This is a genomic window from Sulfuricurvum sp. IAE1, from assembly GCF_004347735.1.
Classification (GTDB): Bacteria; Campylobacterota; Campylobacteria; order Campylobacterales; family Sulfurimonadaceae; genus Sulfuricurvum.
This window is the reverse complement of sequence record NZ_SLTI01000060.1, coordinates 281,216-336,450: the sequence shown is the minus strand read 5'-3', so window position 1 is coordinate 336,450 and position 55,235 is coordinate 281,216. Positions and strand designations below refer to the sequence as shown.

The following is a 55,235-nucleotide window of genomic DNA, read 5'->3' as shown; positions in this document are numbered from 1 at the left end:
AATCCGTCAAAAATCCCTATGCCAAAGCGGCCAAAAAACAGATTTCGCTCAATATCGAAGTCGATACCATCGAGTATTTCAAACAACTCGCCGCAAAGACGGGATTGCCGTATCAAACGCTGATTAATTCGTATCTCACCGACTGTGCGATGCGGCACGTCGAACCGCAGGTTAAATGGTCGAGCTGATCCGCTCGACATTCACCGCTTTGCCCTTACTATTCCCCTTCACATATTCCACTATCATCCCGTGAAACCGCACAAACGCTTCATGGAGCTTTTCCTCATCGATCGCGGCGCGGATCCCCGCTTCGCACCACTCCTGCAACTCGTCATAACTCTCGAACTCGTAGCCGTAGGATCGCAAAAGCCGTGCCGTGTAGCTGTCGACGACCATGACGGGGCGCTTGAGAGCGTAGCAGAGGATCGAGTCCGCCGTCTCGGGGCCGATCCCTTTTTGACGGAGCAGCCATTCGCGATCGACGTTTTGCGCGAAGTTCCCGAAATCTCCGAAATCATCCAGCAGGTTTCGGGAGAGGCGGATCAGGTTGGCGGCTTTGGCTTTGAACAGCCCGTTGGGGCGGATCAGCTCCATCAAACTCTCCGGGGGAGTTTTGCTGAGGGGTTCGGGAGAAAGGAGCGAAGCGGCGCGCAGGTTTTCGAGCGACGTCTCCACGCGGTTCCAGCTCGTATTTTGGGTGAGGATCGCGCCGACGACCACCTCGAACGTCCCGTAAGCGGGCCACCACATGCTCGGGGAATTCTCGAGGAGGTTCAGCTTTTCAAGGGTATCGTAGAGTTCAAACGAGTCGCTCAGTTCCACCGCGGCGCCGCCTATTCCTCGATCCACGCGTCGGTGCGGAACACGCGGCCGTCGTCGAAGATTTTGAGTTTGAAGGCATCGGTGCATTTCCCCCCTTCGAGGGTCATGATCGCGATCTGGAAAATCTTGCGGCATTTTTCGGGGACTTCGAACCGTCCCGAAACGCCGAGGAGGAATTTTTCGACCGGAACTTTCGCGTCCATGCCGATAACGTTGTCACGGCATCCGGTGAGGCCGATGTCGGTGAGGTAGGCCGTGCCGCGTGAAATCTGCAGATCGTCGCTCCCCACATGGGTGTGGGTGCCGATAATCCCGCTCACCTCGCCTTGCAGAAGCATCAGCATCGCCCGCTTCTCGCTGGTCGCCTCGGCATGGAAATCGACGAAGATATGCTCTACCCCGTCATTTTTGAGTTGCGCCACCGTATCGCGGGCACACCGGAAAGCGTTGTCGACATAGGGCATCCCGTAGTGGCCCATGATGTTCAAAACGGCCAGTCTTTTTCCCCCCACCTCAAAAACGCGGCACCCGCTTCCCGGAACCCCTTCGGGATAATTGTGGGGGCGCAATAGCGGCAGGGAGGCCAGGAGCGGCTCGACCTCTTTTTTGTCCCACGTATGGTTTCCGCCGCTCATGCAGTCGATCCCCGTATCCAGAAGCTCGTGGGCGTTTTTGACGGTGACGCCGAACCCGTGGGAGGCATTCTCGTAATTGGCGATGACAAAGTCTATCCCGTATTCGCGGCGCAGGCGAGGAAGGTGTTCTTTGATCATGGTGCGGCCGGGGCGGCCGACGATGTCTCCGATAAACGCGATTTTCACTCTTTGATCTCCTTTAATTCTTCACGCAACCCTTTTTTCCCCTCGCGGAAACTTTCGCTGTCGCCGTATTCGAAAAAGCGCTGATAGCGCGAGTGCATCGATCGCAGCCGCGCGGCATGGCGTATCGGGCACCAGTACTGTTCGGTTCGCCCAGCGATTTCGGCTACGTAGGCGATCAGACCGTTGAAATAGCTGCAATACAGGCAGTTGAGTTTTTCGATCGGGTTCAGATACCCTAGGCGATGCCGGTCGATGATGATGTAATCGCTCCGGCGCACCCTCTCGATCCGGTAGATCGGAAAACAGATCCTCTGGTAGAGGGTAACGAACAGATCGAGGATCAGCGCCGGCAAAAGGACCGACCAGATCACCGGGGCGCTGAGCAGATGGAGTATCGGCGTCGTCGCCAGGTACACAAACAGGTTCTGGCGGTCGCGGCGATATTTGGCGAGCACCTCTTCGCGCTTTTTGGTGATTTCGCACCGGAAATCTTCGTATTCGCGGTGGAGTTCACTCTCCAGCTCGGCTTCGAGGGTTTTGATCCGGGCGATCAGCTCTTCGATCTTTGGATGTTCCATCACCGAGCCTTTGTATGCAAAATTTTAAAACTATACTATAATCCCCCCATGCAATCGCTAAAGTATCTCGCCCACTACCCCGAAGAACTCCGTGCGCGGGTGCGCGACCTCATCGACCAAAACGCTCTGGGTGAGCACCTCTTGGGCAAATATCCCGACCTTCACCCCTACACGACCGACAAAGCGCTCTACGCCTACGTCACCGAGCTCAAAAACATCCATCTGCGCAACGCGGCGCCGATTTCCAAAGTCCATTACGACGCGAAAATGCGCGATCTTGCCTCGGCGTTGGGAACCCACACGTTCGTTTCGCGCGTACAGGGGGGAAAGCTCAAAGCCAAAAACGAGATCCGCATCGCCACCCTCTTCAAGAACGCGCCCGAGCCGTTTTTACGGATGATCGTCGCCCACGAACTCGCCCATCTCAAAGAAAAAGAGCACAACAAAGCCTTTTACAAACTCTGCTGCCACATCGAACCGCACTATCACCAGCTCGAATTCGACGTGCGGCTCTATCTGACCTATCTCGACCTTAGCGGGGAGCTTTATATCCGCGTCAATTCCACCAGCGTCTCGTAATGGGGCGTGTGGGGGAACATGTCGAACATCTGCGCCCGCATGACGCGGTAACTTCCCAGCTGCTCCAGATCTTTTGCAAGGCTGGCGGCGTTGCAGCTCGAATAGATAATCCTCTGGGGGGCGATACGCTCCAGCCATTTGCACAGCTGTTCGCCCAGTCCCCGGCGCGGAGGGTTGACGATCACGACATCCGCAGCCGCTCCCGCCGTCGCGCTGAAGGTCGCCGCATCCAGGCTCTCGAAGCGCAGTCCTTCAAATCCCATCAGCTCGGCCGAATCGCGGGCGCACAGGATCGCTTCGGGTTCGATCTCGATCCCCGTGATCTCCCGTCCGGGGGCGGCACAATGCAGTGCGAACCCTCCGACGCCGCAGAACAGGTCCCAAATGCGGGCCGGATTTGCCTCACCGGCCCATTCGGCGGCGCTGCGGTAGAGCTTTTCGGCGACGGCGGGGTTGGTCTGAAAAAAGCTTTTGGGGCGGATAAAGAGGAGAATACCGTTAAAACGCTCCTCCAGCCGCTGCGTTTCGCTCAGAAATATCTCCTCTTCCCCCTCCAGGATCGCCATGTGGACGCTCTGGATGTTGGCGGTGATCACTTTGAGTTCGGGGGCACGTTTCATGAGCGATTCAAGTTCCCCCTGCAAACGGGGGATAATACCGTGCGAGCGGAGGACGAAGCGAAGCATCATCCCCCCCTGCGTGCTGCGGGTAAGGAGAACGTATTTGAGCTCCCCTTTTTTCTTTTTGAGGTCGTATCCTTTGATCCCCAGTTCCCGCAGCCACTCCTGTACGATGTGCAAAACCCTCTGCATCGATTCGTCGTACAGGGGGCACTCGATCAGGCTCGTCTCTTCATCGAGGCCCAGAACCACCCCCTCCAACGTCGGGATCGCAACCATCTTCGCCTTATTGCGGAAAGCTTTGAGAGGGCTGGGAACCGATTTGAGCCAATGTGCCGGATTATACGGGGAGAGGAGTTCGTGCAGGTGCGCCTCTTTTTGTTTCACCTGTTCGGCATAAAAATAGTCGATCCAGCTGCACGAGCGGCACTGGTAGGTGTCGAAATACGAACAGAAACTCATCAGAGCACCTTCGGCTTCGCGGTACGGAGATATTTGAGGACCGCGGCGATCAGGTCGTCATCGTCCTTGCTCGGGCTCTGGAGCGTCTCTTTGGAACCGTTTTGGTACTCGACCGTGATGTTCTGGTTGTAGTTGCTCACCATTTTCACCTTTTTCTCGATACACAGCAGTTTGATGACCATGATATCGAAAAACTGCCGCGTAGGGGTATCGGCCTTGCCGAAACGGTCTTCGACCTCTTCGAGGATGTCGTACACCTCCGCAATCTCCTCGCAATGGCTGAGGCGGCGGTAAAGCTCGAGCCGGAGACGGTCTTCGCCCACCACCTCGTCGCTGATGAAGGCGCTGACGGTAAGCTTGATGTCGACTTTGGCTTTGATCGCCGTTGTCTGGTTGGTGAGGAGTTTGATCGCATCCTCCAGCATCCGCAAGTACAGGGCGTACCCGATATTCTTGATGTGGCCGCTCTGGGCGTCGCCGACGAGATTTCCCCCGCCCCGGATCTCGAGATCGTGGTAGGCGAGCATCGAACCGCTCCCCAGGAATGAGTTGGATTCGAGGGCGACGAGCCGTTTTTTCGCCTCTTCGCTCAGGCTATCCTTGTCATCGACGATGAAATAGGCATACCCCTCGATGTGTCCCCGTCCGACACGGCCGCGCAGCTGATGCAGGTCGGCCATCCCGAAGCGGTCGGCCCCGTCGATAATCATCGTGTTAACGGTGGGCATATGGATCCCCGATTCGATGATCGACGTCGCCAGCAGCACGTCGTACTCTTTGGCAGCGAATTTGGCGATCTCCTCCTCGGTCTCGGTCGCGCCGATTTTGGAGTGGAGGATCAGGATCCGCAGTTCAGGGAGGATCGCCTTGAGCTCTCCCGCCTTGATCACCATCGAATCGATCGAGTTGTGGACGTAGAATACCTGCCCGCCGCGGCGCAGTTCCCTCAAAATTACCTCTTTGATCAATTTCTCGTCATAGTTTTTCACAAACGTCCGTACTCCGAGCCGCTCGCTGGGCGGTGTGAGGAGTTCGGAGAGGGTTTTGATGGAGCTGAGTGCCTGGTTAAGGCTGCGCGGGATCGGGGTGGCGCTCATGGAGAGAAGGTGGACGTTCTCGTAGAGTGATTTCAGCTTCTCTTTTTGTTTCACCCCGAATTTATGCTCTTCGTCGATGATGACGAGCCCCAGTTTCGCGCAGCTCACTCCCAGCAGGGCATGCGTCCCCACCACGCAGTCGATCTCACCGCTTCCCAGCGCGCGCAGAATGGCGTTTTTCTCCTTGGTACTCACAAAACGGTCCAGTTTACCGACCCGTATTCCGAATTCCCCCAGTCGCTCTTTGAGCGAGCGGTAATGCTGCGAGGAGAGCAGCGTCGTGGGAACGACCAGAAGCGACTGGTAGCCTCCGCGCACCGCGGCGAAGACGGCATTCATCGCCACTTCCGTTTTTCCGAATCCGACATCTCCGCTGAGGAGCCGATCCATGATCTTGCCCGAGGCCAGATCGGAGACGATCGCGTCGATGGCGCTTTTCTGGTCGGGAGTGTAATCGAATCCCGCATGCGCCTGGAAACGTTTGAGCTCCCCTCCGTCGCATTCAATGCGGGGGGCTTTAATGAGGGCACGGCTGGCGGCAACCCCCACGATCTCCGAGGCGATTTCGAACAGCCGCGCCTTGACCGTCTCTTTGAGTTTGCCGAAGCTCCCCTTGCCCAGACGGTCCAGTACCGGGAGGCTCCCCGAGGCGATGTAACGGTCGATGGCATCAAGGTTCTCGACGGGGAGCAGGAGCTTGTCGTCCCCCATGTATTTGATGACGACGAGGTCTTTGATACCGCCGAGGATTTCGGCCTGTTCGATCCCCTCGAAAATACCGACCCCGTACTCCTCGTGGACGACGTAGTCGCCCACTTTGAGGTCGTCAAGGAGGATCGAGGTGCGGCGGCGGCGCCGTTTCTTCTCGTGGCGGTTGAGCGAGACGATCACCTCGTCCGGACCGATCAGGTTGAGCACCAGACCCGATGTCCGCACTTCAATCCCCTTGGTGTCGAAAACACCGGCCGCTTTGAGCTGGGTATCGCTCGCAGCGATCAGGGTGAATTTTTTGGCTTTATGAACGCTGCGCAGCGTTTCGAGCGAAGGGGCGACGAGCGGAGCGTAACGGCTCGGTTCGGGAATGATTTCCCCTTCGAACCGTGTGCGCGGCAGGGTAGGCTGGTTGAGGCCGTAGGCTTCGTCGAGCACGCTCTTCATCTCCCGGATCCGGACCACCCGTTTCCCTTCGCACAGGTCCCATCCCGCATCCCCGAGGACCCAGTACCCCAGCGAAGCGATGTCTTTGACGAAACTGTCGCTTTGCGCGTTCTCCGCCTCCCGCGTCATCCGTCTGAACTGCTCCGCGTCCAGCGAGAAAAAAGTACTCGTGACGGTAATCTGGGCGACCTCTTCCTTCTCGGTACGCTGAGTCTCGACGTCGAAGAAACGGATCTCCTCGACCTCGTCGTCAAAAAGGCTGATACGGCAGGGCTTTTCACTTCCGGGGACGTAGAGGTCGAGGATATCGCCGCGGTGCGACACTTCCCCTTCCATTTCGACCATGTCGACGAAGGTGTATCCCCAGTGAAGCAGTTTCTCTTTGAGGGCAGAGAGATCCAGCCGTGAGGCGAACTCGATCTCGAAGCTCTGCAACAGTTCCGCTTTTGGGACAGGAAAAAGGAGGGTTTTGAGGGGTGAAATCACCAGCGGTTTTTTGGGGGCGGCGTAATAGGCGCGCAGTGCCGAAAACAGGGCGAAAAGCTCTTCCCCGAAAGGACGCAGGTCGTCCATGAAAGCGGCCCGAAAATCGGGCAGTACCGCCGTTTCGATCCCGAGATACGCACAGACGTCGGCCAGTTCGGAAGCCTCTTTGGCATCTTCGCACAGGAGGATGTCGGGGAGTTTTTTCGGATCGGTTTTGAGATACTCGTACAGTCGTGCCTGTGACATCAGTGGTTCATCCTTTTCAAAAACGTCTCGGCTACGCTGAAGGAGCCGAAAACCAGGTAGTCTTTCGCATCGTCGATCCGCTCGAAGGAAGCGTAGGGAATCGCCAGTCCGTCCAGTGCCGCTTCCAGGTCGCTTCGCAGGGCGATCCGGGGTTCGTTCACATCAATGATCTCCACCCGCTCGATAATCGGGCTGAGAATAAAGAGGATCTCTCGGTAATCCTTGTCGCGATAGGTATTGTAGACGAGTGTCACTTTTTTCCCCGCATAAACCCGTGCGATTTCGCGGGCCGCAAGCGGATTATGGCCGACGTCGAGAGTAACGTTCGGGGCGATGCGGCTCAGACGCCCGAATAGGGCGCCCTGGTCGAACAGCTCTGCGCGCGCTTCGAATCCCAGCAGCTCGAACGCGCACATCGCCAGTTCCAGATTATCGCGCAAATAGATGCTGAGACCGTTTTTTATGCCCAATTGCAATGCCCACTCACGTATGGCGGGGGTAATCCGTTCGTGCAGGGTATGCAGCCGTGTCCCTTTCGCATCCGCGATCTTTCGCGCGATCGTCTCGACTTCGGGATGTTTTTGCGATCCCAGCAGGGCGAGGCGGGTCATGCTGCGCAGCTTGGTCTGCGCCACCTCCTCGACCGTCGTTCCCAAAAACGCGGCGTGATCCAGATCGATCGGAGTGAAAACGCTCAATACTTTCTCAAACGCGTTCGTCGCGTCGTGTTCTCCCCCGAGCCCCGCTTCAAGAACGACGTAATCACACTCCTCGAACGCGATCATCGCAAGGAGCGTCGTGTACTCGAAATAGCTCAGAGACTCGGCAACCTCGGAAGGCAGAAGGGCCAAAAGGCGTCGGTGAGCCTCCTCGAGGTCCGCATCGGAAATATCTTCTCCGTCGATCCAGATACGCTCGTTGAAACGGAGAATGTGGGGCGACGTATAGTGCCCCGTCCGCTTGCCGCTGCGGTGCAGCGCTTCGGCAAGAAAGCGCCCCGTACTCCCCTTCCCGTTCGTCCCCACGATATGGACGATCGCCGGGGCGGGAAGGCGATCGGCGATCATGGCGTACGCGCGCGGAAAACGTCCGTAATCGATGACGTCGTAAAAAAGGGGTTTGGCGGAGAGAAATTCGTCTAGATTCATGCGGGCTCGACGCGGTTTCGCCCTTTGTGCTTGGCATCGTACAGCCGTGCGTCGGCCCCTTTAAAGAGCGCTTTTTCGCTCTCAAATTCGCTCCGTTCGGCCACGCCGATGCTTACACTCACCTCGATCCGGTGGTTCTGGTACATGAAATGGGCCTGCTCGACGTGGGCGCGGATCTTTTCACCGAAAATTTTCGCCCCTTCGAGGTCGGTATCGAGAATCGCGATAAATTCCTCGCCCCCGTAACGGCCGACGGTATCGGTCCCGCGCGCCTCTTCTTTGAGGATTTTGGCAAATGCGATGAGCACCGCATCCCCCGCTTCATGGCCGTATGTGTCGTTGATCTGCTTGAAATGGTCCAGGTCGAGCATGGCGATGCTGTAACTGCGCCCGTGGCGTTCGTACTCGGCCTCTTTGAGGCTCAAAAATTCGCTGACCGCCCGTTTGTTGAACAGCTTGGTCAAAAAATCCTCGCGCGACGCCTGCTGCGCTTCGGCCAGTTCGGCTTCGAGCGCGGCAATTTTTTTCCCCATCCGTTCGACCTTGTCGTTGTGGATTTTAAGGTCTTTCCCCAGCACTTCTACTTTTTCTTCCAATGCCGTAGCGATCGTATAGAGCCGTTTGTGGGCCGTTTTGAAATCGGCGGGTTTGTCCGCTTCGAGCGCTTCAAGGTCGCGTTTGACGTCGCGGATCTCGGCGGTGGAGTTTTCGCTCCGCTCAATCAGCTCGATCAGCTGCGCGGAGAGTTTCCCCAACAGCCGGTCGAGCGTATGGACCATCTCCTCGACGCTTCGTTTGTCCAGGGCGATCCGCATCGCGATGGCCGCTTTAAGCTCTTTTTCACACTCCGCGCTCGCAAGGAACTCGGGCGAGTTTTTGAGTTTTTGGGAGAGTCTAAGGGTCGCATCGTCCATTTTCGGAGCTATCGAAGGGAGCAACGAAGCGACGACGAGTTGCGCGACGCTCGTATAGTCGGCTTCACCCGCCCCCTTGGCCCGCGAAAAGCGAAGCCCCTCGATCGTGCGCCGCAGGTTTGACGTATCGACAGGCCCGAACTCGGCAAGCTTCATCAGGTACGTGTCGTCGTAGATCGAAAGAAAATTGCTCCACGCCTGTTTTAGAAGGTCGATCTGGGTCGCCCCGCCCCGCTCATCTAGAACCGCGACGGTTTTTCGCGCGAGCGCAGCGGCTTCGGCGTTATGCAGCATCTCGACGCTTTTGGCCATCTGTTTCGCCAGCGAACTGAGCATCTCGACGAGTGCGGAAGCTTCGGTGGGATTGAGGCGGCTCATTTTCGAAATCAGGAAACGGATCAGTTCGGCGGTCGTTTTGACCCGGTAAAGCTTGATCTCATCGGCCGTCTTTTTATCCAGCAAAGCGGTATAACGCTCCACTCCCGAGCAGTCTTCAACCGCTACGCCCGCTTTTTTCGCTTCGGCACAGAAAACTTCGGCATAGACGTCGGGAGTCCAGGTTTTTCCCTCGTTTTTCAGCCGCTCGACCGTGTTACGGACGATTTGGTGGATGGTCATTTTTCTTCCTCTTTCGGCGGTTTCGCCCCTTCGGCGGCAAGCTTGGCGATAAACGCGTCGATCGCTTTCTCAGCCCCTTGCGAAATCGCTTCGAAACGGGCCTGGTCGGTGATGATCGCATTGGGTTCGATGGCGAAGTCGTACACGCCGGTCGTTGCGTACGAAGCCGATTTCCCCTCCGTCACGCGCGAGATATTCATCGTCACCGTCGCACGGTAGGTGATGACGTAGCCGTTCGTGTCGTATTGCAACGGCGAAAACCCGACGCCGCCGATGGAGATGGTGAGATGGGTTTTAGCGCTGTGCTTCGGACGCAGGGCGGTTCGAAATTTGGTGATGACCGCTTTGTCGACGGCATCTTTGATGATGACCGTATTCTGAGGATCTTCCATCGATATGATCACTTCGGTACTGACGCTCTCCCCGACGACGTTTTTGGCATAGTGCGATGCCGGGGCGTAGCCGCATCCGGCCAACCAAAGGCTTAACACTACCGATGCGACCGTTTTTTTCATCATTTATCCCTTGATAACCAGATTTACGAGCTTGCCGGGAACGACGATTTCTTTGAGGATCTCTTTGCCGTCGATCCATTTTTCGACTGCCGCTTTGGCTGCGGCAAGGATCGCTTCGTTGCTCTCGCCGACTCCCACTTCGATCGTGGCACGGTTTTTACCGTTGACCGAAACCCCCAAAGCAACGGCATCGACTTCAAAAACCTCGTCCAGCACTTTTTGGGGACCGAAATTTTTGCCCCCGAACAGGTTTTGGGAAAGTTCCCAGCACAGATGCGGAACGATCGGTTCCATAATCGCCGAGAGGATCCAGTAACCTTCACTCCAGACGCCCGGATGGTTCTGCTCGTTCAGTGCGTTCATCGCTTCCATTACCCCGGCGATAAGGGTGTTGAAGGTATGGCGTTCGGTGTAGACGTCCTGGGCGCGTTTGAGCGCTTCGTACACTTTTTTACGCGCCGCTTTCTCCTCTTTACAAAGAGACGAATGATCGATCAAGGGGATCGTTTGGGTCGGCGTCACCTTCTGGCTCCGGTCGGCGAAACGTTTGAGAAAACGGAACGCCCCCTCTACCGCACTGTCGTTCCATTCGAGTTCCTGCGTTGGAGGGGCGGCGAAGAGGATAAACAACCGTGCCGTATCGGCGCCGTACTTGGCGACGAGTTCCCCCGGATCGACGGTGTTGCCTTTGGATTTGGACATCTTGGCGCCGTCTTTGAGAACCATCCCCTGCGTCAGCAGATGCTCGAACGGTTCGGAACTTTTCGTATACCCCAGATCGCGGAGCATTTTCGTAAAGAAACGGGCGTAAAGGAGGTGCAAAATCGCATGCTCGATCCCACCGATGTAGTGGTCGACGTTCATCCAGTACTCAAGCGCTTTGGGGTCAAATGCCTCTTTAAAATCGTTTTTGACGGTATAGCGCAGAAAATACCACGACGACTGGATAAACGTGTCCATCGTGTCGGTCTCACGGATGGCCGCTTTGCCGCATTTGGGGCAGGTACAGTGTTTCCAGCTCAGATGGTGATCGAGAGGGTTCCCCTCACCCGTGATCTCCACGTCTTCGGGAAGCGAGACGGGTAGATTCTCTTTTTTCTCCGGCACGATGCCGCAGCTCTCACAATGAATCAGCGGGATCGGCGCCCCCCAATAACGCTGACGGCTGATCCCCCAGTCTTTGAGACGGAAATTGACCACTTTTTTGCCCAGCTTGTTCGCCTCGAAATAATCCATGATGGCCGCTTTGGCCGCCGTGTTATCCAGCCCGCTGAACTCTCCGCTCTCGCGCAGGATCCCCGCTTCGGTATAGGCACAGCCGCTCGGCAGTTCGCCCTCGGCCGGGAAAATGACCGGATTAACCGGAAGGTTGTATTTACTTGCAAACTCATAGTCACGTTCATCGTGCGCGGGAACCGCCATTACCGCCCCAGAGCCGTAATCGGTGAGGACGAAGTTGGCTACCCATACGGGAACTTTTGCCCCCGTCAGCGGATGGATGACGTCGATTCCGAGCGCCACTCCCGCTTTGGGCTGTGTGGCGCGTTCGCGCGCGCCGACCCGCTGCATGGCACGGATAGCTTCGGCGTTCGCTTCATCGAGCAATCCGAACGAGAGCATATGCCGGACGATTTCGTGTTCGGGAGCCAGCGCGGCGTAGCTGACGCCGTAGATTGTGTCCGGACGGGTCGTAAAGACATCGAATCCCTCATATACCGCTCCCAGCTTCGCTTCGCTCGCTTCATCGAGTTTGAAACGAAACTCCAGCCCGTACGATTTGCCGATCCAGTTCTCCTGCATCGTGAGTACCTGCTTGGGCCATTTCCCCTCGAGGGATTTGAGCGATTCGAGAAGCTCTTCGGCGTAATCGCTGATTTTGAGATAATACTGGTACATCTCTTTTTGCTCGATCGGAGTGCCGCAGCGCCAGCATCCCCCCTCAACCACCTGCTCGTTCGCCAGAACGGTCTGATCGTGCGGACACCAGTTCAAAAATCCCTGTTTACGGTAAAGCAGCCCTTTTTCGAACATATCGATGATAAACGCCTGTTCGAACGCCGTATACTCGGGGTTGGAAGTGGCGAATTCGCGCTCTTCCGAGAACGACAGACCAAGTCCGGCGAGCTCTCCGCGCATCGTCGCGATATTCTCGTACGTCCATTTTTTGGGGTGGACGCCGTGTTTGATCGCGGCGTTTTCGGCCGGCATCCCGAAACTGTCCCAACCGATCGGGTGAAGAACATTGAATCCCTGCTGACGGTAGTAACGGGCAAACGCGTCGCCGATGGTATAGTTGCGCACGTGTCCCATGTGGATCCGCCCCGAAGGGTAGGGGAACATGCTGAGGACGTATTTTTTAGGCTTGGAAAAATCGTTGGCAGGTTCGTACGCTTTGGTTTCGCTCCAGACGCGCTGCCATTTGGCTTCAATCTCTGCGGGGGAATAATTCAAAAAAGGCTCCTGTTATTCGTAATTCTCTTTGGATTTGGCACTCTCGATAAAGACCATGATGATCGAAAAAAGATTGGCGATCAGCGCGCCGATTGCCAGGGCTACGGCCCACTGGACGCTGCCGACAACCTCCATGTAAATGAACGCCGGGATCAGGTGCAAATCGGCAACGAGCGATCCCGCCAGCAGTTCGGCCGCCAGCAGGTTACGGACGCCGAGCTTGAGAATCGTCGAAATGATGTTCAGACTCGCCGCCACGAACAGCATCATCGACGTATGATCGTACAAAAACGCCGCCGTCGACGTCAAACTCATCAGCGTAAAAAAAACGTATACTACTTTGCCCCAATCCATCGTTCACTCCTTAGTTAGACTACGCCCTGCTCGAATTGCGCGCGCATTTTCTCTTTTTCCGCTTCCCGGGCCGCTTTTTCGGATAGCTTGGCCCGATAACGCTTGACATCGAAACCCAAAATACCCAGCAGCGGAGAAGCTACGAAAATCGAGCTGTAGGTACCCACTACGACACCGACGAGCAATGTGGTAGTAAATGTATTGATAATCTCTCCACCAAAAAGGAAAAGGGTGACGAGTACCATCAATACCGTCAAAGACGTCAATGTCGTTCGTGACAGCGTCCGTGTTACCGAATCGTCGATAATTTCATGGAGCGTTTTCGCCGAATTCTCGGTGATCTCTTCACGAATACGGTCAAAAACGATGATTGTATCGTTGATCGAATATCCCAAAATCGTCAGCAATGCCGCGATGACATCGAGATTGACCTCCAGCTGTAGCAGAGAAATCGCACCGACCGCGATCGTAAGGTCATGGAGCAAAGCCAATACCGATGCGACGGCAAAACGCCATTCGAAACGGACTGCCACGTAGATCAGGATTCCGGCAAATGCCAAAGCAAGTGCCATGATCCCTTTCTCACGCAGCTCGCCTCCTACCTTTGCTCCGACGATATCCACCCGTCGAATTTGGAACTTTCCGGTCCCGGAAAGTTCCTCTCGCGTAACGTCCCCGATATCTTTGGTCATACTCTCGGAAGTGTTTTTAAGCCGGATCACCACCTCATCAGGAGAGCCGAATTCATTGATCGAAGCGCCTTCGTACATCGGGTTGCCCGAGAGTTTCTCGCGCATCGCGTCAATCGGAGCCGCTCCGTCGTATTTCACCTGGATAATCGTTCCTCCGGCAAAATCGATCCCGAAATTGAGCCCTTTCGTAAAGATCGTAAAAATCGATGCGACTACTAGAAATATAGAAAGTCCTATCGCCCATTTCGATTTGCCCATCAGTCCTATCGGTCTGGTATAACGAAACAGTTCCATTATTTTCTCCGTTTCACGCCGAACCACAACGCGTTATTATTGGATTTGGTGATCCGGTCCTGAAGCATCAGGTAAATACCGTGTGTTCCCAGAATCGCCGTCAGCATCGAGGCAAGAATACCGATACTGATGGTAATCGCAAACCCCTTGATCGCCCCGGTCCCGTATACGTACAAGACAATAGCGGCGATCAGCGTCGTGATATTCGAATCGGTGATGGCACGCATCGCATTTTGATATCCTACTTCGATCGCCCGTTTAACCGACGAACCTTCGGCAAGGACTTCCCGTATCCGTTCGTTGATAATGACGTTCGAATCGACCGCCATCCCCACGGTAAGAACGATTCCGGCCATCCCCGGCAATGTGAGCGTAGCCCCGAACATCGCCATGACCGCAACGATCAGCAGGATGTTGACCACCAGCGCGACGTTGGCGATAACGCCGGCAATGCCGTAATACACCATCATGAAGATGACGACGGCACCAAACCCTGACATCAGGGCGATCATGCTCGCCTGGATGCTGTCGGCTCCGAGGCTCGGTCCGACGGAACGTTTTTCCATCATGTAAATCGGTGCCAGTAGTGCTCCCGAACGCAATGCGATCGCCAGATCGTTCGCTTCGGCGGTCGTGTAGTTCCCGCTGATCTGGCCGCTTCCGCCGCCGATGCGTTCGTTAATGACCGGGGCCGAATAGACTTTGCCGTCCAAAACGATCGCGAGGCGCTTGCCCACACTCTTACCGGTAAAGTCTCCGAAAATCTGCGCCCCTTCGGAATTGAGCGTAAAATTGATGACGGGACGGTTGTTCTGATCGTACCCGACCTGCGCATCGGTCAGCATTGAACCATCCAGGATGGGGATTTCGTTGACGAGATGCTTGGCGCCCGGCTGGATCGCGTCTTCGAGAATTTGATCGCCGTAACTCGCCGCTTCCGCGTCGCTCATGTCGCCGACGCGCATGGCACGGTCTTCGTCCACCGCCATCAGTTCGAGTTTGGCGGCACGCGAAATCAGCTCACGCGCCCGCTGCTCCTCTTCGGGTGTTTTGATCCCCGGAAGCTCGACGAGGATTTTATCGGCACCCTGACGCGCTACGGTAGGTTCCGAAAGCCCGAACTGGTCCAGACGGTTGCGGATCGTCTCGATTGCCTGGTCGACTGCCTGCTGTTTCAGTTTTTCAATCGATTCGGGGGTGAGGGTGACCGCGTAGCGCTCGCCGGATACACCGACCGACGCGCCGTCTACGCTTTTGAGATGTTCTTTAACGGCCGCCGCGTCATCCGCATCGAGGAGCTCGAATACGACTTTCCCCTCCGAGACGGCAATACCGTCGAGAAGGATGTCGTTTCGTTCGCCGAAATGTTTCAGCCCGGACGCAATCGATTTGAGCTGGGAGTTGACCGCTTCATCGGTTTTAACCCCCAAAAGCATGTGCAGACCGCCTTGCAGGTCAAGCCCCAACGTGATCTTTTTTCCTTCCTCGCTTTGGGTGAAGGAGGGAACGGAGTAGATTAATCCGAAAACGGTGGCGACGATGAGAATGACGACGCGGTAATTAAGCTTCATCCTCGTACTTTCTGGCTACCGCGTCTTTGACGAGGCGCCCTTCGGTCTCATTGTTGAATTTGACGGCAAAAAAGTTCTCTTCGACTTTTTTGATTTCGACGATCAACCCGCCGCTGGTAACGACTTTGTCCCCTTTTTCAAGCGATTCGACCATCTCTTTGTGGCGTTTGGCCTGCTGGTTCTGGGGGCGAATGATCACAAAATACATAATAGCGATCAGAAATACAAACGGGAGGATTTGAACGAGAAATTCCATGCGGTTCCTTCATTAATGAAAATTAGCGCATTATACTCAAAAGACATTAACAGCGCTATAATTCTCCCATGAAATTACGATCCCCCGCCTTTATCGAACTCTTGTACCTTCCGCTTGCCATCGCCGCGTCGTTCAGCGCCTTCATCTATTTCGAGCACTTCGGCTACACGTCCAGACTCGTCAACACCATTGCGGCTCTCGCCGCACTCTACGGCATGCTTCACGCGCCGAGGCGTTCCCTTCCCGCCGCAGGCTTTTTTATCGGACTGGCATGGTGTTACTGGATCGGGTTTAGTTTCCAGTATTACGGGCTTGGATGGGCGCGAGAACTCGTCGCTTTGGGGTTCGGGATCGTTTATCTTCTGTTTTTCGGCATCCTGGGCCTGAGTTCCAATCCCTTCGTCCGTTCAGCGCTCCTTTTTGCCCTCACGTTCGTCTGGCCGATGGATTTCAACTGGATGCAGCCCGAACTGATTTTCGTGGAGAGTTACGTCGGCATACACAAGTGGCAGTTTGCCCTCGTCCTTGCAGCCCTCGCCGCGACCCGGTATTTCACAAACGCCCGCAAAGCCCTGCCCTTTTTGCTGATCCTACCCGCGCTTGAGTGGAACTATCCGCGCCCTCCCATGCCGGAGCTGAAAATCAAACTCGTCTCTACCGACATCTCCCAGGATTTCAAATGGCAGAATGAACGCCTCTATACGACGGTACAGGAAAACTTTGACGCCATCGACGAAGCGATCGCGCAAGGGTACGACCTCGTCGTTCTCCCCGAATCGGCTTTTCCGCTGTATCTCAACCATCAAGAAGAGCTGGTCAAAATGCTGCGGGAGCGTTCCGAACGTATCGCCATATTGACCGGTACCCTGCACGAAGAAAACGGCCTGAATTACAACGTCGCCTACTTTTTTGACCGGGGAACGCTCACAGTGGCCAAAAAAACGGTCCTCGTCCCCTTCGGCGAATACATCCCCCTTCCGGGTTTCCTGCGCGAATGGGTCAACCGGGAAATTTTCGGCGGGGGAAGCGATTTCGTGACTGCGGACAAACCGACCGATTTCACCGTCAAAGGGATCCGTTTCCGCAACGCGATCTGCTACGAAGCGACCCGGGCGGAACTGTACACCCCCGAAGTCCGCTATCTGATCGGGATCAGCAATAACGGCTGGTTCAAACCTTCCATCGAGCCGACACTCCAGAAACTGCTGATACGGTTTTACGCCCGGAAAAACGGTACGGTGGTTTTTCATGCGGCCAACGGCGGGGGAACGGGAATAGTTTACTGAAGAAAAAAGGAACAAAAATCGCCAAAGCCCTCCGGGCCTTGGCCGTCTCTTAGTGGCGGACGTTCAGATTGTTGGCTTTGATGACGTTGATGATCCCCTGGATCTGTTTCATTTTAGCCTCTTCATCGTCCATATTGTGGATCGCTTCGAGGTTGAAAGTGTTCAATTTCGTATCGAGATAGCCGGTGTCTAGCTTACCGTCGATGAAATCCTGATCCCGCACGATCTGGCGGTGGAGAGGAATATTCGTCGGAACCCCTTCAATCAGGAATTCGTCCAGTGCCCGTTGCGCCTTGCGCACCGTATCTTCCCATGTCAATCCCGAAACGATCAGCTTTCCGATCATCGAATCGTAATTCGAGGGAATTTGATAATTGGTGTACGCCATCGAATCCAGACGGACTCCGGGTCCCCCCGGGGAGAGGTAGTTTGTGATGAGACCCGGAGAAGGGACGAAATTCAGTTTCGGATTTTCGGCATTGATCCGGAATTCGATCGCGTACCCGCGGAATTTGATCTCCTCTTGCAGGAATTTGAGCGGATCGCCCTCGGCGATCTGGATCATCCGCTGGATCAGGTCAATTCCTGAAATGGCTTCGGTGACGGGGTGCTCAACCTGAACACGGGTGTTCATTTCGATGAAATAGAAATTGTCTTCGGCGTCGACAAGATATTCGATGGTTCCGACACTCTCGTACCCCAGTTTGAACATCGCTTTCGTTGAAACGCGATAAAGTTCCCGGCGCACTTTCTCGCTCAAACGCGGAGAGGGGGCGATCTCGATCACTTTTTGGTGCCGACGCTGGATGGAGCAGTCCCGTTCGCCGAGGTGAACCACGTTGCCGTATTTGTCGGCTACGATCTGGATTTCAATGTGGCGGGGGTTTTTGAGATATTTCTCGATAAACACCTCTCCGCGTCCGAAAAAGCGCTGAGCCTCTTTCGTCGCCGATTCGTACATCTCTTTGAAATCGGAGGCTTTTTCAACGATACGCATACCGCGTCCGCCGCCCCCGAATGCCGCTTTGATGATGACCGGAAATCCGATATCCGCGGCAATTTTTTCCGCGTCGCCGATGTTATCGATCGGTTCGTCCGTACCCGGAAGCATCGGAACCCCTACTTCGCGCATTGCGACTTTTGACGCCATCTTATCCCCAAAAAGAGCTACGTGCTCTGGTTTCGGACCGATAAAAATGATGCCGTTGTCGATACACGCCTGCGCGAATTCGGCACTCTCGGAAAGAAAGCCGTAACCGGGGTGGATGGCGTCACACTCGGCTTTCTTGGCCAACGAAATGATCCGCTCGTAATCCAGATAGGCGGCAACCGGATCCCCCAGGATCGGATAACACTCATCCGCTTTACGGACCCATACGCCGTTAAGATCGGACTCGGAAAAGACGACGACGCTCTTGATCCCCAGTTCTTTACACGCACGGATGATGCGCAAAGCGATTTCGCCGCGGTTGGCGATCAGAATCTTGCTGATTTTTTTGGTTTCCACGGAATGCTCCCGTTTAAAAATTTTGATCGTGAAATGGTAAGACAAAGCGCATCAAAATGGCATCAAAAAACGCTGCCGTTTTACTCCATTTTCAACAATCGGATATACAATGACGTTACCATTACGAAAGTGACCCGAAGATGAACGTTCTCTACCCGTACCGGCATTACCTTCTCGCGATCGCCCTTTTCGCTTTCATTACGATTGTCTCGCAAGTATTCAAACGGGAACTGGAGATGGTCAATATCGTGCTGATCCATCTTCTGCCGGTCATCGTCATCGCACTGCGGGGAAGCATGAGGGCCACCGCGGTCGTGACCACCCTCTCGGTCGCGCTGCTCGCCCTGTACATTCCTCCGACGCTTAGTTTCGTCGTTCACGATCTCATCTATCTTTGGAGTTTCGCGATCTTTTACGTCGTCGGCTACATCATCACCCTGCAGGCCAGAAGAATCCATCTCAACAGCATCAAGGAAATATTGCTCAATACCCTTTCGCACGACCTGAAAACCCCTTTGGCATCGATCATGGGAAATGCGACTTTTCTCGTCGAAACCCATACCACCGATCCGGCGGTCCGGTACAAAGCCCTTTCGCAGATCATCGAATCGAGCCGCCGGATGAATCGCCTGATCAGCAACCTTCTTGACAGCGCACGGCTGCAACATTCCCGTTCCCCTCTCAAAAAAGAGTGGTGCGACATGGAAGACCTGGTGGCGATTGCGCTGCGGGAGTTCCGCAAAGACGCATGGTTCGAACGCCTCTCCTGCCGTTTTGATGCCGACCTTCCCCTCTTTTACGGGGATGCCGGGCTTTTAGTACGGCTTTTTGTCAATCTTCTGGACAACGCACTCAAATATTCCGACGAGGATCGCCCCATCGGCATCGACATCAAAGCGACTGCCAAAGAATTGCGCATCGTTTTCTCAAACGAATGCCCTCCGATTGCGGAACGTGATCTCAACAACCTCTTTGAAAAATTTTACCGCGCCGGCAACAGCGCCGATATATCCGGAAGCGGTATCGGCCTTTCGATATGCCAGGACATCGCTGCGGCACATCAGGGGAACATCAGGGCATACAACACCCCGCTGGGCATCGCTTTTGAAGTCACACTCCCGGTTCTTCGCCACCCGGAGTTTTTCGAACCGGAGGTCGCATGAACCATATGCCCCTTGTCCTCATCATAGAAGACGACGACGCCATCAGCCGTCTGCTTTCCGCATCGCTGCGCCAAAACGGCTACAAAACCCTGCTTGCAGCCGACCGGCATACCGCACTGCGCGAACTCCAGACCCGCAGTCCGGATCTGATTTTGCTCGATCTCGGTCTTCCCGACGGTGACGGCAAAGAACTCATCACGGCGATTCGTCAGCATTTGCTTGTGCCCATTATCGTCGTCTCGGCACGCAGCGATGAAAAAGAGATTATCGCTTCTCTCGATGCGGGTGCGGACGATTACGTCGTCAAGCCGTTTTCCACTTCCGAGCTTCTCGCGCGGGTACGATCGACACAGCGCCGTTTTTTAGGCCTGCATAAATCAGGGAATACCCTTGCCTGCAGCGATCTGGTCATCGACCTCGAACAATTCACCGTCGCGAAAGCGGGAGTCGCACTGAAACTCACCCGAACCGAATTCAGTCTTCTAAAATATTTTATGCTTCATCCCAACGAGGTACTTTCCCACACGAAAATCCTCAAAGAAGTATGGGGAGTCGGTTATCAGCACGAAATGCAATACCTCCGCACTTACGTCAACGCACTGAGAAAAAAAATCGAAAAAGATACGACCACGCCGGCATACATTCAAACCGAATTAGGAATCGGTTACCGTTTCATCTGCTCCTCCGCCGAAGATCATCCTTCAAGAACATCGTCCTCTTAAATACAAACTATCCAAATCAAATTACTAAGGATATTTTGGATTTCACCGTTATTATGATTATAATGGGTAAAAAAACGGGGTTTACGATCATGAACATCGCCGCAAACATCACTGAACTTATCGGCAATACGCCGCTTGTACGGTTAAACAGCCTCTCCTCTCCCGATGGGGCGACGATACTGGGCAAATGCGAATTTATGAACCCGACCAGCTCGGTCAAGGACCGTATCGGCTACAACATGATCAAAACGGCCATGGAAGCGGGTAAAATCAATGCCGACACCCTCATCATCGAACCCACCAGCGGCAATACGGGGATCGCACTCGCATCGATCTGCGCGGCGCTGGGACTCAAGCTTACCCTGACCATGCCCGAATCGATGAGCGTCGAACGGCGTAATCTGCTTCGCGCCCTCGGGGCCAATCTTGTCCTCACCCCGGCCGCTCAGGGGATGAAAGGGGCGATCGACGAAGCCGACCGCCTCGTCGCCGAAACGGGCAACGCGATCATACTGCAACAGTTCGCCAACCCCGCCAACCCCGCCATCCACCGCGTCACGACGGCACAGGAAATCCTGCGCGACACGGAGGGAAAAATCGATATCTTCGTCGCGGCGGTCGGAACCGGAGGTACCCTTACGGGAACGGGTGAAGCGCTGCGCAACGCACTCCTGGACGTGCAGATCATCGCGGTCGAGCCCCAAGACTCCCCCGTCCTTTCGGGAGGGCGTCCCGGCCCCCATAAAATCCAGGGAATCGGAGCGGGTTTCGTCCCCGAAGTACTCAACACCTCTCTGTACGGCGAAGTGATCCGTGTCAGCAATGAAGACGCGATCGCCGCATCCAAAGCGCTGGCAAAAAACGAAGGTCTTTTGGTCGGAATCTCGGCAGGGGCAAACGTCCATGCCGCATCGCTCGTCGCCGCCCGCCCCGAAAACCGGGGCAAAACGATCGTGACGATCTTATGCGATACCGCCGAACGCTATCTCTCCACCCCTCTTTTCGAAGCCTGACGTGCTGCTCGAAACCCTGCGGTGCGAAGAGGGCATCCCTCTTCATCTCCTCTACCACCAGCAACGGATGGAACGTTCGCTCCGCGCGCTCGGCTCGGAATGTCGCTACCGTCTCGAGGCGTTGATCGCGCCTCCCGCGGAGGGGATTTATCGCTGCCGCGTCCTTTACGATGCCGAATCGATACGGATCGAATACCATCCTTATGTGCCGCGCGTCATATCATCCCTGAAAATCATCCGCGCCGACGATCTGGATTACCGTCTCAAATACGCCGACCGCAGCCGACTAAACGAGCTCTTCGAGCAACGGGGCGAATGCGACGACGTGCTGATCGTCCGCAACGGCTTTCTCACCGATACCACAATCGCCAACGTTGCGCTCCGCATCGGCGGACGATGGTTGACCCCCGAGGCCCCTTTACTGGAAGGGACGACCCGCGCACGCCTTATCGAGGAGGGATTCGTGACTCCCGCCCCTTTGAGGCCGGACGATATCGCCAAGTCCGACAAAACGGCCCTTATGAACGTGATGATGGGGTTCGTTGAAGTGGAAAATGGTATAATTTCCTAAAAAACAGGTCCGTAGTCATGCTGTTCGACATTATCAAAAGTCCATCGTTCGCCCGTCTCATGGAGACCCATGTACGGGATATGCTCATTTATCTTTTCGAAAACGAGCAGAATTTCGGGATCTTGTGCAAAATCGAACACATCACGTTCGATCCGCCGCTTCCCAAACATATCAGCGACGAATTCCGCGCCATGACGCTCTTCTTTTTGGCGGGCTACACGTTTGAAAGCGCACGGATCGATAACGACGCCCTCATTTTCGAAGCCGGGTTCGGCCATGAAAACGTCGGCAGTTTTGTCACCGTCCCCTTGCTTTCCATCGTCCAGGTCATTATCGACGACACTCCCGCGTTCGTGAACCTCGCCCTTCCCTACGAGCAGCAGCCTCTCCCCGAAATCGAGAAAAGCGAAGGGATCCAGAATTCGATGAGCGTGTTTCTCTCCAATCCCGAAAATCAGAAGTTTATTAAGAAGAAATAAAAAGCCGGCGCGGCGTTCCCGCCTCGGCGGGCAACAGGCCGATAGTGTGGAGGACTTTAGAGTTTCAGTCCCAGAAGATAGGTTACGACGTTGTCGATGAAAGCGTCGTGCTTGCGTTCCTTGCTGTATGCAATATAGAATTTACGCTTGATCTTGTAATTTTTGATCCGCGCTTCGAAGAGTTTTCCCGCTTCGACCTCATCGGCGATTACGTGACGGGAGATGACTGAAACCACGGGACGGGGTGTCTCTTTGGGCGAGCGCATGATCGTCTCTTTGATCGCGGTCGAACTGGCGACGACGCCGATGACGCTGAAACTCGAACACTCGACGCCGATCTCTTCGAATACTTCCGAAGTGAGTTTGCGGGTATGCGAATTTTCGTCGCGGCAGATCCAGTCGAACTTGTACATGTCTTCTTTGCGGAGCTGTTTGGGAATCGGCTGGTTTGAAAAAATAACCAGTTCATCCTCTTCCCATTCGCGGTAGATCAGGCCATCGCGGAAAACGGGAGATTCGATGAGGGCGATATCGATCTTTTTGTCCAGAAGCTGCTCGATGATTTCGTCCGAAAACGCGACGCGGATATGGACTTCGTTGTTGATCTTCTCTTTAAGCTGCCCGAGGTAAGAGGGGAGTACGTAGTTCCCGATCGCATACGATGCACCGACCACGAACGTAAACTCTTTGTTAATGATTTTGAGCACCTCTTTTTCGGAGGTCTGGATCGCTTTTTCGAGTTTGATCGCGATCCGGTAAAGGTCTTCACCCTCTTTGGTGAGCTTGATCCCGTTCTTTTTACGCTCGACGATACGGGTATCGAGGTAGTCTTCGATAAACTTGATCTGCTGCGTTACCGCAGGCTGCGAAATTCCGAGTTTTGCGGATGCTTTTGAAAAACTTTTTTCCCGTACCACGGTCAGGAAAGTCATGAGTTTTGCAAAATCTTTTAACATGTAATAATTCCCATAAGTTGAATGAATAGCAGTATTATAACCCATTATTATAACTATTGCAAGGGGGGTTCTCCCGTTTCCCCTTCCCCTCTCATTCAAAAGTCAAATAGTAGGAATTTTGGGCTATAATTAAAATAACTTAAACACAAGGGCAACCCCGGGCATGGAGAAAATTTTCTCGGATCTCAACGAGGCACAACGCCAAGCGGTCGAGCAGATTGACGGTCCCCTGCTGATTCTGGCGGGCGCCGGAAGCGGCAAAACCAAAACGATTACATCCCGTCTGGCCTACCTGCTCGATGCGGTAGGCATCCCGGCGGCCAACACGCTGACCCTCACCTTTACCAACAAAGCGGCCAAAGAGATGCGGGAGCGGGCGATGAACCTCATCAGCCAAAATTCCTACCCTCCCCTGCTGTGCACGTTCCACAAATTCGGCCTGCTGTTTTTGAAGTTTCACATCCACTTGCTCGGGCGGGCCAACAACTTCGTTGTCATCGATACCGACGATAAAAAGAAAATCATCAAAAAGATCAACGCCGACCTCCCCACCGCACTGATCGCCAGTGAGATATCCCGCTATAAAAACTCCCTTATCGATCCCGCCGAAGCGTATGCGCAGGCCGAACTCACCAATTACAAGCACATCGCCAAAATCTACGAGGAGTACCAAGCCTACCTCCTAGAGAACAATCTCGTCGATTTCGACGACCTGCTGTGTCTCACCTATCAACTGCTCGACGAGCATCCCGAGCTGTGCCGCCAGACGTCGGAGAAATACCGCTACATCATGATCGACGAGTACCAGGATACCAACGAACTCCAATTACGGATTCTCCAGAAACTCTGTACGACCCATAACAACCTCTGCGTCGTCGGCGATGACGACCAGAGCATCTACGGGTGGCGCGGCGCCCACGTGCGCAACATCCTTGAATTCGACCAGGATTTCGAAAACGCGACGGTCATCAAGCTCGAACACAACTACCGTTCTACCCAGCCGATCCTCACCGTTGCCAACGCCCTTATCGAACACAACCGTTCCCGCCTGGGTAAAACCCTCATCGCGACGAAAAGCGGCGGGGAAGAGGTGCAAACGATCACTTCAGGGGACGAGAGCGAAGAGTCCCAAAAAATCGCCAAGGCGATCAAAAAACTGATCGAGGGGGGAGTACGCCCCAGCGAGATCGCGGTGCTCTACCGTATCAATGCGCTCAGCCGTTCGCTCGAAGAGGGGCTCAACCGTGCCGGAATCGCGTATAAGCTCGTCGGCGGGCTCCGTTTCTACGACCGCGCCGAAATCAAGGATCTCATCAGCTATCTGCGCGTCGTCACGAACGTCCACGACAACTTTTCGCTGAAACGGATCATCAACAAGCCCAAGCGGGGGCTGGGAAAAGCGACAATCGACAAAATCGAGCTCTCCGCCATGGAGGCGGGCAAATCGATGTTCGAGTTCATCGCCACCCTGCCCGACGACCAGCTCGAAGCCCTCGTTCGGAAAAAAAGCGCCCAGGAACTGCGCGATTTCGTGGCCGAAATCACCGAACTTCGCAGGGTGGCCGACGAAGCGATTTACCGTTTCATCGATCTGCTCGAAGAGCGTTTCAAAATCAAAGAGACCCTCAAAGGGCTCCCCGACGAAGCCGACAAAGTTTCGAACGTCGACGAGTTCTACGGTCTGTTCCGTGACTACGTCAAACAAAACCCCGAAGCTTCCCTTTCGGAATTTCTCAACGACATCACGCTGCAAAGCGAACAGGACCAGGTCGAGGGAGAGAGCATCTACATCATGAGCATCCACGCGTCCAAAGGGCTGGAATTCGAGCACCTCTTCGTTATCGGCCTCGAAGAAGGGTTCCTTCCCCTCATCGGAGACGGCAGCGATCTTGAAGAGGAGCGGCGCCTCGGTTATGTCGCCCTCACCCGTGCCAAAAGCGCGCTGACCCTCTCGAGCGTCAACAGCCGCTTTTACAAAGGGCGCCGTACCGAGCTGCAGCGCAGCCGGTTCATCAACGAAGCGGGGCTGTGCGAAGGGTCCCTCATCCTCGAAAAAAACACCTCCTACAAAAAAGGGGACCTCGTCCGCCACAAGATTTTCGGTGCCGGACGGGTCGAGGGGGTCTCCAAATCGGGACGGGAATTCAAACTGCTCATCAACTTCGGGGGCAACAAGCGCGAAATCCTCGCTTCGTTCGTGGAGAAGCTCTGACGTGAACCGCCTTTTCGTCGCTTACAAACCCTCCGGGATAAGCTCCAACCAGCTTCTGGGGAGGATCAAACGCCGCTACAAAGTTAAAAAAGCGGGCTATTCGGGGACGCTCGACCCCTTCGCCAAAGGGGTGTTGATCGTTGCGCTCGGAAATCACGGGCGCCTTTTCCGCTTCCTCGACAAAACGCCCAAGCGCTACCGGGCAACGTTGTGGCTAGGGGCATCTTCCCCGACGCTCGACATCGAAGGGATCGAAACGATCCGGGAAGTGCCCCTTCTCGACGAATCCCGGGTTCGAGACGTTCTACGATCCATGATCGGGGAACTCACCTATACCCCGCCCAGCTACAGCGCCAAACACGTCGACGGCAAGCGGGCTTACGAACTTGCCCGTGAAGGCAAAGAGGTCGAATTACGTCCGGTCACCTCGACCATCCACGACATCACCCTCGTGCATTATGCCCATCCGTTCGTGACGTTCGAAGCAACCGTTTCGGAAGGGACCTATATCCGTTCGCTGGGGTTTCTGGTTGCCCGGGCCCTCGGTTGCGACGGCGCCCTCAGTGCCCTCGAACGCCTCAATGAAGGGCAGTTCGTCTTTGAAAACGAAAAGCCTCTCGATGTCAAAACCTGCCTTTCCCTGCCGAAAAACCGCTATAATGGCGATACGACTGCCATTGTCCTGGGGCAGAAGCTCTCGCGGAACGATTTTGAATGTTCCGAGAACGGCACCTACTGGATCGACAACGGCGAAACGATATCGGTCGTTGAAATCGATGACGACGGTGTCCATTACATTCTAAACAAGGTTGAAGCATGCTGATCCTTTCCCGCAAAGCCGATGAGTCCGTTATTATCGCCGATACCATCACCGTCAAAGTCGTCTCGATCGAAAAAGGGGTGGTCAAACTCGGCATCGACGCGCCCCATAACATCCGGATTCTCCGCAGCGAACTGGTCAAGGCGGTCGAACACTCCAATAAAGAGGCTTCCACCGCCGCCAGCGACGAATCGCTGCTGCAGCAACTGGTGCATAAACTCAAATTATGATCCGCTATCCCGCTTACGCCAAAGTCAACGTATTTCTCAAAATCACCGGAACGAGAGGGGAATACCATACCCTCACCTCCCGCTTCGTCCTTGTCAAAGAGCTCTGCGATCTTTTGTGGTTCGAGTCCAAAACAACGCCCGAATTCGAAATCCGGGGGGATTTTGACTGCGATGTCGGATCCAATACCATCTATAAAGCCTATAAACACCTACAAAGCGCCACCCGTTCCAACACCCTGTCTGCTTTTTTCGAAACCCACGCCGTTTGCGTCGACAAACAGATCCCCTCTTTCGCGGGTCTCGGCGGCGGAAGTTCGGATGCGGCCACGTTTTTACGTATGTGCAATGACACCTTCGAGCTGGGGCTCTCAAAAGACGAGCTCGCAGAAATCGGGGCAAACGTCGGAGCCGATGTTCCGTTTTTCGTCTACGGCTATGAGAGTGCCAACGTCAAAGGGATCGGCGAGATCGTCGAGCCTTACGACGAACCGGCAATGGCATTCGAGGTGACTACCCCCGATCTTCGCATCAGCACCCCTGCGGTGTATCGCTACTATCGGGAACACCTCTACGACCCGATTAGCCAAGAGGAGGCCACGCGCCTCGAGGCGATGCCCTCACGTGACATTCTCGCATCCCTAGTGCCCAAAGAAGCCAACGACCTCTATCCCGCAGCACTGGGGTGCTATCCCGAGCTTGCCGAAAAAGAGGGATGGTTTTTCTCCGGCAGCGGAAGCAGTTTTTTCAAAATCAAGGATGAGTAATTATGGGTGAAACGATCGCCACCAACAAAAAAGCGTTTTTCGACTATCACATCGAGGAAAAATTCGAAGCGGGCCTCGAACTTATGGGAAGCGAAGTCAAAGCGATCCGCGCCGGACGTGTCAATCTCAAAGACGGCTTCGTGAAAATCGTCAAAGGGGAAGCCTTCGTCTTCAATGTCCATATCGGCCACCTTGAGACGACCCACCGCCATTACGGTCACGAGGAGCGCCGTGCGCGAAAACTTCTCCTGCACAAAAAACAGATTGAGAAAATGTTCAAAGCGGTCGAAAAAGAGGGGTTTACCCTGGTTCCGCTGAGCCTCTATTTCAACGACCGTAACATCGCCAAAATGCAGGTGGCTATCGTGAAGGGTAAAAAACTCTACGACAAACGCGAGGATCTCAAACAAAAAGATATCAAACGCGATATCGAACGGGCGCTAAAAGGGGAATAATCTTCAACACTCGCTTCGTGTCGATATACAATCAGGAAAAGTTTTGGGAGGGGATAAAAAAAGCCGCCGAAGCGGCAGGGGAATTATTTGCGGAGTTCTTTAATACGCGCTGCTTTACCGGCAAGGTCGCGGAGGTAGAACAGTTTCGCGCGGCGAACGCGACCACGGCGAAGAACTTCGATTTTCTCGAGGCTGTCGCTGTAGATTGGGAAAATACGCTCGATACCGACACCGTTGGCACCGATTTTACGAACGGTGATGGTTTTGCTGACGCCTTCGCCGCGGACAGCGATACATACACCTTCGTAGTTTTGAACGCGAGATTTTTCACCTTCTGTAATGGTTACGGCCAAACGAAGGGTATCACCTGCGCGAAAGTCAGGAATTTCTTTACCGGCGATTTGCGCTTGCTCGAAGCTAGCGATGTACTTATTTTTCATAAGATGTCCTTATTTTATGCTTTAGAAGCTGCTCCGGCCTGAAGAATTTTGTTTTGCATTCAGACAGAGACGATTTTAGTGCATGAATTTTACTATGGTTTCCCTTTAAATATTCTGATGGGACAGCCATATTCTCATAAACAGCGGGTTTTCCAAACGTAGGTGCTTCCAAAAGTGGCGTTTCGAAGCTTTCGTAATCGAGCGATTCACTGTTGCCGAGTACCCCTTCGAGATTTCGGACGATGGCGTCGGTCATCACGAGCGAGGGAAGCTCGCCCCCCGTGAGAACATAATCACCGATGCTGAACACTTCGTCGGCGAAAGTTTCGATCACCCGTTCGTCGATCCCTTCGTAGCGCCCGCTGACGAAAACGACGTGTTGTTTGGTCGCAAGGCGCTTGGCATCGTTTTGGGTGAACTGCTTTCCGACGGGTGCCGCGAATATGATGTGGGCATCCGCAGGGAGCGTCCGCAACGCATCGAACAACGGCTGCGGAACCATTACCATCCCCGCACCTCCGCCGGCGGCCGTGTCGTCAACCTTGGCATGTTTGGAGGCGCTGAAATCCCTCGGGTTTAGATACCCCACATCAAAGTGACCCGCTTCGATCGCCCGCTTGAGGATCGAATCCTGGAAATACCCCTCGATCAGGTTGGAAAACAGCGTAACGTACGTAAAACGCATCAGGAAGCTTCCAGGAGGTCCAGTCCGCCCCGGACGCGAACCGTTTTGGTTTCCGTGTCGCATTCGATGACGTAATGATCGATGTAGGGGATCAGAAACGTCGCGGGAAGTCCCCGTGCGACGAGGGCCGGATCGGTCGCGACAAGGAGATAATCCTGCGCGCCGATCCGTTCGATCTCTTGTACGCTGCCCAGCTTCATCTCCCCTTCCGCGACGGAGAGACCGATCAGGTCGAACCAGAAGAATTCCCCTTCCTCGAGCCCGCACCGCTCACGCGTCGCTTCTTTGGTCGTGAAAAGCTTGGCGTTCGTGAGGGCCTTGGCCGCTTCGGGAGTCGTGTACCCCTTAAGACGTACGATTTCACGTTCGGGACTGTACGACTCGAACGTGACGACGGTACCGTTTTCAAGGGTAAACGTGGAACCCGCACTGAACTGTTCGGGGAAATCGGTGTGGAGGTTGAGTTTCATGTCGCCCTTGAGGCCGACGGTACGGCCGAGGGTGGCGACGTGCAGCCAATCGGAGGAGAGGGTGTTACGAAAGCGGTTCGACATTGATGCGGTAACTTTTTCCGTCTTTGGCCTTGCAGCCCGAGATGACCGTTTTGATCGCGCCGATCATCTTCCCTTCTTTGCCGATGAGTTTGCCCACATCCGCCTGGTTGGCGTAGAGGACGATCTCGGTCACTTCGTCGCCTTCAAACGACTCTACTCTGATATCATCAGGATAGGCGGCGATCAGCTTTGCGAATCCCGCGACGAAGTCGGCTACCATGATTATTTACCGGTGATTTTTTTAACGCGGTCTGACATTTGAGCGCCGACACTCAGCCAGTAGTTCAGACGCTCTTCGTCGATTTTTGTCGTGATAGGATCGGTCATCGGGTTGTAGTATCCGATCAGTTCGATCCATCCGCCGTCGCGGCGTTTACGACTGTCTGTTACCGCGATGCGGTAGAAAGGTTGTTTTTTGCGTCCCATACGGGTCAAGCGAATGACTGTTGCCATGTGTGTGTTTCCTTGGTGTTGATTTTTCACGCTAAAAGTAGCTTAGAAGAGTGTTTTGCCCACAAAAGCAAAAGAGAAACCTCTAAACCGCTTTGAACGCTAAGCGAGGAGTTTATACAAACCCTTCGCTTAACGTTCGTATCCGGGGTCAGCGCGGAAGCTGCATCCCCTTCATCTGCCCCATCATGCTCTGCAGATTCTTCATCCCCTCTTTGCCCGAGAACTTTTTCGCCATTTTCGACGCGTTCTTGAACTGTTTGAGGATGCGGTTGACCTCGATGATCGAAAGCCCCGCCCCTTTGGCCAGACGCGCTTTGCGGCTGTTGTTGAGGAGTTCGGGGTCTTCGCGTTCTTTCATTGTCATCGACGACACAAGGGCCTTGATCTTTTTGAGCTCGCCGGAGTTTTCGAGATCGAAATCCTTGAGCGCGGAAGCCATGTTCCCCATTCCCGGGATCATCCCGATCAGCGACTTCATGCTCCCCATTTTTTTGAGGCTCTCCATCTGCTCGAGGAAGTCGTTGAAATTGAACTCCCCTTTTTTGATCTTTTTGGTCAGCTGCTTCGCTTTTTTCTCGTCGATCACCGAAGCGGTCTTTTCGGCCAGCCCTTCGATGTCTCCCAGCCCCATCAGGCGGTTGACGATCCGGTCAGGGAGGAAAATCTCGAGGTCTTCCATCTTTTCGCCCGAACCGATAAAGCGCAAGGGCACCTGGATCTGCGACGCGATCCCCAGGGCGACGCCCCCTTTGGAATCGCCGTCGTATTTGGTCAGGATGACGCCGTCGATACCGATTTTTTCGTTGAACGTCGCGGCGGTACGGACGGCGTCCTGCCCCGCCAGAGAGTCGGCAACGTAGAAAATTTCATGCGGGTTGGCCGCCGCTTTGACCTCGGCCAGTTCGCCCATCAGCGCCTCGTCGATCGCAAGACGTCCGGCGGTGTCGATCAGCACCACGTCCACGAGGGCTCTGCGGGCGTGTTCCATCGCCCCTTTGACCACCTCGACGGGATTTTTCGTCGCGTCGTCGGCGTAGAGTTCGACATCGATGGCGCCGCACACCTGCCGCAACTGCTCGACCGCCGCAAGACGCTGCAGGTCCGCCGCCACGACGAGTACTTTTTTCTTCTGGCGCACTTTAAGCCAGTTGGCCAGTTTCCCTGTCGTCGTCGTTTTTCCCGATCCCTGTAAACCCGTCATCAAAATGACGGTCGGAGCGACGGGAGCGTAGACGAAACCGCTTTTGCCAGGTACTTCGAGAAGGGCATGGAGCGACGTGCGCAGGGCACCGAGGAACTGGTCCTTGCCGATGCCGCTTTGTTTGGTCTGGAGTTCGACCGCATCGATCAGTTCTTTGACGACTTTATGGTGGACATCAGCTTTGAGAAGCGCTTTTTTCAGCTCGCCAAGGGCTTTGGTAAGCGCCTTTTCATCGTCGTGAAAACGGATCTTGCGTATGGCCGATGTAAACGATTCTGTCAGCGTGTCGAACACCAATAACTCCTGAATATGACCTCAATAAGGCGTAAAAAGTTCCGAATTATACTTAATTTTTGCTTGATTTAGACTTTAGAGTCTCATCAACTCCCGAAGTGGGCGAAAATCGTCGGCTCGGGGGCTTCGAACGTCTGCCCCAGGAGCGTCACTTTTTTGGCATGGAGCATTACCCGTTTTGAAGGACGTCCGCCGTAGCTCTCGTCCCCGATGATCGGATGCTGGGCAAATTTCATGTGGGCGCGGATCTGGTGGGTCCGGCCGTGGTGAATCACGAGCTGTACTTTCGTTTTCTTGGCCGAAACCTCCAGCGGGGTCACTTCGGTGATTGCGGGTTTCCCTTTTTTCGAAACTTTCGTATAAGCCTTGTTCCCTTTTTTCTCGGTGAAGAGCGGCTGGTCGACCACAAACGGTTCGCTGACGATTCCATCAACCCATGCGACGTATTCTTTGTAAACGCGGTCACGCTTGAACTCCCCGATCGCTTTAAGGCGAAACTCCTCGTTTTTGACGAGCATGAGGACCCCGCTCGTCTCACGGTCGAGCCGGTGGAGCAGCTGGCTCCCTTTGAACTGCCGCTCGATCTCGTCGGAGTTCATGAACGCCGGTTTGTCGACGACGATCAGATTCTCGTCTTCGAAAATCGGCCGGATTTTTTCAACTTTCTGGACGATGAAAACCGTTTTGGGGCTGATCTCGCCGCGGGCGATCATCACTTTCGAATTGCCGACGTAAACCAGTCCCCGGTCGATGAGCGATTTGGCTTCGGAGTTCGAGATCCCCTCTTGCTGGGCTAATAATTTATACGCTTTTTCTTTCATGTTATTTTCTCCGTTTTTAAAAACTCTACGATCCGTCCCAAATCGACGCTCCCTTCTACCTGCGAGGGGGGAAGCTTTTCGGCACGGACCAGTGCCGATGCAATCTCTTCGCTTTCGACGAACTGGACGTGCGAGACGTATTTGAACAATTCGCGCTGGTGAAAAATCTCTTTCCCGCTGATGATCTTGCACCCGAACGTAGCCGGTTCGAGCGGGTTGTGCCCCCCAATGGGCTTGAACGCTCCGCCCAGGATCGCCACGTCACTGATGGCATAGAGGTTGTTCAGTTCTCCCATCGCGTCGACGAGCGTGACGTCCGCTCCGACCGAGCGCGATTCGCTCCAGCGGCTCAGAACCATCTGCGGCAAACGCTGAACGATCAATTCGGCCACTTTGCCGAACCGTTCGGGATGACGCGGCACGACCAGGAGCTTCGCTTCGGGATTGTGTTCGCGATATGCGGCGAACGCCTCGAGAATCGCTTCCTCTTCCCCTTCATGGGTGCTTCCCGCAACGATAAGCGTCCCATCGGGCTTGGGGTAGGAACGTGTCGATTCAATCTTCTGCGCCAGTTTGATGTTTCCGACCACTTCGACGTTACGTGCCCCAAGGGCGATGAAACGGGCCATATCTTCGGTACTCTGGCAGAAAATACGGTCGCACTCGGCCAGCAGACGGCGATAGAACCAGCGCATTTTGTAGTATTTCGGAAAGCTCCGTTCGCTGATGCGCGCGTTCAGTGCGATCACCCTTGCACCCCGTTTGTTCGCAAGCCGAAACAGCAGATACCAGAATTCGGCCTCGAGCACGACGAGCGTTTTGGGACGCTCGATCCAAAACCAAAGCCACGGTTCAAAGGGGAGGTAACGTACCTGCGCGGCGTATTTCGACGCCGCCTCATGCCCCGTGTGGGTAATGACGCTGATCGCCAGACGCTTCTCCCCCAGCCGTTCCACTAGTGGGGCAATCGCTTTAGCTTCCCCCAGCGAGCAGACATGGAACCAGATATCGTGCGGGGCAAACGGAGGATTTTTCACGCCGAAAAACCGTGCCGGAAGCGAATGACGATATTTTTTCTTGAAGGAAAAGAGGATCAGGACCGGAAGGGTGACAGCGTATAGGAACGCTGCCAGCAGGGTATAGGCTAAATCAAAAAATAGCTTACGCACCGAGAGCGTCAGAAGTCGGTTCGAGGTAGAGGATACGCCCGCAGTGAGGGCAGGTCGTAATCTCTTCACCTTTGATGACGTCGGCGTAGATCTTGTCGCTGACCGCCATGAAACATCCCATACACGCCTGGTTGCGTACGGGAACTGCCGTCGTGTTTTTCGCCCAGCGGCGGATTTTCTGGTAGAACGACAACCCTTTTTGGTTCATCGACGACACAAGGGTCTGTTTGCGCGCGAAAACTTCCTTGCGCTCTTCGTCGATCTGGGCCAGCTTGACATCGACGTCGGCTTTGACGGTGACAAGGTTCCCCTCGATCTCGACCGCTTTGGCTTCGAGTTCATCGATTTTGCCCTGCTTGTGATCGATCAGTTTTTCGAGGCGCTCGATCTCTTCGTTGGCAAACGCCACCTGCTCTTTGGCGATCTCTTCTTCGAGCTGGAGTGATTTCATTTCACGCTCGGTTTTGACTTCCGCGCTTTTTTTGCCGTTTTCTTCGAGTTTGGCGGAGAGCTCGGCCAGGTGAAGCTCGTTTTTCTGTTTTTTGAGCTGCTCGTCTTTGATCTCTTGTTTCAGTGCCGAAATCTCGTTGATAATGCCGTTTTTCGTCGCCGTCAACGCGTCGTACTGAAGGTTGGCTTCTTCGATTTGCGGTTCAAACGCATCGATCTCTTTATCGATCTGAGACAATTCAATCAGCTGTTCAAGGTGTTTGTTCATAAGGTTCCTTTTTGGAATTACACGATTACCTAATATGGGTTACAGATAGGTGAAGGGGTTTTTCGATGGCGAAATTATAACACTCAATCCTAATTTTTCCAAATGGGGGGCCAAAACCTCCCCAAAATAGCGCTCGCTCTCGTAGTGCCCGATGTCGAGCATCGAAAGCCCCAGCGTTTTAGCTTCCATCGCGTCGTGGTACTTGATGTCGCCGGTCAGGAAACAATCGGCCTGGATGTTGCGCATCAGCGATGCCCCCGATCCCGTCACCAGCGCGCAGGTCGTGATACGCTCGTGGCACCGGACACCGCGGATGTTCGGCAGCCCCAGCGCCGTTTTGACTTTGAGTGCAAACGTGTCGTACGCTTCGTCGACACCCAGGTAGGCGACGAAGCCCTCTTTGGCGATAATGGGATACCCCAGCACCTGCGTCGCGACATAATCATTCAGATGAGTCTGGTCGAAGTTGGTGTGCATAGCGATGTTGGCGATGTTTTTGCGGATCATCGGGGCGAGGATCTTGGCCGGGTACTGATTGAACTGCAGCTGTTTGAGCCCCCCGAAGATAACGGGGTGGTGAGTAATGAGCAGCGCATTTTCGGGAACCGTCTCGAGCAGCTCTTCGTCGATGTCGATGGAGAGGACGACCGTCGTCACCTCCTGCGAAAAATCGCCGACGAGAAGCCCCGAATTGTCCCACCCTTCTTGCATGACGAAAGGGGAAAGCGCGTCAAGGCTGGCGTAAATATCGCGTACCGTCATTTTTTGGGGTTCCTTTCGGGCCGCTTGACGCGGATGTAGATTTGGGATTTGGAAAACGGATCGGATGCTTTGAACTCGAATATTTTAAGCCCGATGATCAGGTCGACCAGTTTTTTGTACCCGTACGTCCTGGGGTCGAACTCGGGCGATTTGTTGATGAGCTTTTGCCCTACGCTCCCGAGGTTCGACCATCCCGCTTCATCCGCAGTATCTTCGACCGCGTTGCGTACCAGTGAAAGGAGCGCTTTATCGTCCGCCTTGATTTTCGGGGTGGCAGATTCTTTGTGGTTTTGGGCACGGCGAAGGTTTTCGGTGAAAATAAACTTGTCGCATACCCCGATAAACGCTTTGGGCGTTTTCTGTTCTCCGAAACCGTAAACCTTGACTCCCGATTCACGGATGCGGCTGGCAAGACGGGTGAAATCGCTGTCACTGGAGACGATGCAGAATCCGTCGAAATTTTTCGTGTAGAGCAGATCCATGGCGTCGATGATCATCGCGCTGTCGGTTGCGTTTTTGCCGCTCGTGTAGGCAAACTGCTGAATCGGCTGCAACCCGTATTCGAGCAACGCGCTTTTCCAGCTTTTGAGCTGGCTGTCGGTCCAGTCGCCGTAGATCCGTTTGACGCTCGCGATTCCCAGTGCGGCGATCTCATCGAGCAGCCCCTCGATCGTCGAGGGCTGGGAGTTGTCAGCGTCAATGAGAACGGCGAGCCGCGGCTGATGGTCGGTCATGACTGACGCTCCAGCTCCGCCAGGGCCTCACGGGCCTGCGGAAAATCGCGGCGAAGTTCCAGCGCACGTTCGTAATGGGTACGGGCCTCGTCGGTGCGGTTCATGTCCACCAGGAGGTTGGCGTAGTTGTAGTGGGTCTGCGCGTACTCAGGATCGATCGAAAGTGCTTTGCGATAGTGCTCTTCGGAACGTTCGTATACCCCCTCGCCGCGGTAGAGCGAGGCAATCGCGTTATGGGTCAGGTCATCGCTTCCGTCAATCTCGAGCGACCGCTCATAGAGCCGGATGGCACGGTGGACATCCCCGCTTTTGGCGGTGACGAAAGCGAGTTTGTTGATCGTTTCGACATTGCCTCCCTCCAGCGCGTAGGCCTCTTCGAGCAACCGCTTGGCCTTCTCGACCTCCCCCGCTTCGTATGCCGCGTCGGCTTCATCGACCAGTGCGGAGGCCGAGGGGGGCGTTGGGATCGGCTCGGACCGGTTCCCCCCCGACGGGGCGGCGGAGTCGAGTTCGTGCACGTGACGATAGATCTGGTATGCGAAAAAAAGTGTCGCCGCCAACATTAAAATCTGAAATAAACTCATAGACGTTCCTCGTTTGTAACCATAAGTGTATTATAATCCTGGTAAACTTAACACTATAACGGTAAAAACATGCCTAGCAATTTTAAAGACCCATCCCTGTATATCAACCGCGAGCTTTCGTGGCTGCAGTTCAATACCCGCGTTCTCAAGCAGGCGCAGGACGAGTCGCTCCCCCTGCTCGAACGGCTCAAATTTCTCGCCATCTACGGGACCAATCTCGACGAATTCTACATGATCCGCGTCGCGGGTCTGAAAAAACTTTTCAGTGCGGGGGTCAACGTCTCGGGGCCAGACCGCCTCACCCCGCTGCAACAGCTCCGCGAAATCCGCACCTATCTGCACGAAGAGCAGAAAGTGGTGGAACACTGCCTCCAGGGGATCATGAAGGAACTCGAAAAAGAGGGAATTTTTTTCAAAGCCTACAAAGAGCTCACCCCCGAGCAGCGCAAGTACCTCGATAAATATTTTCACGAAAACATCTATCCTGTCGTCATCCCCATCGCGATCGACGCAACCCACCCTTTCCCCCACCTCAACAACCTGGGATTCGGACAAATCGTCAAACTTCGCGACAAGGACGATCCGAGCATCGAGCGTTACGGGCTGATCCGCATTCCCCGCGTACTGCCGCGCTTCGTCGACATCAATAACCGTATCTACGTCCCGATCGGGAGCATCACAGCCGAACATATCGAAGACCTTTTTCCGGGATACGAACTGATCAAATTCGCCGCGTTCCGGGTTACCCGCAACGCCGACATCGCGATCGAGGAAGAGGAAGCCGACGACATCATGGAGATCCTCGAAGAGGGGCTCAAGCTCCGTAAAAAAGGGGAGCTGGTCCGGCTGGAGCTGAGCGTTCACGCGGATGATGACCTCCAAAACTTTTTCAACCGCCACGCCAACGTCTACAAAGACGACATCTACCGTTTCCAGACCTATCTCAACCTCGCCAGCTTCTGGCAGATCGTCGGGAACAAGGATTTCGCCCATCTCACTACCCCGAGTTTCAAACCGCGCAACCTCCCGCCGCTCGATACCGACGAGAGTCTTTATGCGACCCTGGACAAACAAGACCTGCTTCTCTTCCATCCGTTCGAGAGTTTCGAACCCGTCGTACGCCTGATCCAGACGGCGGCCAAAGATCCCGACGTCGTTTCGATCAAAATGACTTTATACCGTTCAGGCTCCAATTCGCCGATCGTCAACGCCCTCATCAATGCCGCCGAATCGGGCAAACAGGTGACCGTCATGGTCGAGCTCAAAGCCCGTTTCGACGAAGAGAACAACCTCCACTGGGCCAAAGCGCTCGAAAATGCCGGAGCCCACGTCATCTACGGGATTACGGGGTTCAAGGTACATGCCAAAGCGGCCCTCATCACCCGCCGCATCGACGGCAAACTCAAGCAATACGCCCATATCGGCACCGGGAACTACAATCCCTCCACCGCGACGATCTATACCGACATCAGCTACATGACCAGCAACGATGCGATCACCCACGACATGACGCGGTTTTTCCACTTCCTGACCGGGTTCAGCAAAAAAGGGAAACTGAGCGAGCTGTACATGGCGCCGACGCAGATCAAACCCAAAATTCTTTCGCTCATCCAAAATGAAACCCGCATGGGAAGCGAAGGGGTCATCATCGCGAAAATGAACGCCCTCGTCGATGAGGACATCATCAAAGCCCTCTACAAGGCCTCTCAGGCGGGGGTTAAAATCGATCTCATCATCCGTGGGATCTGCTGCCTTCGCCCCGGTATCCCCGGAGTCAGCGACAACATCCGCGTCACCTCCATCATCGGGAAATACCTCGAGCACGCCCGGATCTATTATTTCAAACATTCGACTCCCCAGACCTACATCGCGAGTGCGGACTGGATGCCGCGTAACCTGCTGCGCCGTATCGAGCTGCTCACCCCGATCCAGGGCGACGAGCTTTCGGCGAAACTGATCCAGATCCTGCAGCTGCAGAGTTCGGACAACATGCTCTCGCACGAGCTCCAGACCGACGGCAATTACGTCAAGGTCAAACACGAACCCCACAACGCCATCGACAGCCATAAAATCGTCGAAAACCATACCAGCAAAGTTCACAGCTCGGTCAAAAAGCACACACCCAACTTCGTCCAGCAATTGACGACGCGTTTGTTCAAAGAGAGTTAAAAGGATATTTACATGATCAGCAATTACCTCCATTACGCCCCCGCGATGAAAGAGCGGGTGTGGATCGCCCCTTCCGCCGACGTCATCGGCCGCGTCGAAATGGGTGAAGACGTCAGCATCTGGTTCGGCTGCGTCGTCCGCGGCGACGTCCACTACATCAAAATCGGCGACCGGAGCAACATCCAGGACCTGAGCATGGTCCACGTCACCCATCATAAAAAAGAGGACGCGTCGGACGGGTATCCCACCATCATCGGCAACGACGTCACGGTAGGACACCGCGTCATGCTGCACGGCTGTACGATCGAAGACGCCTGCCTTATCGGGATGAGCGCCACGATCCTCGACGGTGCGGTGATCGGCAAAGAGTCGATCGTCGGCGCGGGGGCGCTCGTGACCAAAAACAAAGTGTTCCCTCCCCGCTCGCTCATCATGGGCAGCCCCGCCAAAGTAGTGCGGGAACTGAGTGACGAAGAGGTCGCCGAGCTCTACGCGTCGGCCCGCCGTTACGTCAGTTTCAAAGAAAACTACCGCGCGCCGAATGTCTGATTTCAATCTTGTCGTCGCCGCCGATATTCTCGGAATCACGGCATTCGCCCTCAGCGGCTTTCTCGTAGGGGTGCGGAACAATCTTGATCTGCTTGGGATCATCATCGCCGCTTCGCTCACCGCGCTGGGAGGCGGTGTGGTGCGCGACGTCATCCTCGACCGGACTCCGTTTGCGTTCAACGAATACTATCCCGCCGTCACGGTCATCGCGACGATTGCGTTTGCGTTTATCTTTCGCCTCTATCACCGCGAACAGATCGAACGCCAATGGCTCTTCGTCATCAGCGATACGATCGGTCTGGTGGCGTTTAGCATTACCGGCGCGCTACTGGCAATCCAGGCCGACTTCAACTTTTTCGGGGTGATGATCCTCAGCTTCCTCACCGCCGTGGGTGGAGGCGTTCTGCGCGATACAATGATCAACCAGGTCCCCTCCGTCCTCATCAGCGATTTTTACGGTTCCATCGCCCTGATCGTCTCGATCCTGCTGCTCCTGCTTGCAGTCTTCGGAGCACTAAATACTCCCGGCGTTGCCGTGGTTGCGGCGCTTGCGGTGGGATTGCGCCTGCTGGCCTATACCAAACGATGGCATCTTCCGACACTGGAGAGACGATGAACAAAAGCCTCCTTAAAAAAATTATCCTGCTGCTGGCGGCGGGCGGTATCATCGATATCGGGCGCTACGCCTTTTATCCGGATGTTTCGGAGCTCATAGAGGAGCGTCCGGTTCCAACAGCGTTCATGGAATACCGGCAGGAACAGTGGGCCGAAGAGAACCGTGAGAAAGAGATACGACACAAATGGGTCACCCTTTCGCAGATCTCTCCCAACGTCGTCAAAGCGGTCTTGATCGCCGAAGACGACAAATTCTGGAACCACGACGGATTCGATGTCGGGGGGATGGAGCAGGCGATCGAGCGGAGCCTTGAAAAAGGGACGGTGGCGGGGGGAAGCACCATCAGCCAGCAGCTCTCCAAAAATCTCTACCTCTCCCCCAGCAAAAACCCGGTGCGCAAAATCAAAGAGGCGATCATAACCTGGCGTATCGAAAATACCCTCTCCAAACGGCGCATCCTCGAAATCTATCTCAACGTTGCCGAATGGGGAGACGGAATTTTCGGGATCGAAGCGGCCGCGCGCCATTATTACGGCAAAAGCGCGAAACGGCTCAGCGGACGGGAAGCGGCACGGTTGGCCGCGGTGCTTCCCAACCCGATCAAATACGATCCCACGGGAAACCAGAAATACGTCAAGAACCGTGCCCGTATCATCTACAAGATCATGCAGCGCCGCGGCGTCGTGATCCCCTCCTACGACGAGGTGATGGCCCCGCCCAAAGAGGCTTCCGAACCCCTCGGCGAATCGAGCGAAGGGAACGGCAGCGTTCTTGAACTGTTCGGGGAGAGCGGCCAAAACGTCCCTGAAACGCTCGAGCAGCCCTCTGCTTCAGAGCAAACCGGCGAGGCGAACGCTTCAGCGCCCTTTTAAGAGCTTACACGCCCCGGGGACGCATAACGCGGCGCAAAAACGCGTAGCCCAATACGCCGGAAAAAAATGATCCGATCAAAATTCCCAGCCGTTCGTCACATACTCCCGCACCGCAGGCTCTGGCGTCTTCAAATGCCAAAGAGCCGATGAACAAAGACATCGTAAACCCGATCCCGCTCAATATCGAAACCCCGTACAACCGCTTCCAGTCGACTCCTGCCGGGAGACTTCCGAACCCCATCCGCACGGCCAGATAACTGAAAACAAAAACGCCGATCTGTTTGCCGAAAAAAAGTCCCAAAGCGATCCCCAGCGTCACTTCATCGAAAAAATCGCTTGCCGACACCCCGGCAAAGGCGATACCGGTATTCGCAAACGCAAACAGTGGAAGGATCACGAAACTGACCGGCACATGCAGCGAGTGTTCCAGCGCATGGAAAGAGGCCTGGTTGTTTTTCAAAGGGATCAACAGCCCCAGGATCACTCCCGCAAGCGTCGCGTGGACCCCCGATTTCAATACTGCGATCCACAAAACGGTCCCGACTAAAATATACGCGGCGTTATTGACCACTCCGCGGACGTTCATCGCAATCAAAACGGCGATCATCGCCGCGGCGATGAAGAGCGACACCGCCGAAAGATCAGACGTGTAAAAAAGGGCGATGATGACGATCGCCCCCAAATCGTCGATAATCGCCAGCGCCAGCAAAAACAGCTTGAGCCCTTTGGGAACGCGGTTCCCCAGCAATGTCAGAATCCCCAGCGCAAAGGCGATATCGGTCGCCGAGGGGATCGCCCATCCTTGCAGCGCCGTAGGATTGTCCCAGTTGAACCACGCATAAATCGCCGAGGGAACCATCATTCCTCCCAAGGCCGCAAACGCCGGAACGGCTATCGCTTTGGGATCGCGCAGCGATCCCTCAAGGGCTTCACGTTTGATTTCCAATCCCACCATAAAGAAAAACACGGCCATCAAACCGTCGTTGATCCACAGCAGGAGCGGTTTGGCGATGACAAATGAGCCGACGCTCACAGAGACCGGAAGGGACGTCAGGGATGCATAAAATGATTGTAACGGGCTGTTGGCCATCATCATCGCCAAGACGGTCGCGGCCACCAGCAAAATACCCGTTGCCGCATCGAGCTTCAAAAAATTCAATAACGGTGTCCGAAGCATGTTTCCCCTTTACGGCAAAATATTATTTCTAAGATGATTGTAAAAATGAAGAAGACCGGCGCCTTGCTGCTTTCGACGCCGATGCAGAGGAACGATACGGTTGAAACACCGCTGCTTTGTTCTTAAGCCTTATGGTAAATCAGTTTGGTAAACCGACGGACAACAGAGGTTTATTCCCGAGGTTTCACGATCCGGCCAAGGACCCACCACCCAAGCGCCGAAGCGATCGCGATCAGATATGAGGGGGCATAGGGATCGGTACTGAATTTACTGATGGAGGTCATCACCGCAGGGGTGATCCCCCCGACGATCCCCGCCGCACTTCCCAGGATTACCGCGGTAAAAGAGGCCCGATAGCCGTGATGGGGAAGCGCTTTGACCGTGGCGGCGAAGATGGGGGCCTGAAATGCGCACAGTAACACGACCAGCGCCGCCGCACCCGCCATCGCGCCCCAGTACCCGCCGACACTCATGGCATAAAAGAGCGGATAGACGCCCAGGGCCAGCCCCAGTGCCGCATGACGCATCACCCGCAGGGAGCCGAACCGATCGGCCACCATCGCCATCAGCGGGATGGAAACGACGCCGATGACGATGGAGAGGGTATTGATCTCACCGGCCTGGGCCTTACTGAGACCGGCACTCTTCTCCAGCCAGATAGGCAGGTAAACGAATACGGTGTAATAAAAAACCCAGATCGCCGACGCGACGGAAAGGAACTGCCAGAATTCGCGTCGGTGATGGCGCACGATCGCAACGATCGGAACCGCTTTATCGTGTGGCGGTTCGTAATCGTCGGTGAGGTTTCGCCGCAGGTAGAGCCCTGCTGCGGCGATGAGGATACTGACCCAGAAGGGGATTCTCCATCCCCATTCCATCATCGCCTCTTCGCCAAGCTGCCACAGAAGAAATCCGCAAAACCCCGATCCAAGCGCCATCCCGATTTTCGCCCCTACCGAAACGAAAGATCCGTAAAGGTTCTGCCGTCCGTGTGAGGACTGTTCGACCAGGTAGACGATGGAACTGGCGTATTCACCTCCGACCGAGAGCCCCTGGATCATCCGAAGCGCCACGAGCATGATCGGCGCGGCGATCCCGATTTGTGCGTAGGTGGGGAGAAATCCGATCAAAAAAGTCGGCAGCGCCATCAGTGCGAGCGAACTCATCAGTGCAAAACGCCGCCCGATCCGATCCCCGATGTGGCCGAAAACGAGCGCCCCCACAGGACGCATCACCATCCCCGCGGCAAAAGCGCCAAACGACCCCAGCAACGACAGAAACGGATCGCCGGAAGGGAAAAAAAGCTGTCCCATCATCACGGCCAGGAAGCCGATCAGCGCGAAGTCGTAATATTCGATGACGTTGCCGATAATTCCCGCGGCGATGATTTTGTGCTTGGGCCGGATCAAACGATCCACCCGCCGCCGAGCAGCTTATCGCCGTCGTAAAAAACCCCCGCCTGTCCCGAAGCGACCCCAAGAACGGGTTCGGCCAGGTCGACTTTCGCACGGTTCCCTTCGATGCTCACATGGCAGGGAACCGCTTGTGTTCGGTAGCGGAGTTTTACTTCGCAGTCAAATTCCTGCCGTTCGTCGAAAAGGTTGACGTTTTCGAGCTCCACGTAGCGGCATTCCAGTGCTTCGCGCGGGCCGACGACGATCTGGTTGGTTTCAGGACGGATCTCCACCACGAAATGGGGATCGTGGGCACCATGGACGGTAAACCCTTTGCGTTTGCCGATCGTATAGTGCATGTACCCTTTGTGTTTACCGACGACGTTTCCCTCCAGGTCGAGCACTTCCCCTTCCTGATCGACGGCCACGTAAGGTTTCAAAACGTCCATGTAGGTCGTCTCGACGAAACAGATCTCGCTCGACTCCCCCTGCGTCGCAAACGATTCGAGCCCGGGGACCGATGCGGCATAAGCTTTGATATCGGCTTTGTGACGCTCTCCCAGCGGAAACAAAAGTCTCGGTACCAATGCGGGATCGATGTAGAAAAGAAAATAGCTCTGGTCTTTCGTATCGTCGCTCGCCTGGAGAAGGTATTTTCCGTCATGGCGAATGTAATGCCCCGTCGCGACATAATCGGCACCCACCTCATCGGCAAACGCCACCATGGCTCCGAATTTGATATTGCGGTTGCACAACGCGCACGGGTTGGGCGTTTTCCCCTCTTTGTAGGTTTCGATAAACGGGGTAAACACTTTCTCGTTGAATTTATCCTGCAAATCGAGGATATGGAGTTTCACCCCCGCAAAATCGGCCGCTTTCTGTGCGCGCGCCTGGTGGATCTCATGATAGCCGGGTTTGGAGTGCAGCTTCATGTACACCCCTTCCACTTCATACCCCTGCTCTTTGAGCAAAAGGGTCGAGACGGTGGAGTCGACGCCGCCGCTCATCCCGATCAGCACTTTTTTGCGTTTCATCAGAATTCTGTCTCCTCGATCGGATGTTTGTCGGTCATGTACGAAGAGAGCGTCTCGTAATACTTGGTGTGATCGAGCCCCTGCTCTTCGAGCGATATCATCTGGGCAATCATCGATTTTTCGATTTCAGTCACCACGTAATGCAAATCGTCGGTAAGGGTAAAAAAACCAAGATCGGCCTCGTCGATCATCCCCTCTGCGAGTAGGCGGGTACGGATGAATTCCATCAGCGGCGCGTAAAAATCGGTCCCGATGACGAAGAGTTTGACCCCCGTCACTTTACGGGTCTGGATCAGGGTAAGCGCTTCGAACATCTCATCCAGCGTTCCGAATCCCCCGGGAAATATGACGTACGCCATCGAGTATTTGACGAGCATCACCTTACGGGAGAAGAAATAATCAAACTGCCGCCCTTTCGTAATGTAGGGGTTGGGCTGTTGTTCTTCGGGGAGTTCGATGTTCAAACCGATCGATTCGACCTCTTCGTAATCGTACGCGCCGCGGTTCGCCGCTTCCATGACGCCCGGGCCGCCGCCGGTGATGACGTTGTAGCCGCGGGAGCCGAGCATGCTGGAGAGCTGGAGCGCCTGCTGGTAGTAGGGGTGATTTTCATCCACCCGTGCACTCCCGAAAATCGTCACCGAAGGGCCGAGGTCACCGAGCTCGTCGAATCCCTGCACGAAATCGGCGATGATTTTGAAGACGCTCCAGACGTCGGCGGACTTGATGTCCTGGACGTATTTGCGGCACGCCTCTTTTTTTCCATTTCTTCTGCGGCCCATATCACCCTTTCAATTTGTTCAGACGGTCCCGTTTGGTTCCGATCGACGTTACCTGAACGCCGAAGTTTCCGTCCACGATCACCACTTCCCCCTGCGCGATGACATTGTCGTCGACCAGAATATCGAGTGGATCGTTGGCGAGCTGGTTGAGTTCGATGACCGAACCGATATCCATGCTCAGAACGTCTTTCAGGAGCATCTTCTTCTTCCCGATCCGAACCCGGACAGGAAGTTTGACGTCCATGATGAGCGAAATGTTTTTCATTTCGTTGTCTTCGAGCTTGACCGCCCGTTCTTCGGAGGGAGCATCGAAGATCCCCCCTTTGGAGGGCGATGCCGATCCCGCCGAAGTGTTCTGCGCCGGTGCGGAAGGGCCGCTGAGGGCATCATTGATCGCCGAATCGATTGCGAACATCATCAGCGATTCGATCGCCCCGAGCGAAAACGTAAAGACGAACATTTTGGCATAGCGGTCCAGATGCACCTCCCCGTTTTCGGGGATGAATTCCGCTTTTTCGGGCTTGATCGTAAATTTTGGAATCTCTTTTTGCGATCCCAGCGTCGTACTCATCGCCCCGACGATGTTGGAAACGATCTCTTTGACCGCGTCCATATCCTCATCAGACATCGTATCCTGCCCTTCGCCGTCGCCGCCGAGCATCATGTCTCCCAGCGCCGTCGCCAGCTGGGGCGGCATCATCACGATCCCTTTACCCGACGCATCGCCGGTGAAACTGACGTGCACCAGTGCGATCGGAGGGATGACGTTGGAGACGATCGAGATGTCTTCGGCCTCTTTGAGGGCGATTTTGGGTGTCTGTCCTGTCAGCCCTTCAATCGTCGCAACCGCTTCCTGGGCATATATTCCGGCAAAATCACTCATCTTCTTCCTCCTCATCCTCTAATGGCCCGCGGATAATGTCCTTGACTCCGCTGATCCGTTCTTTACGTTTGACTTCGAACTCTTTAAGCGCCCGCTTGACGGCATCTTTTTCGGTATCGATGACCGATGTGACCTGAACCGATTTGCGGAAACGGCGAAGCCCCATCTGTCCCGTAAACCGCTCTTTGCCGTCCACGCTCACCTGCACCATATCGTCGGCGGGGACGTTGAGACGGATAATGTCCCCCTCTTTGAGATCGAGCAGCTCGTTCAGACTCAGTTCCGCGGTCCCGAGGTTGACGTCGACGTTGACGTGCGCCCCCCCAAGAAGCACCTGCAGCTCCTGGTTCCGGCTTTTTTTCGAACTCGTCTCGTTGAGCATCAGGTCGCGGCTGGCGAGCTTGGGGAGAATCGGCTCAAGGGCGATGACCGGATAACAGATGTTCATCATACCCGAACTGTGCCCGATGATGATCTCCATGACGACCATGACGACGATTTCGTTCTGGGCGACGATCTGGACGACGTTCGGGCTTGATTCTTTCGATTCGACCTGCGGATAAAGATCGGTTACGGGCCCCCACGCTTCACGCAGCGTCCCCATCATAACCCGCAAAATCGTCTCGAACAGCGAGAGTTCGATATCGGAAAACTCGCGGTTTGTTTCGAAAGGTTCCCCTTTTCCGCCGAGGATGCGGTCGAGCATCGGGAAGGCGATGGAGGGGTTGATCTCCAAAACCCCGTTCCCCTCCAGCGGCTTCATCGAAAAAACGTTGAAGCTCGTGGGGTTGGGGAGCGACATCAAAAACTCCCCGTACGTCATCTGGTCGACCGAGTGAAGCTGGATCTCGACGATCGAACGCATGATCGCCGAAATCTGGGATGCGATGGAGCGCGCCATCTTGTCGTGGATCCCCCGGAAAGCGCGCAGCTGCTCTTTGGAAACCCGGTTGGGGCGTTTGAAATCGTACAGGGTGATCTGGCGCTGAGGGAAAAGGGTCTCTTCCCCCGCGTCCAGCGCGGCATCCCCTTCGTCGTCGACGACGTCGAGAAGGGCGTCGATCTCTTCTTGCGACAGAATGTCAGCCATTATCGTCCTCCTACCGCGTCTTTAATCCGTCGGATCACCGATTTGTGAATCTGCGAAATGCGCGATTCGGTGATGTTGACGATTTCACTGATCTCTTTGAGGGTCAGTTCCTCGAAATAATAGAGCTGGATGATCATCTGCTCGCGTTCGTCAAATCCCATCAGGACCTCTTTGATCGCTTCGATCAGATCTTCGTGTTCGATCCGTTCCAGTATACCCTCTTGTTCGGGGGTCCCCAACTGGTCGTCCAGGGGAAGGACCGTGTAGATATCCGAAGCGATCCGCGCTTCGTGAATCTTTTCCTCCTCGACGTCGAGCATCACGGAGAGTTCCGCGTCGCTTGGTTCTTCGTCATGATCGGCCAGATACAATTCTATCGCGTTATCGATGTCTTTAATCAGTTTCCGGCTCGAACGGCTCACCATATCGAGCGAACGGAGGTAATCGAGCATCGCCCCGTACACCCGTGTTTTGGCGTATCCCCAGAACGAGTCGTTCTGCGAGTCGTCGTAACGGCGGGCCAGCTTGACCAGTTCTTCCGTCCCGATCGCGCAAAGGTCCATGTAATCGATCGAGCTGGGAAGCCGTTCTTTCAGCCGGAACGACATCGCTTTCACTGCCGGAAGATACTGGATCGCCAGCTGGTCTTCTTTGTGCTTGAGATGCTCGCTGTAGGCGTTGGTTCCGCTCATGAGGAGCTCCGGGGATTCTCGTCGAGGAGTTCGGCTTTGTTGGCGTAGAACGCATCGATAAACTGCTCGCGCTTATTGATCTCACGGACGAAGAAATCAAGGTTGTGCTCATGCGAATGTTTGGGGAACGAGCTCGGTTTGATCCCCAGCGCCTGGAAATAAAGTCCGACGATCAGATGGGCGAAAAGGTAGAAGAACAGGCTCACCATAATCACGAATCCCAAAAATTCTTCCGCGCTTTCTGATTTGATGATGCCAAAAACAATGCCGATAAAAAAGCCCTGTGCCGTTATGAAAGAGACGAAATTCGAGCCCCGCATTTCTTTTTATCCTTGCTTCGGTATCTGTTCAAAAGAGACGGCCGCAACCGACGTGCGCCCCGTGGATTAAAAATGGTCCATAAGCCGTTTGAACAACCCGCCCAAACCGCTCTCTTTAGGGTCAACTAGCACGTTCCGTTCCAGTTTTCTCGCGATCCGTTTAACGATCATCTCCAGCTCGTTCGTGGGAGTCGCCGTCGGAAAATCGCGGGCGAAAAGGGCCCGCTTTTTAACGCTGGTCGAAATCTTTGGATCGTTCGACACCTGCCCCAGGTAGTTGAGCCGGAGCGAGGGGCCGATGTTGGCCTGGGCGACCTTGTTGATCTTCTCAAACAGCGCTTCGGCCTCTTTGGCGCTGCGAACCTGGTTCATGATGACGTTGATCTCGTCGCGCAGGCGAGACGTGACCTTGATCGTCGCGTAGGCATCGGTAATCGCCGCGGGATCGGGAACCGTGACGACGATCACGTCGTCACACGCCCGCAAGAAAAGCTGGATGTGTTCGCCGATTCCCGCCCCCGTATCGATGATCATGACATCCAGATCTTCGAGCACCTCCGCTTCGTCCATGAAGCGCTCGAACAGCCCCCCCGACGCGTACTTGAAAATCTCTTCGCCGCTTTCGCCGGGGATCAGGACAAGGTTTTTTTCGATGGGTACCAGTATATCCGCGACCCCCGCCTCCCCTTTGAGGACGTGGAGGATGTTTTTCTGGATCTTGACGTTGAACATCACATCCAGGTTGGCCAGCCCGATATCGGCATCGAATATCCCGACTTTAAGCCCGTATTTGGCCATGATGTAGGCCATATTCGAACTGATCGTGCTTTTCCCGACTCCCCCCTTGCCGCTGGTAATGGCGATAAAACGGGTTTTTTTCGCGGTCGCCTTGCGGTTTTGGCTTACCAGCGCTTCGAGTTTCGCGGCCTGATGGATCATGGGGTCTGCCCCTTACGGAAACCGTGCAGCAGGCAATCGACCAGAAAGTCGCTGGTCGCTACCACCAGATCTTCGGGGACTTCCTGCCCGACCGAGAAATAGCTGACCGGGACTTTCGTCTCGTATACCAGCGAAAAAATGTTCCCGAAACCGCGCGTTTCGTCGAGTTTGGTGAACATCATCGTATCGATACCCAGCGGCGCAAAATTGTCGTACGTCGCTTTGAGGTCTTCGTATTTGATCGAGCTGGGCATAACCAGGACGACGTCGACGCTGTACTCGGTATCGTTGGCGCGAAGGCACTCGTAGATCTTTTCGATTTTCCCTTTGTCGTAAGGCGACGACCCCATCGTATCGATCAGGATGTAATCGCTGTACCGCAGCGCGTTGAGCGCGTTGGAAAATTCCGGCGGGTCCACGACCGTCTCGATCCCCAGTTTCATCATCCGGGCGTACTGCATCAGCTGCTCTACCGCCCCGATCCGGTAGGTATCCAGAACCACCAGCCCTACTTTGTACTTTTTCTCCAGCAGATACGAGAAACGGGCCGCGAGTTTGGCGATCGACGTGGTCTTGCCAACCCCCGTCGGGCCGACGAGCATGATCACTTTCTTCGCTCCGTTCTTGGGGGAACTCTCCAGTCGGACCGGTACCATTTTTCGTAGCAACACCTGGAAGTAACGTTTCACCGTCTCGGAACTCTCTCGCATTTTGGAAGGCATGTGCTCGAGGGTGAGCTGCATGATCTGATCGAGGTGATCCTGATCCATCCCGCTCTCGCGGGCAAGGCGGTAGATTTCGGCAAACTCAGGGGGGATTGCGTTCTGAAGCCGCGGCGCTTTCTCGTCCCAGAACATGTTCTGGATCAGTTTCACCTTGTCGCCGAGCTTTTCGATTTCGTCCTTGATCCGCCGGATGTCTTCGGTCTCGACGGTGGGAGCTTTTCGGGCGGCAGGCTTCTCCTCTTCGGTCACTTCGGCGATTTTGGAAATCTGCTTGGCCGCTTCGGAAATATTGTAGAGGACGTCGCTGCTTTTTTGGGCGAGCGGACGCTGTTTGGTGAGCGGTTCTTCGATTTTGGGTTTGGGAACGTTCCCCTCTTCGACACCGACAACGATCTCGTACAGCGCACTCTTGCCGAGCGATTTTTTCTGTATTTCGCGGGTCTCGATGAGCATCGCCTCTTCGCCCACTTCCAGCTGCGCCTTTTTGAGCGCTTCGGCAGGGGTGGAACCGCTAAATGTCAAGATTTTCATATCGTCTCCGTAGAGTTTTTCCCCTCGAAGGCAGGCTTCGCAGCGGGATCAGCACGCTTAATCGTTCGCTCCAGTGAGGGTGGGGAATAATCAACTCTTTGTATTGTACCACCCGATCCTCAAAAAACAGAATATCCAGGTCCAGCGTCCGGGGCGCGTTGGGGAAACTGCGCGTCCGTCCGAACCGTTTTTCAATCCGCCACACGCGTCGAAGCAGCGCCCGCGGTTGCAGCGAGGTTGCAATCTCGATGACGGTATTGTCGAAATCGGCCTGTTGCGCGTATCCGAAAGGGGGATTGCGCAAAATCGCTCCGGTCCGCGTGACCCGCAGCTGCGGGGATCGTCCCAGCGCTACCCGCAACCGCTCGATACGGCGCAGAGTGTCGCCGATGTTGCCGCCGACCCCGATCAGGACGCGATAGCGATACCCCTCGGCGCTGCCGAAGCGGCGCGGGAACATCGGGTTCACGTACAGACAATGACGGGCATCGAGCCGACGGCGCAGGAACATTAGGCTTCCGCCGTCTCCTGCTGTTGTTGCTGCTGTGCCTGGCGCAGGGCGTTGATTTCACCGAGAATCTGCATCATCCCCATCATCGCAAGATGGTACCCGAACGGGCCGAAACCGATTACCGACGAGGTGCATACCGGCGCCGTCATGCTTTTCTGGCGGAACTCTTCGCGGCGGTAAATGTTGCTGATGTGCACTTCGATCGTCGGAAGGTTCACCGCGGCGATAGCGTCACGGATCGCGATCGACGTGTGGGTGTAGGCGGCGGGATTGATGATAATCCCGTCCGCATCCCCGTAACATTCCTGAATACGGTCGACCAGCTCGCCTTCGAGATTGCTTTGGTAAAACTCGATCTCGATACCGTTTTGTACGGCAACCTCTTTCATCTGCGCATGGATCTGTTCCAGGCGCATCGGACCGTAGACCGACTGTTCCCGTACTCCCAGCATGTTGAGGTTTGGCCCCTGGATTACGACTATTTTCATTGACTGACCTTTTGTTCTCTTTTTTTAGGGGTAGATTATAAAGGGTTCTACTTTATAAGCAACTAAATCGCCGGGGAGTCTGCGTATTCGACCCGGTTGCGCCCGTTTGCCTTGGCACGGTACAGCGCTTCGTCGGCGCGGTGCAAAAGGCTCTCCTGGGTATCCCCGCCGGTAAACAGTGCCACCCCGAACGATCCGCTCACCCGCCCCACTTCGGCAATGGGGTTTTGTTCGATCACACCGCGCAGTTTTTCGGCGGTGTAGAGCGCACTCTCACGATCGACGTCGGGGAGGAGGCAGACAAACTCTTCGCCCCCCCAGCGGGCCAGGATATCGCCGGTGCGGACCGTATCGGAGAGGAGATGGGCGATCTCGACGAGCACGCGGTCACCCGCGGGGTGGCCGTAGGTGTCGTTGATTCGTTTGAAATGGTCGATGTCGGCGATGATCAGGGCGAACGAGTGGTTTTCGTCCCAGCAGCGGCGCTGAATCATGTTTTCGATCACTTCGTTGAACTTGTTGCGGTTGAACAGTTTGGTCAGCGGATCGGTGATGGAGAGGAGCTCGATCCGTTTTTTGTCGGTGATGTCGTGGAAAATCACCGTATGCCGCAGGGGTTCCTCATCGAGGATCGGGGTGATAACCGCATCGAGCCATACCGTCTCTCCCCCCTTGCGGGTCGCATTGATCTCACCCGACCACCGTTTCCGGGCTTCCACCGCCTTACGGAACATCTTCGGATCGGAATCGGCAATCCCGTCGCTGAAGATGAGATTCAGCGCTCTACCGACCACCTCCTGCTCGGTGCAGCCGAAAAATTCCAAAAATGCCGACGTCGCTTCCAGTACGGTACAGTTTTCATCGATTTTGACAATCAAAAGGTTCGCATCGATAATCATCTGGTCGCGGTGGAGTTCGGCGTTGAGTTCGGCAATCTGGCGCATCTGCGACTGAAGCGTCAGTTTAAGCTCGTGCAGGTCGCTGATGTCGTAGATCGACACCATGACCGACGATTCGGCCGGAATGTAAGGGGAAATCGTCACCTGCAGCTGCATGTTCCGCAACAGCGACGTCGTGATTTTGGTCCGGGGAATCTCGATAAAACGGTTCTGAAGCGAAGCGTCGTAAAAGGTCGGCGACTCAAGCCGCAGCGTTGTGCGGATTTTACGGGAGAGGACCTTGTAATCGATCTGGGGGTAAAAATCGCGGAGGTTTTTTCCGACGATCTCGGATGCCGGAATCGAGGTATTGATTTCAAGCCACTTGTTCCAGTAGCGGACGTCGTAGTTCTCGTCGATGATGAAGACGCCGATCTCCAGCGCATCGAGGAGGACGTTCGGGTAGGGAATGACTTGCATCAGGCGAAAAGCTCCTCGAGTTTACGGTCGATCAGCTCTTTGAGGCGGAGGATCATCTCCCCTTTGGTAAGGATGAAAATGTGCCCGCTGATCTGCTGGTTTTCAAATTCCATCTGGGTACTGATGATGATGATACGGTGGTAATTGAGGCGGTCTTCGGGGCTGATCAGGTCATTGCCCTCCACCACCTCGGTAGAGGGGACGAAAAACTGCACGCGGGTATTGAGTTCCTCGGTCAGGCGGCTGATCATCGTCGCGCTGAGGATGTTGGTCAACTCAATGACCGCATCGAGGATGTCCCCTTGAGAAGGGGTGCCGATATCATAGAGGTGATGGCCGAGGTTGAGGGCCGAGGGCTCGGAAATGACAAACAGAAATTCGCCGCTGAACGTCCCCCCGAAAAGCTGTTTGGTGACATAGCTGCGCTGATCGGCGGGAACGGTCCGGTGCAGGTAGCCGTGCAACCCTTCCATGTCGCTGATCATGATGTCGGGGATATGCATTTTCCCGAACGCCTGCAATAAATCCGCGATGCTGGCGGTGGCGTTCCCCATCGCGATGTTCATCAACTCCCGGAGGATGTCGAGGTGATCTTCTGAAAATCCGTTCTGGTCCATGGTTCCTCTTTTAAATGGAGAGCTGTTCGAAAATCGACGTCATTTTTTCCGTCGTGATGGGTTTGGGGACCATCGCTTTGGCCCCGAGTTCGAGGACGAGCGCCTGCGCCTGGCTTTGGATATCGGCCGAAACGATCACGACCTGCGCTTTAGGGTTAAGCGCCATGATTTCGCGCAACGCCTGGTATCCGTCCATCACCGGCATCGTCAGATCCAGAAAAACGATGTCGGGTGCATGCTCCTTGAACAGCTCGAGGGCCACCAGCCCGTTTTCGGCCTCCAGTATCTGGGCTCCGGGCTCCACCTCTTTGAGGGTTTTGATCAGGAACATCCGGGCTACTTTGGAATCATCGACAGCCAATATTTTCACGTTTCCTCTTTTTTCGTTGCATCGTCACCCTCCGCTTTTCGTCACTTCGTCAACGATCCCGCATCGGTATCAACATGATTATAGCGCAGAACCCTTTAAACGATTTTGCTTTATACTTTTCGCGTTCATATCCCTTTCGAAAAGGCCACACGTGCACATTCTTCTCGCCGACGCCGTATTCACCGACGGCACCCTATACCGCGACCACGGGGTCGTTTTCGAGCGCACGGTCCTCGCGCTCAAACCCAACAGCGAACTGCGGAGCGAATACGGCCCGGCCTGCACCGAGCTGGGAGAGGGATCGGTCCTGCTTCCCGGGCTCGTCAACCCCCACGTCCACCTGGAGTTTTCCGCCAACCGCGCGTCGCTCACCTATGGCGGTTTCATGCCCTGGCTCCAAAGCGTCATCGCCAACCGCGACGACCTGATCGGCGGCTGCGGCGAAGAGTGCGTGGACGAGGCGACAGCGCTGATGCTGCGCAACGGGATCACGGCGTTCGGAGCGGTCAGTTCGTACGGTTTTGATCTCGATGCGTGTGTACGCGCCCCGCAGAAGGTGGTCTATTTCAACGAGTTGATCGGTTCGGACCCCGCGATGGCGGACGCGCTCTACGCCAATTTCCAAGAGCGTCTTTTTGCCTCTCAGTCAGAAGCGCGGGAAGGATTTTTCCCCTCGGTGGCGATCCACTCCCCCTATTCGGTCCATCCCGTACTGATCCGCAAAGCGCTCGATTACGCCAAAGCCCACCGTCTGCGGGTCACGGCCCATTTCATGGAAAGCCCCGCCGAACGCGAATGGCTCGATCATAACGACGGCGATTTCAAGCCTTTTTTCGAAAATTTCCTCCGTCAAAACCGCGCGGCCAACACCCCGGACGCGTTTTTGGAGTGTTTTGACGGCATCCCTACCCTTTTTACCCATGCGGTTCAGGCGAACGATGACGAACTCGCCCGTATCGCCGCGGGGAAACATACCCTTATCCACTGTCCGGTCTCCAACAGGCTTTTGGGCAACGGCGTACTCGATCTTGAACGGCTTGAGCAGCTCGGGATACGATGGGTATGCGGAACCGACGGGCTGAGTTCGAACTATACCCTGGACCTGTTCGAAGAGATGAAAACGGCACTTTTCATGCACCCGCAGCGTGATCTGCTCGACCTGGCATACCGTCTTTGGAACGCGTCGACACGACACGCCGCCGATGCCCTCGGGCTCAATTGTGGTACAATCTCCGATGGTTACGATGCCGATCTGCTCGTCGCGCGGATCGACTACCCGATCAACGATCAGCTCCCGCTGCATCTGCTGCTGCGCCGCCCGACGATCGAATCGGTCTACATCGAAGGAAATAAAGTCAAAGGATAACGCGCATGGAACGGATCAAGACCGTTATTGAAAAAATCGGCGCACTGATCGCCTTTATCCAGAACCACTTCAAGGCGACCTTGCTGGTCCTCTTCGTCATATGGTTTCTGATCCCCTCGGACGAAGAGGCGATCGCTTCCCATAACCTCGAAAAGATCGTCCTCACCGGCCCGATCCTCGAAGCCGCCCCGATCCTCGAACAGCTCGAAGAGGTCGAAGAAAACACCGACGTCAAAGGGGTCTTGTTCTGCATCGATTCCCCGGGCGGAGCCGTCGCTCCATCGGTCGAAATCGCCTACGCTATCAAACGTCTGCGCGCGACCAAACCCATCGTCGTCTACGCCTCGGGGCTGATGGCAAGCGGAGGATACTACGCCGGGATATGGGGGAATGAGATCATCGCCAACCCCGGCAGCATGATCGGCTCGATCGGCGTCATCATCGAAGGGGCCGACATCTCGGGCCTGATGGAAAAAG

General features: G+C 55.1%; 61 protein-coding genes (2 of these 61 running past the window's edge). 19 read left to right on the top strand and 42 right to left on the bottom strand.

Going from position 1 to position 55,235, the window contains the following annotated elements; genetic code table 11:
• Positions 1 to 188 carry the 3' portion of a BrnA antitoxin family protein gene (locus tag E0765_RS10410; RefSeq protein WP_132813158.1) on the top strand. It extends 25 nt beyond the left edge of the window, so the window shows 188 of its 213 coding nt (coding positions 26–213); its start codon lies beyond the left edge, outside the window; the stop codon is at positions 186 to 188.
• Here the strand turns inward: E0765_RS10410 and E0765_RS10405 are convergent.
• From E0765_RS10405 to E0765_RS10395, 3 genes are read right to left on the bottom strand one after another with little or no spacing between them, the layout of a single operon-like run.
• Complete coding sequence (locus E0765_RS10405) at positions 172 to 822, bottom strand: 3-methyladenine DNA glycosylase (protein WP_132813157.1); 651 nt, start codon at positions 820 to 822, stop codon at positions 172 to 174. The two genes, E0765_RS10410 and E0765_RS10405, sit on opposite strands and share 17 nt — an antisense overlap.
• An 11-nt stretch (positions 823 to 833) precedes the next feature.
• Positions 834 to 1,643 (bottom strand): TIGR00282 family metallophosphoesterase, encoded by an 810-nt coding sequence (locus E0765_RS10400; protein ID WP_132813156.1) that lies wholly within the window; start codon positions 1,641 to 1,643, stop codon positions 834 to 836.
• Positions 1,640 to 2,221 carry a hypothetical protein gene (locus E0765_RS10395; RefSeq protein ID WP_132813155.1) on the bottom strand — a complete coding sequence of 194 codons (582 nt, stop codon included), beginning with the start codon at positions 2,219 to 2,221 and terminating at the stop codon, positions 1,640 to 1,642. Before E0765_RS10395 ends, E0765_RS10400 begins: the two co-directional genes overlap by 4 nt.
• A gap of 48 nt (positions 2,222 to 2,269) precedes the next feature.
• Between E0765_RS10395 and E0765_RS10390 the strand changes: the two genes are divergently transcribed.
• A complete protein-coding gene (locus tag E0765_RS10390; RefSeq protein ID WP_132813154.1) occupies positions 2,270 to 2,800 on the top strand; it encodes a YgjP-like metallopeptidase domain-containing protein in 531 nt (176 codons plus the stop codon).
• Here E0765_RS10390 and rlmC read toward each other — a convergent pair.
• From rlmC to yajC, 10 genes are read right to left on the bottom strand one after another with little or no spacing between them, the layout of a single operon-like run.
• Positions 2,767 to 3,882, bottom strand: coding sequence for a 23S rRNA (uracil(747)-C(5))-methyltransferase RlmC (rlmC, locus tag E0765_RS10385; RefSeq protein WP_132813153.1), 1,116 nt, complete (start codon positions 3,880 to 3,882; stop codon positions 2,767 to 2,769). The two genes, E0765_RS10390 and rlmC, sit on opposite strands and share 34 nt — an antisense overlap.
• Positions 3,882 to 6,869 (bottom strand): transcription-repair coupling factor, encoded by a 2,988-nt coding sequence (gene mfd / locus E0765_RS10380; protein WP_132813152.1) that lies wholly within the window; start codon positions 6,867 to 6,869, stop codon positions 3,882 to 3,884. Before mfd ends, rlmC begins: the two co-directional genes overlap by 1 nt.
• Positions 6,869 to 8,017, bottom strand: a complete 1,149-nt coding sequence (locus E0765_RS10375; protein ID WP_132813151.1) for a folylpolyglutamate synthase/dihydrofolate synthase family protein — start codon at positions 8,015 to 8,017, stop codon at positions 6,869 to 6,871. Before E0765_RS10375 ends, mfd begins: the two co-directional genes overlap by 1 nt.
• Positions 8,014 to 9,549 carry a GGDEF domain-containing protein gene (locus E0765_RS10370; RefSeq protein WP_132813150.1) on the bottom strand — a complete coding sequence of 512 codons (1,536 nt, stop codon included), beginning with the start codon at positions 9,547 to 9,549 and terminating at the stop codon, positions 8,014 to 8,016. The genes E0765_RS10375 and E0765_RS10370 overlap by 4 nt, the downstream gene beginning before the upstream one ends.
• Positions 9,546 to 10,064, bottom strand: coding sequence for an LPS assembly lipoprotein LptE (lptE, locus tag E0765_RS10365; RefSeq protein WP_132813149.1), 519 nt, complete (start codon positions 10,062 to 10,064; stop codon positions 9,546 to 9,548). Before lptE ends, E0765_RS10370 begins: the two co-directional genes overlap by 4 nt.
• Positions 10,065 to 10,067: 3 nt before the next feature.
• Entirely contained in the window at positions 10,068 to 12,515 is a 2,448-nt protein-coding gene (gene leuS, locus E0765_RS10360; protein WP_132813148.1) for a leucine--tRNA ligase, read from the bottom strand.
• A 12-nt stretch (positions 12,516 to 12,527) separates the two neighbouring features.
• Complete coding sequence (locus E0765_RS10355; protein WP_132813147.1) at positions 12,528 to 12,869, bottom strand: DUF6394 family protein; 342 nt, start codon at positions 12,867 to 12,869, stop codon at positions 12,528 to 12,530.
• Positions 12,870 to 12,883: 14 nt separating this feature from the next.
• Positions 12,884 to 13,855, bottom strand: a complete 972-nt coding sequence (gene secF, locus E0765_RS10350; protein WP_132813146.1) for a protein translocase subunit SecF — start codon at positions 13,853 to 13,855, stop codon at positions 12,884 to 12,886.
• The gene (secD, locus tag E0765_RS10345) at positions 13,855 to 15,426 is read right to left on the bottom strand and encodes a protein translocase subunit SecD (RefSeq protein ID WP_132813145.1); all 1,572 of its coding nucleotides are present in this window, start codon (positions 15,424 to 15,426) and stop codon (positions 13,855 to 13,857) included. The genes secF and secD overlap by 1 nt, the downstream gene beginning before the upstream one ends.
• Positions 15,416 to 15,682: a preprotein translocase subunit YajC gene (gene yajC, locus E0765_RS10340; protein WP_132813144.1), complete on the bottom strand. Its 267-nt coding sequence runs from the start codon at positions 15,680 to 15,682 to the stop codon at positions 15,416 to 15,418. The genes secD and yajC overlap by 11 nt, the downstream gene beginning before the upstream one ends.
• 68 nt (positions 15,683 to 15,750) lie before the next feature.
• On the opposite strand from yajC, the gene E0765_RS10335 reads away from it, so the two are divergent.
• Positions 15,751 to 16,968, top strand: a complete 1,218-nt coding sequence (locus E0765_RS10335) for an apolipoprotein N-acyltransferase (protein ID WP_132813143.1) — start codon at positions 15,751 to 15,753, stop codon at positions 16,966 to 16,968.
• 49 nt (positions 16,969 to 17,017) lie between these two features.
• On the opposite strand, the gene E0765_RS10330 is transcribed toward E0765_RS10335, so the two are convergent.
• Positions 17,018 to 18,475: an acetyl/propionyl/methylcrotonyl-CoA carboxylase subunit alpha gene (locus E0765_RS10330; RefSeq protein WP_132813142.1), complete on the bottom strand. Its 1,458-nt coding sequence runs from the start codon at positions 18,473 to 18,475 to the stop codon at positions 17,018 to 17,020.
• A gap of 140 nt (positions 18,476 to 18,615) precedes the next feature.
• Between E0765_RS10330 and E0765_RS10325 the strand changes: the two genes are divergently transcribed.
• The 5 genes from E0765_RS10325 (at position 18,616) to E0765_RS10305 (ending at position 22,423) form a co-directional block, all read left to right on the top strand.
• Complete coding sequence (locus E0765_RS10325) at positions 18,616 to 19,638, top strand: DUF4118 domain-containing protein (protein WP_132813141.1); 1,023 nt, start codon at positions 18,616 to 18,618, stop codon at positions 19,636 to 19,638.
• Positions 19,635 to 20,360 carry a response regulator transcription factor gene (locus E0765_RS10320; protein WP_255417898.1) on the top strand — a complete coding sequence of 242 codons (726 nt, stop codon included), beginning with the start codon at positions 19,635 to 19,637 and terminating at the stop codon, positions 20,358 to 20,360. The genes E0765_RS10325 and E0765_RS10320 overlap by 4 nt, the downstream gene beginning before the upstream one ends.
• Before the next feature lie 89 nt (positions 20,361 to 20,449).
• The gene (gene cysK / locus E0765_RS10315; protein ID WP_132813260.1) at positions 20,450 to 21,373 is read left to right on the top strand and encodes a cysteine synthase A; all 924 of its coding nucleotides are present in this window, start codon (positions 20,450 to 20,452) and stop codon (positions 21,371 to 21,373) included.
• A gap of 1 nt (position 21,374) precedes the next feature.
• On the top strand, positions 21,375 to 21,944 hold the full coding sequence (locus E0765_RS10310) for an aminotransferase class IV family protein (RefSeq protein WP_132813140.1): 570 nt from the start codon (positions 21,375 to 21,377) through the stop codon (positions 21,942 to 21,944).
• Positions 21,945 to 21,961: 17 nt separating this feature from the next.
• Positions 21,962 to 22,423: a hypothetical protein gene (locus tag E0765_RS10305; protein WP_132813139.1), complete on the top strand. Its 462-nt coding sequence runs from the start codon at positions 21,962 to 21,964 to the stop codon at positions 22,421 to 22,423.
• Positions 22,424 to 22,479: 56 nt separating this feature from the next.
• Here the strand turns inward: E0765_RS10305 and E0765_RS10300 are convergent, their stop codons facing one another.
• The gene (locus tag E0765_RS10300) at positions 22,480 to 23,379 is read right to left on the bottom strand and encodes a LysR family transcriptional regulator (RefSeq protein WP_132813138.1); all 900 of its coding nucleotides are present in this window, start codon (positions 23,377 to 23,379) and stop codon (positions 22,480 to 22,482) included.
• A 163-nt stretch (positions 23,380 to 23,542) separates the two neighbouring features.
• Here E0765_RS10300 and E0765_RS10295 point away from each other — a divergent pair, with 163 nt between their 5' ends.
• From E0765_RS10295 to smpB, 5 genes are read left to right on the top strand one after another with little or no spacing between them, the layout of a single operon-like run.
• Positions 23,543 to 25,591, top strand: a complete 2,049-nt coding sequence (locus tag E0765_RS10295; protein WP_132813137.1) for an ATP-dependent helicase — start codon at positions 23,543 to 23,545, stop codon at positions 25,589 to 25,591.
• Between the two features lies 1 nt (position 25,592).
• Positions 25,593 to 26,414, top strand: a complete 822-nt coding sequence (gene truB, locus E0765_RS10290) for a tRNA pseudouridine(55) synthase TruB (RefSeq protein WP_132813136.1) — start codon at positions 25,593 to 25,595, stop codon at positions 26,412 to 26,414.
• Positions 26,408 to 26,641, top strand: a complete 234-nt coding sequence (gene csrA / locus E0765_RS10285) for a carbon storage regulator CsrA (protein WP_132813135.1) — start codon at positions 26,408 to 26,410, stop codon at positions 26,639 to 26,641. The genes truB and csrA overlap by 7 nt, the downstream gene beginning before the upstream one ends.
• Positions 26,638 to 27,405, top strand: coding sequence for a 4-(cytidine 5'-diphospho)-2-C-methyl-D-erythritol kinase (locus tag E0765_RS10280; RefSeq protein WP_132813134.1), 768 nt, complete (start codon positions 26,638 to 26,640; stop codon positions 27,403 to 27,405). The genes csrA and E0765_RS10280 overlap by 4 nt, the downstream gene beginning before the upstream one ends.
• A 2-nt stretch (positions 27,406 to 27,407) precedes the next feature.
• Positions 27,408 to 27,860: an SsrA-binding protein SmpB gene (smpB, locus tag E0765_RS10275; RefSeq protein WP_132813133.1), complete on the top strand. Its 453-nt coding sequence runs from the start codon at positions 27,408 to 27,410 to the stop codon at positions 27,858 to 27,860.
• Positions 27,861 to 27,943: 83 nt separating this feature from the next.
• Here the strand turns inward: smpB and rplS are convergent, their stop codons facing one another.
• From rplS to E0765_RS10215, 12 genes are all read right to left on the bottom strand, one after another.
• Positions 27,944 to 28,300, bottom strand: coding sequence for a 50S ribosomal protein L19 (gene rplS / locus E0765_RS10270; protein WP_132813132.1), 357 nt, complete (start codon positions 28,298 to 28,300; stop codon positions 27,944 to 27,946).
• Positions 28,290 to 28,985, bottom strand: a complete 696-nt coding sequence (gene trmD / locus E0765_RS10265) for a tRNA (guanosine(37)-N1)-methyltransferase TrmD (protein ID WP_132813131.1) — start codon at positions 28,983 to 28,985, stop codon at positions 28,290 to 28,292. Before trmD ends, rplS begins: the two co-directional genes overlap by 11 nt.
• Positions 28,985 to 29,539, bottom strand: a complete 555-nt coding sequence (gene rimM / locus E0765_RS10260) for a ribosome maturation factor RimM (protein ID WP_132813130.1) — start codon at positions 29,537 to 29,539, stop codon at positions 28,985 to 28,987. The genes trmD and rimM overlap by 1 nt, the downstream gene beginning before the upstream one ends.
• Positions 29,520 to 29,759: a KH domain-containing protein gene (locus tag E0765_RS10255; protein WP_132813129.1), complete on the bottom strand. Its 240-nt coding sequence runs from the start codon at positions 29,757 to 29,759 to the stop codon at positions 29,520 to 29,522. The genes rimM and E0765_RS10255 overlap by 20 nt, the downstream gene beginning before the upstream one ends.
• 2 nt (positions 29,760 to 29,761) lie before the next feature.
• Entirely contained in the window at positions 29,762 to 29,992 is a 231-nt protein-coding gene (gene rpsP / locus E0765_RS10250) for a 30S ribosomal protein S16 (protein ID WP_132813128.1), read from the bottom strand.
• A gap of 148 nt (positions 29,993 to 30,140) precedes the next feature.
• Positions 30,141 to 31,487 carry a signal recognition particle protein gene (gene ffh, locus E0765_RS10245; RefSeq protein ID WP_132813127.1) on the bottom strand — a complete coding sequence of 449 codons (1,347 nt, stop codon included), beginning with the start codon at positions 31,485 to 31,487 and terminating at the stop codon, positions 30,141 to 30,143.
• A gap of 86 nt (positions 31,488 to 31,573) precedes the next feature.
• Positions 31,574 to 32,308 carry an RNA pseudouridine synthase gene (locus tag E0765_RS10240; protein WP_132813126.1) on the bottom strand — a complete coding sequence of 245 codons (735 nt, stop codon included), beginning with the start codon at positions 32,306 to 32,308 and terminating at the stop codon, positions 31,574 to 31,576.
• On the bottom strand, positions 32,305 to 33,477 hold the full coding sequence (gene waaA, locus E0765_RS10235; protein ID WP_132813125.1) for a lipid IV(A) 3-deoxy-D-manno-octulosonic acid transferase: 1,173 nt from the start codon (positions 33,475 to 33,477) through the stop codon (positions 32,305 to 32,307). The genes E0765_RS10240 and waaA overlap by 4 nt, the downstream gene beginning before the upstream one ends.
• A complete protein-coding gene (locus E0765_RS10230) occupies positions 33,470 to 34,195 on the bottom strand; it encodes a zinc ribbon domain-containing protein (protein ID WP_132813124.1) in 726 nt (241 codons plus the stop codon). The genes waaA and E0765_RS10230 overlap by 8 nt, the downstream gene beginning before the upstream one ends.
• 39 nt (positions 34,196 to 34,234) lie before the next feature.
• Entirely contained in the window at positions 34,235 to 34,957 is a 723-nt protein-coding gene (locus tag E0765_RS10225) for a Nif3-like dinuclear metal center hexameric protein (RefSeq protein WP_132813123.1), read from the bottom strand.
• Entirely contained in the window at positions 34,954 to 35,691 is a 738-nt protein-coding gene (locus tag E0765_RS10220; RefSeq protein ID WP_132813122.1) for an NYN domain-containing protein, read from the bottom strand. Before E0765_RS10220 ends, E0765_RS10225 begins: the two co-directional genes overlap by 4 nt.
• The gene (locus tag E0765_RS10215; RefSeq protein WP_132813121.1) at positions 35,688 to 36,275 is read right to left on the bottom strand and encodes a tetratricopeptide repeat protein; all 588 of its coding nucleotides are present in this window, start codon (positions 36,273 to 36,275) and stop codon (positions 35,688 to 35,690) included. Before E0765_RS10215 ends, E0765_RS10220 begins: the two co-directional genes overlap by 4 nt.
• 69 nt (positions 36,276 to 36,344) lie before the next feature.
• Here E0765_RS10215 and E0765_RS10210 point away from each other — a divergent pair, with 69 nt between their 5' ends.
• The 4 genes from E0765_RS10210 to mtgA are packed head-to-tail and all read left to right on the top strand — an operon-like array spanning position 36,345 to position 40,481.
• On the top strand, positions 36,345 to 38,444 hold the full coding sequence (locus E0765_RS10210) for an RNA degradosome polyphosphate kinase (protein WP_132813120.1): 2,100 nt from the start codon (positions 36,345 to 36,347) through the stop codon (positions 38,442 to 38,444).
• Positions 38,445 to 38,456: 12 nt separating this feature from the next.
• A complete protein-coding gene (locus E0765_RS10205) occupies positions 38,457 to 38,993 on the top strand; it encodes a gamma carbonic anhydrase family protein (RefSeq protein ID WP_132813119.1) in 537 nt (178 codons plus the stop codon).
• The gene (locus tag E0765_RS10200; protein ID WP_132813118.1) at positions 38,986 to 39,609 is read left to right on the top strand and encodes a trimeric intracellular cation channel family protein; all 624 of its coding nucleotides are present in this window, start codon (positions 38,986 to 38,988) and stop codon (positions 39,607 to 39,609) included. Before E0765_RS10205 ends, E0765_RS10200 begins: the two co-directional genes overlap by 8 nt.
• Entirely contained in the window at positions 39,606 to 40,481 is an 876-nt protein-coding gene (gene mtgA / locus E0765_RS10195; RefSeq protein ID WP_132813117.1) for a monofunctional biosynthetic peptidoglycan transglycosylase, read from the top strand. The genes E0765_RS10200 and mtgA overlap by 4 nt, the downstream gene beginning before the upstream one ends.
• A 4-nt stretch (positions 40,482 to 40,485) precedes the next feature.
• On the opposite strand, the gene nhaA is transcribed toward mtgA, so the two are convergent.
• The 15 genes from nhaA to E0765_RS10120 all read right to left on the bottom strand — a co-directional run bounded on the left by nhaA (position 40,486) and on the right by E0765_RS10120 (position 53,392).
• Positions 40,486 to 41,658: a Na+/H+ antiporter NhaA gene (gene nhaA / locus E0765_RS10190; protein ID WP_132813116.1), complete on the bottom strand. Its 1,173-nt coding sequence runs from the start codon at positions 41,656 to 41,658 to the stop codon at positions 40,486 to 40,488.
• 170 nt (positions 41,659 to 41,828) lie between these two features.
• Positions 41,829 to 43,076, bottom strand: coding sequence for an MFS transporter (locus E0765_RS10185; RefSeq protein ID WP_132813115.1), 1,248 nt, complete (start codon positions 43,074 to 43,076; stop codon positions 41,829 to 41,831).
• Positions 43,064 to 44,086 (bottom strand): tRNA 2-thiouridine(34) synthase MnmA, encoded by a 1,023-nt coding sequence (mnmA, locus tag E0765_RS10180; RefSeq protein WP_132813114.1) that lies wholly within the window; start codon positions 44,084 to 44,086, stop codon positions 43,064 to 43,066. Before mnmA ends, E0765_RS10185 begins: the two co-directional genes overlap by 13 nt.
• Positions 44,086 to 44,868, bottom strand: coding sequence for a TIGR00730 family Rossman fold protein (locus tag E0765_RS10175; protein WP_132813113.1), 783 nt, complete (start codon positions 44,866 to 44,868; stop codon positions 44,086 to 44,088). Before E0765_RS10175 ends, mnmA begins: the two co-directional genes overlap by 1 nt.
• 1 nt (position 44,869) lies before the next feature.
• The gene (gene fliY, locus E0765_RS10170; RefSeq protein ID WP_132813112.1) at positions 44,870 to 45,751 is read right to left on the bottom strand and encodes a flagellar motor switch protein FliY; all 882 of its coding nucleotides are present in this window, start codon (positions 45,749 to 45,751) and stop codon (positions 44,870 to 44,872) included.
• On the bottom strand, positions 45,744 to 46,841 hold the full coding sequence (fliM, locus tag E0765_RS10165) for a flagellar motor switch protein FliM (RefSeq protein ID WP_132813111.1): 1,098 nt from the start codon (positions 46,839 to 46,841) through the stop codon (positions 45,744 to 45,746). The genes fliY and fliM overlap by 8 nt, the downstream gene beginning before the upstream one ends.
• Positions 46,841 to 47,533, bottom strand: coding sequence for an RNA polymerase sigma factor FliA (locus E0765_RS10160; RefSeq protein WP_132813110.1), 693 nt, complete (start codon positions 47,531 to 47,533; stop codon positions 46,841 to 46,843). Before E0765_RS10160 ends, fliM begins: the two co-directional genes overlap by 1 nt.
• Positions 47,530 to 47,853, bottom strand: coding sequence for a hypothetical protein (locus E0765_RS10155; protein WP_132813109.1), 324 nt, complete (start codon positions 47,851 to 47,853; stop codon positions 47,530 to 47,532). Before E0765_RS10155 ends, E0765_RS10160 begins: the two co-directional genes overlap by 4 nt.
• A 66-nt stretch (positions 47,854 to 47,919) precedes the next feature.
• On the bottom strand, positions 47,920 to 48,792 hold the full coding sequence (locus tag E0765_RS10150) for a MinD/ParA family protein (protein ID WP_132813108.1): 873 nt from the start codon (positions 48,790 to 48,792) through the stop codon (positions 47,920 to 47,922).
• On the bottom strand, positions 48,789 to 50,048 hold the full coding sequence (flhF, locus tag E0765_RS10145) for a flagellar biosynthesis protein FlhF (protein ID WP_132813107.1): 1,260 nt from the start codon (positions 50,046 to 50,048) through the stop codon (positions 48,789 to 48,791). The genes E0765_RS10150 and flhF overlap by 4 nt, the downstream gene beginning before the upstream one ends.
• Entirely contained in the window at positions 50,029 to 50,559 is a 531-nt protein-coding gene (folK, locus tag E0765_RS10140) for a 2-amino-4-hydroxy-6-hydroxymethyldihydropteridine diphosphokinase (protein WP_132813106.1), read from the bottom strand. The genes flhF and folK overlap by 20 nt, the downstream gene beginning before the upstream one ends.
• Positions 50,559 to 51,047 (bottom strand): type II 3-dehydroquinate dehydratase, encoded by a 489-nt coding sequence (aroQ, locus tag E0765_RS10135; RefSeq protein WP_132813105.1) that lies wholly within the window; start codon positions 51,045 to 51,047, stop codon positions 50,559 to 50,561. Before aroQ ends, folK begins: the two co-directional genes overlap by 1 nt.
• A 62-nt stretch (positions 51,048 to 51,109) precedes the next feature.
• Positions 51,110 to 52,405, bottom strand: a complete 1,296-nt coding sequence (locus E0765_RS10130; protein WP_132813104.1) for a diguanylate cyclase — start codon at positions 52,403 to 52,405, stop codon at positions 51,110 to 51,112.
• Positions 52,405 to 53,022 carry a chemotaxis protein CheC gene (locus E0765_RS10125; protein WP_132813103.1) on the bottom strand — a complete coding sequence of 206 codons (618 nt, stop codon included), beginning with the start codon at positions 53,020 to 53,022 and terminating at the stop codon, positions 52,405 to 52,407. The genes E0765_RS10130 and E0765_RS10125 overlap by 1 nt, the downstream gene beginning before the upstream one ends.
• 10 nt (positions 53,023 to 53,032) lie before the next feature.
• A complete protein-coding gene (locus E0765_RS10120) occupies positions 53,033 to 53,392 on the bottom strand; it encodes a response regulator (protein ID WP_165921742.1) in 360 nt (119 codons plus the stop codon).
• A gap of 151 nt (positions 53,393 to 53,543) precedes the next feature.
• On the opposite strand from E0765_RS10120, the gene E0765_RS10115 reads away from it, so the two are divergent.
• Together E0765_RS10115 and sppA are read left to right on the top strand one after the other, a co-directional pair.
• A complete protein-coding gene (locus E0765_RS10115) occupies positions 53,544 to 54,758 on the top strand; it encodes an aminofutalosine deaminase family hydrolase (RefSeq protein ID WP_132813102.1) in 1,215 nt (404 codons plus the stop codon).
• A 5-nt stretch (positions 54,759 to 54,763) separates the two neighbouring features.
• On the top strand, positions 54,764 to 55,235 hold the 5' portion of the coding sequence (gene sppA / locus E0765_RS10110; protein ID WP_132813101.1) for a signal peptide peptidase SppA. 398 nt of this gene lie beyond the right edge of the window; the window shows 472 of its 870 coding nt (coding positions 1–472); the start codon lies at positions 54,764 to 54,766; the stop codon falls past the right edge of the window.

Excerpts from the sequence above, each read along its gene's own strand:
- E0765_RS10395 (WP_132813155.1), bottom strand. The coding sequence starts at position 2,221 with ATGGAACATCCAAAGATCGAAGAGCTGATCGCCCGGATCAAAACCCTC.
- E0765_RS10390 (WP_132813154.1), top strand. The coding sequence starts at position 2,270 with ATGCAATCGCTAAAGTATCTCGCCCACTACCCCGAAGAACTCCGTGCG.
- rlmC (WP_132813153.1), bottom strand. The coding sequence starts at position 3,882 with ATGAGTTTCTGTTCGTATTTCGACACCTACCAGTGCCGCTCGTGCAGC.
- mfd (WP_132813152.1), bottom strand. The coding sequence starts at position 6,869 with ATGTCACAGGCACGACTGTACGAGTATCTCAAAACCGATCCGAAAAAA.
- E0765_RS10375 (WP_132813151.1), bottom strand. The coding sequence starts at position 8,017 with ATGAATCTAGACGAATTTCTCTCCGCCAAACCCCTTTTTTACGACGTC.
- E0765_RS10370 (WP_132813150.1), bottom strand. The coding sequence starts at position 9,549 with ATGACCATCCACCAAATCGTCCGTAACACGGTCGAGCGGCTGAAAAAC.
- lptE (WP_132813149.1), bottom strand. The coding sequence starts at position 10,064 with ATGAAAAAAACGGTCGCATCGGTAGTGTTAAGCCTTTGGTTGGCCGGA.
- E0765_RS10355 (WP_132813147.1), bottom strand. The coding sequence starts at position 12,869 with ATGGATTGGGGCAAAGTAGTATACGTTTTTTTTACGCTGATGAGTTTG.
- secF (WP_132813146.1), bottom strand. The coding sequence starts at position 13,855 with ATGGAACTGTTTCGTTATACCAGACCGATAGGACTGATGGGCAAATCG.
- secD (WP_132813145.1), bottom strand. The coding sequence starts at position 15,426 with ATGAAGCTTAATTACCGCGTCGTCATTCTCATCGTCGCCACCGTTTTC.
- yajC (WP_132813144.1), bottom strand. The coding sequence starts at position 15,682 with ATGGAATTTCTCGTTCAAATCCTCCCGTTTGTATTTCTGATCGCTATT.
- E0765_RS10335 (WP_132813143.1), top strand. The coding sequence starts at position 15,751 with ATGAAATTACGATCCCCCGCCTTTATCGAACTCTTGTACCTTCCGCTT.
- E0765_RS10325 (WP_132813141.1), top strand. The coding sequence starts at position 18,616 with ATGAACGTTCTCTACCCGTACCGGCATTACCTTCTCGCGATCGCCCTT.
- E0765_RS10320 (WP_255417898.1), top strand. The coding sequence starts at position 19,635 with ATGAACCATATGCCCCTTGTCCTCATCATAGAAGACGACGACGCCATC.
- cysK (WP_132813260.1), top strand. The coding sequence starts at position 20,450 with ATGAACATCGCCGCAAACATCACTGAACTTATCGGCAATACGCCGCTT.
- E0765_RS10305 (WP_132813139.1), top strand. The coding sequence starts at position 21,962 with ATGCTGTTCGACATTATCAAAAGTCCATCGTTCGCCCGTCTCATGGAG.
- E0765_RS10300 (WP_132813138.1), bottom strand. The coding sequence starts at position 23,379 with ATGTTAAAAGATTTTGCAAAACTCATGACTTTCCTGACCGTGGTACGG.
- E0765_RS10295 (WP_132813137.1), top strand. The coding sequence starts at position 23,543 with ATGGAGAAAATTTTCTCGGATCTCAACGAGGCACAACGCCAAGCGGTC.
- csrA (WP_132813135.1), top strand. The coding sequence starts at position 26,408 with ATGCTGATCCTTTCCCGCAAAGCCGATGAGTCCGTTATTATCGCCGAT.
- E0765_RS10280 (WP_132813134.1), top strand. The coding sequence starts at position 26,638 with ATGATCCGCTATCCCGCTTACGCCAAAGTCAACGTATTTCTCAAAATC.
- smpB (WP_132813133.1), top strand. The coding sequence starts at position 27,408 with ATGGGTGAAACGATCGCCACCAACAAAAAAGCGTTTTTCGACTATCAC.
- rplS (WP_132813132.1), bottom strand. The coding sequence starts at position 28,300 with ATGAAAAATAAGTACATCGCTAGCTTCGAGCAAGCGCAAATCGCCGGT.
- trmD (WP_132813131.1), bottom strand. The coding sequence starts at position 28,985 with ATGCGTTTTACGTACGTTACGCTGTTTTCCAACCTGATCGAGGGGTAT.
- rimM (WP_132813130.1), bottom strand. The coding sequence starts at position 29,539 with ATGTCGAACCGCTTTCGTAACACCCTCTCCTCCGATTGGCTGCACGTC.
- E0765_RS10255 (WP_132813129.1), bottom strand. The coding sequence starts at position 29,759 with ATGGTAGCCGACTTCGTCGCGGGATTCGCAAAGCTGATCGCCGCCTAT.
- rpsP (WP_132813128.1), bottom strand. The coding sequence starts at position 29,992 with ATGGCAACAGTCATTCGCTTGACCCGTATGGGACGCAAAAAACAACCT.
- E0765_RS10240 (WP_132813126.1), bottom strand. The coding sequence starts at position 32,308 with ATGAAAGAAAAAGCGTATAAATTATTAGCCCAGCAAGAGGGGATCTCG.
- E0765_RS10230 (WP_132813124.1), bottom strand. The coding sequence starts at position 34,195 with ATGAACAAACACCTTGAACAGCTGATTGAATTGTCTCAGATCGATAAA.
- E0765_RS10225 (WP_132813123.1), bottom strand. The coding sequence starts at position 34,957 with ATGACGGTACGCGATATTTACGCCAGCCTTGACGCGCTTTCCCCTTTC.
- E0765_RS10220 (WP_132813122.1), bottom strand. The coding sequence starts at position 35,691 with ATGACCGACCATCAGCCGCGGCTCGCCGTTCTCATTGACGCTGACAAC.
- E0765_RS10215 (WP_132813121.1), bottom strand. The coding sequence starts at position 36,275 with ATGAGTTTATTTCAGATTTTAATGTTGGCGGCGACACTTTTTTTCGCA.
- E0765_RS10210 (WP_132813120.1), top strand. The coding sequence starts at position 36,345 with ATGCCTAGCAATTTTAAAGACCCATCCCTGTATATCAACCGCGAGCTT.
- E0765_RS10205 (WP_132813119.1), top strand. The coding sequence starts at position 38,457 with ATGATCAGCAATTACCTCCATTACGCCCCCGCGATGAAAGAGCGGGTG.
- E0765_RS10200 (WP_132813118.1), top strand. The coding sequence starts at position 38,986 with ATGTCTGATTTCAATCTTGTCGTCGCCGCCGATATTCTCGGAATCACG.
- mtgA (WP_132813117.1), top strand. The coding sequence starts at position 39,606 with ATGAACAAAAGCCTCCTTAAAAAAATTATCCTGCTGCTGGCGGCGGGC.
- nhaA (WP_132813116.1), bottom strand. The coding sequence starts at position 41,658 with ATGCTTCGGACACCGTTATTGAATTTTTTGAAGCTCGATGCGGCAACG.
- mnmA (WP_132813114.1), bottom strand. The coding sequence starts at position 44,086 with ATGAAACGCAAAAAAGTGCTGATCGGGATGAGCGGCGGCGTCGACTCC.
- E0765_RS10175 (WP_132813113.1), bottom strand. The coding sequence starts at position 44,868 with ATGGGCCGCAGAAGAAATGGAAAAAAAGAGGCGTGCCGCAAATACGTC.
- fliY (WP_132813112.1), bottom strand. The coding sequence starts at position 45,751 with ATGAGTGATTTTGCCGGAATATATGCCCAGGAAGCGGTTGCGACGATT.
- fliM (WP_132813111.1), bottom strand. The coding sequence starts at position 46,841 with ATGGCTGACATTCTGTCGCAAGAAGAGATCGACGCCCTTCTCGACGTC.
- E0765_RS10160 (WP_132813110.1), bottom strand. The coding sequence starts at position 47,533 with ATGAGCGGAACCAACGCCTACAGCGAGCATCTCAAGCACAAAGAAGAC.
- E0765_RS10155 (WP_132813109.1), bottom strand. The coding sequence starts at position 47,853 with ATGCGGGGCTCGAATTTCGTCTCTTTCATAACGGCACAGGGCTTTTTT.
- E0765_RS10150 (WP_132813108.1), bottom strand. The coding sequence starts at position 48,792 with ATGATCCATCAGGCCGCGAAACTCGAAGCGCTGGTAAGCCAAAACCGC.
- flhF (WP_132813107.1), bottom strand. The coding sequence starts at position 50,048 with ATGAAAATCTTGACATTTAGCGGTTCCACCCCTGCCGAAGCGCTCAAA.
- folK (WP_132813106.1), bottom strand. The coding sequence starts at position 50,559 with ATGTTCCTGCGCCGTCGGCTCGATGCCCGTCATTGTCTGTACGTGAAC.
- aroQ (WP_132813105.1), bottom strand. The coding sequence starts at position 51,047 with ATGAAAATAGTCGTAATCCAGGGGCCAAACCTCAACATGCTGGGAGTA.
- E0765_RS10130 (WP_132813104.1), bottom strand. The coding sequence starts at position 52,405 with ATGCAAGTCATTCCCTACCCGAACGTCCTCCTCGATGCGCTGGAGATC.
- E0765_RS10125 (WP_132813103.1), bottom strand. The coding sequence starts at position 53,022 with ATGGACCAGAACGGATTTTCAGAAGATCACCTCGACATCCTCCGGGAG.